We start from the raw sequence: 57,671 nt of genomic DNA on the forward strand, positions 1-57,671 counted from the left end.
AGTTCAAGGGACGATTATTTACACGTGGACATCTCATTTCAGAGGCGGATATTCCGAGTTTGCTCGATATAGGCAAAGAGCATATCTTTATTATGGAGCTAGGCGATGATGATCTACATGAAGATGACGCGGCTATCCGTATGGCTAAGGCGTTAGCGAGTAATGAGCTTAATCTGACTGCGCCACATGAAGGTAAAGTAAGTTTGAAATCACCTATATTGGGGTTAGCACAAATTGATCAAGGCATTGTCGAGGCGATAAACGAGCTTGGAGAAATAGCGTTAGCGACTGTAAAACAGAATACTGTCGTTCAAATCGGTAGCCCACTTGCAGCAACTAGGGCAATCCCGCTTGTCGTGCCGAAGAAAAAGGTCGAAGAAGTAGAGCGTCTTGCACAGGATTATCGCGAGCAACATAATGGCGAAACGCCCATTAGTGTAAAACCCTTCCGTAAGCTAAAGGCTGGACTATTAACGACTGGCGGCGAAGTTTTCAATGGGAGAATACAAGATAAATTTGGTCCAGCAGTAATAGAAAAGTTGCGTGCGCTAGGATCAGAGGTTGCTGAACAACGATTTGCTCCTGATGATAGACAAACAATTGTCAAGGAAATACACTATTTGCTTGCACAAGGGTATGATATGATACTCATAACAGGCGGAATGTCGGTTGATCCAGATGATCGAACACCAGGAGCTATTAAAGCTGCTGGAGCGACAATTGTCAGCTACGGAACGCCAATGTTGCCTGGCTCAATGCTACTTATGGGCTACATAGGTGAGATACCGATTATGGGCTTACCAGGTTGTGTTATGCATGATCCTTATACGTCCTTCGATGTGTTATTGCCAAGAATACTCGCAGGTGATATCATCGTTCGCAAAGATATTGTAGAGCTTGGTTATGGCGGCTTACTTGGCTGTTAACATCTATATCACAAGCTTGGACATGCTCGATACATTCAATGATTGATAAAGAGGTTAGGAGGCAAAGATATGGGTGGATTAGGTACATCAGGTGTTATCCTGCTTGTCGTTATAGCCTTGCTGCTGTTTGGTCCGAAAAAACTGCCTGAACTCGGCCGAGCATTCGGAAAGACGCTTCGTGAATTCAAATCAGGTGCTCGTGAAATGATGGACGATGACGATCACAAGGACAAAGACAAAAGTCGTATTGAAGTGAACCGGACAGAAAATAACGAGAAGGAAAACAAGCGGCTTCCGGATTAATCGGGCCCGCTTTTTTCTTGCATGTATAGGTCATAAGGAAGGAGGCGGCATATAGACGATGTCGATGAATAACGAGAAGCAGGAATCGGCTGACAGCAAGGGATTCATTCGAGAAGATGGGCTCATGCCGCTTTTCGAGCATTTAGGGGAATTTAGAAAGCGTCTTATCTATGTCATTATCGTGCTGACACTTGGCCTCGTGCTTGGATTAACCGTTGCACAGCCGGTGTATGATTTTCTGATGTCTCAACCACCAGCAGATGATACACTCTCCTTACATACGTTCTCGTTATGGGATGGTATTGGCATGTATATGAAAATTGCATTTATAATTGCGTTAGTCATTACGTTGCCATTTACTACTTTTCAATTATGGTCGTTTGTTAAACCAGCCCTTAGAAAACATGAACAACGTTCGACGTTAAAGTACATACCCTTTGCGCTTATTATGTTTTTAATTGGTTTGTCATTTGCTTATTTTGTCGTGTTTCCGTTAGCTTATGATTTTACCCGTGCAATAGCAGCGAAATTGGATTTGACTGAAACGTATGGCATTATCCAATATTTTTCGTTTATGTTCAGCATACTAATTCCGATTTCCTTGTTGTTCGAGTTACCGCTATTAATTATGTTTCTGACAGCAATTCGGATTGTTAATCCCATAAGACTTCGTAAAATGCGTCGTCTTGCCTATTTCGTCATGGCAGCAATCGGGGTAATGATAACACCACCGGATCTCGTTTCAGATGTGCTCGTTATTATTCCACTCATTATTTTGTACGAAGCGAGTGTATTCTTCTCGGGCCTTATTTACAAAAAGCAGCAAATTGCGGATGCTAAGTGGGAAGAAGAGTTTGATGAAGAGCAGGTTAATGGGACGAATTGAAATACTGTATGCAGGATAGGAATACAACCATTTTATAAGTAAATAGATATAGAAAAGGTAAGCTGTCGTTTCAATGAAACGGTGGCTTTTTTTGTGCTTGACAAGACGAGGGGATACGATAGATAATTTAAACAGTTGTTTTAAACGTTTGTTTAAGTAGATAAATGGGAGTGGTATTTAATGACGTCAGCACTAAAAGCGTTCATGAAGCGTCCAACAACTGTGGTAGGTATCGTAACGTCTTTGATGTTCCAAATTATTTTTTCTGTCATATGGATGACAGGTTACAATGGGGTAACAGATCGTGTAGATAAATTGCGTATTGCGATTGTGAACGAAGATGCTGGTATGGGGAAAGAAATTGCAGTAAATTTGGTGAAAAGTCTGCCATTCGATATGGTTCAATCAGATTCTCTTGAAGCGGCCAAAGGTGAGCTTAATGAGCGGAACTTGCAGATGATTGTTTATATTCCAAGTGATTTCTCCAAACAAGTTACTGTGGCAGAAGGACAAGCAAGCTTAACGTATTTTATCAATGAATCTAATCCTGCTTTAATTAAAAGTATAATGAGTGGCGCAACTACACAAATTACGGCAGAAGTAAACAAAAGTGCGGTATCTATGGGCATTCAGAACACACTTACAGCTGTTAATGTTCCATTGGAACAAGCGGTGGCGGCTTCAGCAAGCTTGTCCCAGCGTGTTACGTCTGACGTTCAATCGTCCAATATCGTTCAAGGTATGAACAATCAGATGGTGCCGATGATGATGGTACTTGCCTCATATGTAGGGGCAATGATAATAGGGATGAACTTAGAGCAATCTTCTATTGCTCTTGCAGGGACTATCTGTAAGTGGAGAAGATTTGCTGCAAGAAGTGTCATTAATATCGTTGCAGCAATTATAGTTGCGCTCGTTGGATCAACTCTGCTTGTCGCTTTCGGTGGTCAAATTGAGCAAGGATTTCTACAACTATGGGGCTTCCAGCTATTGTTCCTACTGACGTTTATGTTCGTATCACAGATGTTCCTATATGTGTTTGGAATTGCTGGTATGCTCTTTAATATTATATTGCTCTCTGCACAGCTAGTCGTATCTGGTGCAATTGTCCCTCGCGAACTTTTATCGGAGTTTTATACAAACCTTGGAACTGTGTTGCCAGCAACTTATGCAGTGGATGGTACGATGAATATTTTATTCGGTGGACCTGGTGTTGGATCTCATGTGTGGATGCTGATCGTAATCAGTATAGCGGCTATTGCTATTAGTGCTGTTGCGGTAAAATGGAAAGGGCAAACCGTACACCAACATCAAGTTGTTATAGCGAATCATAAGGAATAGCATTTATTAAAAGCATTTTGAAGGGTGGTCATCACGATTGCTGAAGACTTAGATATCAAAATACGCATCCTACTCGCAGCGAAGAAGTTGTTCGCAAGTCAAGGTTATGACGGAACTACCATTAGACAAATCTGTGAAGAGGCAAGCGCTAATGTGGCGCTTGTCTCCTATCATTTCGGCGGGAAAGAAAATTTATATGGTGCCATTTTTGAAACATTTATTCCTAGCGAGAGGATTGCGACTTTCGATAAGGATATAAATCCAGTTGCAGGAGTGAAGCAAATCATTAAAGAGGTGACAGCATTCCGTTTTGCAGATCCAGAACTCATAAGTATTATTCAGCAAGAGATCGTTATGAATTCACCGCGTATACAAATTATTAGACATCATGTTATGCCAATGTGGAAACTGTTGCAGAAATGGATTAATGAAGGTCGTGAGCAAGGTTACTTCGAGTACCGCTCACTCGACACTGCATTTATGTCTATCGTTGGTACACTTCTATTCCATAGACAACAGAAATATTGGATGGAGCTCATGGTTGAGGAGAAGCCAGAATTGGAATCGTTGGTTTACGATTTGACCGATTTTATTATGAATGGACTGCATTATAAGGGCGAGTAATCACGATTGTTGAAGGTAGCGGCCACTTGCTCCTGTAAGTTGAGTAAAAATACTGAAAAATAAATCCAAGCACTTGAAATCAACGGTGAAAATAGGTATGATAAAAACAGTTGTTAGCACTATACGCTTATGAGTGCTAACGAAATGTTAATAAGCGACAATTATCGAGGGAGGCTATTTTCAATGATTAAACCTTTGGGTGAACGCGTATTGATCGAACCAATCGCGAAAGAAGAAACAACTGCGAGCGGTATCGTACTGCCGGATACGGCTAAGGAAAAGCCACAAGAAGGCAAAGTTATAGCTGTTGGTAGCGGTACGCTTAAAGACGGCGTTCGCGTAGCATTGGAAGTAAAAGAAGGCGACCGCGTTCTATTCTCCAAATATGCGGGCACAGAAATCAAATACGAAGGCAAAGAGTATTTGATCATGAAAGAAAGCGACATTCACGCGATTTTCGAATAATATCGTAAATTCGTATACACATACTTAAACATATATTTGGGAGGTTACTGATCATGGCTAAAGAAATTAAATTTAGTGAAGACGCTCGTCGCGCAATGTTGCGCGGTGTTGATGCACTTGCAAACGCAGTGAAAGTTACACTTGGTCCAAAAGGACGTAACGTTGTTTTGGAGAAAAAATTTGGTAGCCCATTGATCACTAACGATGGTGTTTCCATTGCAAAAGAAATCGAGCTTGAAGACGCTTTTGAAAACATGGGCGCTCAGCTTGTTAAAGAAGTAGCAACAAAAACAAATGATGTTGCCGGTGACGGTACTACTACAGCTACAGTTCTTGCACAAGCGATGATTCGCGAAGGCTTGAAAAACGTTACTGCAGGCGCTAACCCTATGGTTATCCGCAAAGGTATCGAGAAAGCTGTTAAAGCTGCTGTAGATGAGCTTAAAGCTATCTCCAAACCAATCGAAGGCAAACAATCAATTGCACAAGTTGCTTCCATCTCATCTGCTGATGAGGAAGTTGGTCAATTGATCGCTGAAGCAATGGAGAAAGTTGGAAACGACGGTGTTATCACTGTTGAGGAATCCAAAGGCTTCGTAACGGAACTTGAAGTGGTTGAAGGTATGCAATTTGACCGTGGATACATCTCTCCATACATGATTACAGACACAGATAAGATGGAAGCGGTTCTTGACAACCCTTACGTTCTTATTACAGATAAAAAGATTACAAACATTCAAGAAATTCTTCCGGTACTTGAGAAAGTTGTTCAATCCGGTAAGCAACTTCTAATCATTGCTGAGGATGTAGAAGGCGAAGCTCAAGCAACTCTAGTTGTGAACAAGCTACGTGGTACATTCACTTGTGTGGCTGTTAAAGCTCCAGGCTTCGGCGACCGCCGTAAAGCAATGCTACAAGATATCGCTGCTCTAACTGGTGGTCAAGTGATCACTGAGGAGCTTGGTCTTGAACTTAAATCAACAACTGTTGATCAACTAGGTTCAGCTCGCCAAATCCGTATTACAAAAGAAAACACAATCATCGTTGATGGCGCTGGCGACTCCGCTGACATCGTTGCTCGTGTTAACCAAATCCGTGCTCAATTAGAAGATACAACTTCTGATTTCGACCGTGAGAAATTGCAAGAGCGTCTAGCTAAACTAGCTGGCGGCGTTGCAGTTATCAAAGTTGGCGCAGCTACTGAAACAGAATTGAAAGAGCGCAAACTTCGTATCGAAGATGCTCTTAACTCAACTCGTGCAGCTGTTGAAGAAGGTATCGTATCCGGTGGTGGTACAGCTCTAATCAACGTATACAAAGCAGTTGAAGCTGTAGTTGCTGAAGGCGACGAGCAAACAGGTGTTAACATCGTTCTTCGTTCCCTTGAGGAGCCAATTCGTACGATCGCTGCGAACGCAGGCCAAGAAGGTTCTGTAATCGTTGAGCGTCTGAAAAACGAAAAAGTAGGCGTTGGTTACAATGCTGCAACTGGCAAATGGGTGAACATGTTCGAAGCGGGTATCGTTGACCCTGCTAAAGTAACTCGTTCCGCACTACAAAACGCAGCATCAGTAGCAGCTATGTTCTTGACTACTGAAGCGGTTGTAGCTGACAAGCCTGAGAAAAACGCTCCTTCAATGCCTGATATGGGCGGTATGGGTGGTATGGGCGGCATGATGTAAGGTTTCGACCTTCATCGTGACTCCTAGCTTGATGAATTGATGGTCATTTTGATCTCGGTTTGTGAGGCAGTCACAGTTATAAATACAGCAGAGACCACTTCTTAATTTTATTAAGGAGTGGTCTTTTTTTTTGAAATTTTTATCTCGATAATTAGAATGCCCATGGATGATCATCTGGTAAACATTCATCACATAATAGCCTTCCCGCAAGAGATGCACCATTACATAATTGTAAAATGGGTGCCTCCTTTTCTCTATCAGTTGTCCATCCTCCGCAGTTTTCACATTTCCCACAATTCATATCCGTTGGTCGTAGTTCTTTCGATGATGTTTCTATCCACTTTAATAGTTTTTTCTTATTGTCGAACTCTAGGTTATTATCATTTGAAAGATGATTCATAGCAGATTCTACTAAGATATGTTGGTTTTCGTTTTCTTCAATATCTACTAAGTAACTAATTGAAATGAGAACTGTTTTTTTTGAGTCCATGTATACCTCCATGAAATAATTACTGCTTTGTTGTTGTTTATATTAGGTATTTCTCTATGTACATATCACTCGTTCCTGCCACTCTGCCACTCTTCCATTCTGCCCTCAAATTAATATACTAAATTTGATTCAGCATAAACACTAGCGCTTGAGTAAGTTAACTTTGGTCTTGCGAGTGGTTCGATAGCGTTACATTTGGTAACGTGCGCCACTTTTTTTCCGCTAATGAATCGTATTGTGCTTATAGTGTAGCAAATAACGTATAATTCAGTCTAACGAACTCCAGTATCGTTATTTAATAGTCTTTGGCCGAAATGAAGCTACTTTATTGGGAATAAGCATTCTAGAGTTCGTTAAACATTTTGAAAGATAAAATTTGATCAAATAAGAGTTACTGGGTTCGTTAGCCATAAATTCGGAAAATGATTTTTAGATATATGACAAGAGAAACGACGATTAATATTTTTTTCTTGGCATTCGCTTGCTTCATATTCTAAATCCCCCAACTTCGTAAATTTGATCAAACCGGCCACAATGGCGAAACGAATAGCTCTGTTTCTTTCCGCCTGCCCTCCTTTTGAATTGTTTGGCCTTGTTAGATACCTGTATAATAAAAGCAAATAATTAGTTTGGGAAAAGTGCGCTATTTTGTAATATACTCACTTTTTGGAAAGGGGGAGCTATTCGTGTCCAAATATCGAATGAATGAATATACCTACAATTGTCCGGTTGAGTTAGCCTTGAATACGATCATGGGGAAATGGAAGGTATTGATTCTTTGGCAGTTGAACAAAGGGACAAAACGTTATAGCGAATTAAAGAAGACTTTGCCTAATATCACGGACAAAATGCTCGCCCAGCAGTTAAAGGAACTAGAGAAGGATAACTTTATCGTTAGAGAGGTTTACCCGACTGTGCCGCCCAAGGTGGAATATTCGTTAGCCGAGCTTGGAGTAGAAATACAACCAATTCTGAAATCGATGCAGCAATGGGGAATCAAATTTAGGATGAAGGAAACCGACGAAGAATTGAAGCGGTAGCTCAGGGACTACCTTACTTTTTGGTTAGTTAAACACTTTAAAGTGCGTTCTTGAACTTTCATTAGTGATGCTACTATCATGAAATCAGAGTAGAAAAAACCTATAAATTCTGATGGAATGGTGGGAGTGATATGAAATCTCTAGTGAAAGTGCATGTCATGCATACGGGTGAAGTGAAAGTAGATCGGGCATTGCCCTTTGAAGAGCTGGGAGAGGTGCCGCCCGTCAATGTGAGAGGGGAAGAATTTCAGATATGGCTGCCAATGTCCTCTTACTTGATCGAGCATCCGAAAGGACGAATCGTTGTTGATTCAGGTTGGCATGAAGAAGTAAGGACGAACCCTCTGGAGCATCTGGGGGCTGTGGCTCACTTTGTGGAATATCGGCTCTCGCCGGGTGCGTCTATTAGGGAACAACTTACGTCTAAGGGTCTGTCTCCGAAAGATATTGATCTCGTCATAATTTCGCATTTGGACGTGGATCATATTAGCGGATTGAAGCTGCTCGATGGAGCGAAACGTTTCTATGTGAGTGACATCGAGCTAAAGCATGTGCAACCGTTCAAAAAGAGGTGGTATGAAGGTCTGCCGCTGGAAACGTTCGAATTCGAATCCATTCCCCATGGGCCTTACGGATTAGGGAAAGACTTATTCGGTGACGGACTGGTTTATCTAGTGTTTACGCCGGGACATACAGCGGGGCAAGTCTCCGTTCTCATACGTCTAGAGAGCGAATGGCTATTGCTTGCATCGGATGTCGGGTATTCGGAGCGTTCATGGAAGGAGCTCTTGTTGCCCGGCATAACGGTGAGTCAAGAGCAAGCGATCGAATCGTTGAAATGGGTGCATCGCTTTTCTCAAAGGGATGATTGTTTGGCGGCTCTAGCCAATCATGATCCTGCTGTTCAACCGAATGTCTATGGTTGAGAGGTATTAGATAAGGAATAAAAAATAGGCTTTTCACAAGTTCAGATCGAACGTTGTGAGAAGCCTATTTTTATTTAGCGTTGAGTAGAATCAAACACAATTGAATAGTTATTTGTGTTGTTTTATTAAGAGTTTATATCTTGGACATAGCCTGAACAGAGGTTATTAATGTGCAATGGGATTGAAGAAGAAAAGAATGGATGGATAGGAATCGATAATTTAAAATAGTTAATTATGGATTAAGATGCTAATTATACTTATATATGTTTGGGCTGGTCGTTTTTTTATGTAAGAGTAAACAGGTAGCCAATTATGAAAGCAGGTCTGCGAATGAGCAGCATTTAAGAGCGGAGCAAGCGCGAGAAAACTTGAAGGAGTTAGGCGTAGCAGAATCCTATTATCAAGAAACGATAGATTTAAGGAAATATAGTGACGGTGATTCACTACTGGCCTGTTCATATAATCCACTAAAGGACGACAAATCGCCCATGCCTGAGAATCCTGATCTTTTTCGTTTATTGCGGATTATGATAACAGGTGGAAGAGAAGGGGCAATGGCGAAGATTGAGTATGAACAGCTGGAGTTGAAGTTAAAGCAGCAGCTTGAGAGGGTAGAAATACGACAATCAGTTCATTTTTTCTACAGTATGGTGGAGGGAAGATTTCCCAGAATCAAGCAAAAGAAATCGTAGAGAGATTGCGTGCGAGTGGTGGAAGGATTGATGAGGATACGTTAACGGACATACTGGGTAAACTATCGCTGATGTTGAAGAGGCAGGTGGAAAGGTCAGACTAGTTGATGGGGATACGATGGGTTACTCACCTAGAATGGGAGATACACCGGGTGAAATTACGATAGACAAGGATGCTTCACTATCAGCTTTGAACCATGAAGCACAACATTTTTTTTACGATAAGGAGAATGGCTGGCCAGGATGGATGTCACTATTTGATCCAGAATTACGTATTGCGAACGAGTTGAAAGCTTACACTAAAGAAATTGATTTGGCTAAAAGTTTGGGGCAAACAGATTTAGCAAATAAGTTGTGGGATAACTTTTTAATAGAAGTTGAAAAGATCTGCGATAATTACAATTTTCCAAACCCCTATAAAAAATAATGTGATTAGGAGGCAGTATGCAAAAATCAGATTGGGAACAAAAGATGGATATGACTTTGGTAGACGTAACTTCAATAAACTCAGCGTTGGAATCTAATCATAAAATGATTCAACTCAAAGCAATGTTCAAAATTGTTCAGTTAGGATTGTTTAACGATAAGACAATTGCGCTTCTGCAAAATATGAGCAATCGCTTTGAAAAAGATAAAGACCAAGTCATGGGTTTATATATGGTTGGGCATTTTAGTGTCGCTACAATACATGAAGTTTGCAATAAATATGATTATGAGTTCATTTTCCATAAGCTAGATGGGGAAACCCAAAAACAAGTTAATGTTTTGATTGAAACAAAATCTTTATTTCAATCATAACTATAAGTATGGGTTGAGGGAAACTGCTTTCAATGGATATGTAAAATAGTTTGTGTATTTTATTCGAAAGAACATTGGATATAATTGTTCAGTTGTACGCACATCAAATACTTGAATTTTATAACCTAAATAACGCTAAATTGTTACATAAAAAGGTCAATTGTGGTTAGATACAACCATAATTTGACCTTTTTTATTTTCGAGTTTTTTTGCGGATGTTCGACTCTATCGTAACGATTATTAGTAAAAGAATATTCAGAGATAAAATGTCAAAATGAAGATAATAAAGCAGTTAATATACTTTTAAAAATGGCTTAAATTATGAGAAAAAAGGGAAATCAAATCTTGATATGGATAACAATGAGTTACTTGTTCATCGACTTGTCAAATGATAAATAGCTTATTCTTGTTGAAATCAGGTGATGCATAACGTATTATAGATTATACAAATGGGTTATGTTGTAAAATATAAATTTAACTGTTCTTAATGAGAAAAACATATACAAAGGTGATCATATGTCAATAATCCTTGTTACTGGTGATAAGTTTAGTCTTTTACAGAAATATGATTTTCCGAAGATAAAAATACATAATAAGTCACCGTTGTTCCTTACTGACATGACAGCATATTTCGACAGTTTCCCGGCAAGCTTCGACACTATTTTAATTACAGATGAAGCACTAACCTCCAATCATGAGCACAACTTACACCAGCTTGAACTACTACTACATAAATTAAAAATTCTTCAAGTCAACAATCCAATAGCGGTTGTACTTCTAACAAAGGATATTCAATGGAAGAAGGAAATATCCTATACATTGTCGCAATACACCAACCTACATCTAGAATTTCATCCATACATAAGACCTACCATTTCAATCATTCAGAACGCAATTGAGGGAGTTCACACTAAGCAACATTCGTCACGAACATGGTTCAAAAGAACGGAAAAAGAAGAAACGACTAAAGAAGCTTCACCAGTAGTTGAGAAAAAACCTTCTTTCCTTGATCGGTTGCGTTCGAAATCAAAACAAGAGACAGAGCGTTCTGCAACAGAATTGATAGACAAAGAGTTCGAGAGAGTAAGTCGTGGAGTAAGTCGTGTTGTAGCTATAACCGGTCACAGAGGGAGCGGCGTGACAAGTACACTGGTTAATATAGCTAGTGAAGCTAGCAAACGTGGATTGTCGACCATGATCATCGATTTGGATATAGACTTTCGAACTACAAATATGTACTTTAATCAGTTTCATGAACGAGCACAAAAGGATGAGCATATTAGCGCCTCATTGATCCGGACTTTAGCAAGACCGCAGGACTTTATGACTACTTCTTGTCATTTGCGCGAAGAGCTATGGATTACTTCGCTTGGCTACTCTTGCCAGGATAAAATGTTAATTGAGCAATATTTCACCTCTAGTAAACTGATTGCTTTGCTTTCAGTTATGAGAAGTAAATTTAATTTAATATTGCTAGATTTACCGATGGAGTTAATAGGCAACTTCCATGAAGCATTAATTCATATCGATACAATTGGGTTATGTGTTTCTAATAACATCTATTCTGTAGTAACAACGCTTAAAGGTATGGAAGCAGAGCTCAAACGAGATACAATTTCTTATCTCAATGCGAAATCCAAGCTTGTTGTAACCAAATATAACGATCGTTCAAAATTCCAAAATGAGATTTTTATCCCCGAGACGGTGAGCAAAGTGCTTACTTCTGGGTTGCTGGATAGCTATATGCACGAAGTTAAAGTCGCAGGATATGTTCCATATTTGAAAGAATTCGATGAACAGATTGAAACGGATTTACCTATCGTATTCTCCAATCGTGATCACGAACAAGCCTATGGAAACATACTTCTTAGATTAATGGAGGGAACGAAGTAATGGACTTAAGTAGTATAAAAAGCACGAAACCAAATCGTAACCTTTTTAAGAAAATATTTGCATTTGTATTTGCGCTTCTCATCGTCGTTAGCTCATACATATATCTCAATAATACGAGCAAAAAAGCTGAAAATGTCATTCAAGTATTAAGAGTAAATAGTAGTGAAGGAATAGAAGCATATGCAACATTAACTAAAAAAAATATCGAAAAATACAACTTGATTGAAAAAGAATATACAAAGGATATGGTACTAGCTGAAGAGTTTGACAATGTAGTTAATCAGCTTACCAAATATTATTTACGGAAAGAGAGCATCATCTACCGCGATCAGCTGACAGACAAGAAGCCTAAAAAAAATGAATGGCTATATGAGGTTGCAGATGAAAATGAAGTATTGACGTTGCCTTATAATTTCCTTGAAGTTGGGGGAGATATTCTCGCTCCAGGTGACAATGTTCGTATTAGGGTGTCCTATGACAAAGAAGTAAGCAACTCAGCTGCAGGCAATCCCAATAGCTCGGGATCTACTACGACAGTTAGGGAAACGGAAATTTTATTCCAGAGTATCGTCATCAAAGATATGTTGAATTCAAATAGTCGTTCTATCTATGAGGTTTATAAAGAGGTTCAGAAGCTGAATGAGGATAAGAAGCAAGAAGTTATGAAAAGCGAGGAGTTTATATCAAGTATTAAACCAAAGGCAATATTGGTAGAAGGCACAAGTAAGGAAATTGGTAGTTATGCTAAGTATTTAGGCTATGAAAATAAATCATTTCTTATTACGATACTAAGCCGTAAAAATAGTCAAGTCATCATGGATCAATTGCCGACGATAGAAAAAGAGGTGGAGTCGTGGATAGACCCTCAGAAGTAGTTGATAAAATATTAACGAAAATATCATCCAAAGACCTCATTGGAGTAGAGCTGCTAGAAAGTAAATTAATTTATAGCGTAATCGGATTTATTCCTGCTTGTGATGGTGTTGATAACGGGCTGTTAATAAGCAATTTAGGTTATCTTCTAGCTCAAAAAGGTTTAAATACATGCATTCTAGATCTTAAAGTCTTTTATCCAAATCTTTATCAATATGTGGACGTAGCTCCACCAAAAAAATCACACGGACTAATTAGAGTACTAAAGAACGACAAAATCGATATTCGGGAAGAGATTAAGGCGACAAAATATGAGCGGCTGTTTCTACTTTCTCCAAGTGTGCAGGACTTAATGGAGGAATATTTCGACTTTGATTTCGAGCAATTGGAACGCGTCATTACGTCGCTTAAGCAAATGTTTGACATTGTATTAATTGATATCCCTAATATTCCTCCGCTGGAGTTTTGTTTGGGAGCGATGAAATATTGTCATATTGGATTCTTTACGGCTACAGAGAGAATGGAAGCGACGGTTAATATGGTTAAGCTTTTGGATTTCGCTGATTCCGTTGGTATTAGTACATCGAAGTTCAATAACGTTGTTCTGATGAACTTACATAATATTGATTTTGATTATAACGTTTTTAACGAAATGGGCTTTAAGATTGTGACCGCTTTGCCATTTGTGAAAGATGGGATAGCTAGGGCGAATAGTGGAAACCTCTACGTGAAGGACAATCCACTATTTAATCGTCAATTTATTAAGGAAATTCAAAAGCTAGCTAATCGGCTTGCTGACCAGTAGGAAGGAGGAATAGTGCTGTGCTCACAAGAGGAAAAGTTAGTGATATGCAGCAACGTGTAACTCTTCAGAACCAAGGTAAAGAATCGGCTGAAGAGCAAAAGCAAAAGTATACGACGATAAACTTCGAAGAAGCTTTGGAGCTCTGTCAAAAATATATAACAAAAGTTACAACACATGCATTCAGACGAGAGAGCGATCCTGTCCGAAAACGGGAAATGACAAAGTCTTATATTAACGAGTTTGTAGACTCACAACAGCCGATGGTAGAAGGATTTTACGATCTTGTATTGTTGAAGAGTGCACTAACCGATGAAATTACACATTATGGTCCAATAACTAAAGCGATGGAAGATCCTACAATCGATGAAATTCGAGCGAATGGACCTGATCAAATTTTTGTAGAAAGTGGCGGGAAGACGTTAAGGTGGGATCAATCGTTTACAGATCGTGAGCATATGGAGCGTATCGTTTCTAAGCTGATTGGTGTCTCAAAGGTGAGGCTGACTCCGAAAATTCCGATGGTCAACGCGCGTACGATTGAAGGGTATCGGGTGAATGCAACCCATGCAGAAATATCCCCTTATGATAACCCAGCACTCGTCATCCGGAAGTTTAGTAAAAAGAGTATATCTCCGAAAATGCTAGTACAAAATGAGTCGTTTTCGGTTAATATGTACAAGCTGTTGTCGTTAATTCCGAAATCTGATCTATCTTGGATCACGGTCGGACCAACTGGAAGTGGGAAAACGACGCTTAACGAAATATTAGTTAAGGAGATCAACCCGCTCTCTCGTATCATTACAATCGAAAATCCTTCCGAAATGCGACTTCAGCAACGTGAGGGCAATAGCATACACGGCAAAATTTTAAATGATGTACTGCAATACGAGTCGGTATCAGATGATGATGATTCAAGCCCAGCTACAATGGAGAACTTGCTTATTAATGCGATGAGACAATCGCCCCATTGGATCGGACCGGGGGAGTTGCGAACGCCGGGAGAATTTGCTACTGCACTGCGTGCAGCTCAGACGGGGCATTATTTCTTCTCGACGCTACACGCTGAAGGAGATAAGGAAGCAATCTATCGTTTCTTAACGGCATATCTTATGATCTCTAACGAACCTGCAGAATTAGCTCTTCGAAATATTTGTAGTGCTATAAAGTTCGTTATATTTCAAGAAAAGCTTGCGGATGGTACACGGAAGGTTACTGCTATATCTGAAGTGGTAGGCAGCACTGGACTAGATCCGATCATTAATCCCATTTATCGATTCGAGTGTGATGACGTACTTGAGGAAATAAAGGATGGGGTTAAACAAATTAAGATCGTAGGCAGACATCGACGGGTAGGAAAGATATCGCCCGCCATTCAACAAGCAATGCTGAAAGCAGGTATTAAAAAAAGCCGTTTCGAGTTCTATACAAAAGACCCAGTTGAAGACGAAACAGAGGTGTATGTGTCAGATGAATATGACATTAACCGTTAGTCTGTTGCTTGGTCTTGCTACATTTATCTTAATTAATGTAGTGTTCAATGTTAGGTTCTTTAGTGGATCTCTCCGCTATGTATTAGATCAAGTAGATACCATTGCAGAGCATCTTGGTAAATATAATACGAAACGTTATGTGGATCGAATTAAGCGTGAACGAATTGTTATTCAGAAGGAAAATTTATATGCCAAGTACAACCGATTGGTTGAAGGTTTAATTTTGGATTTTAATTTACCATTTACGTTAGAGAGTTTTACCTCTCTACTTTGCATTCTATTTACTGTAGTTGCTCTATTAATTGTTGTGTTGATGAAGAGTGTAACATTGTCCGTAGTATTTACGATCTCTATATTTGTCGGAATGCTCACCTTCTTCGTTATGCAATCTCGATCTATTAAAGCTGAACGATTGGAAAACATTATGGATGCGGAGGACATTATTTGTCCACTTGCACGAGAGGGGGTGCTTGTAGCAATTAAAAAGGTAATGGAAAGTGATGAATATATTAGCGCTAATCTACGACCTTATTTCCAGCAATTTATCGACAATTGTGAAAGCAATGGATATTCCTTCAAGCAAGCGATCATGCTCCTTAACAGGCAACTGGGACCTAAATTCGATAACTTCACGAAAAAGGCTATCGTATTTGAGTATAACGAGCGAAAAGGGATGGCAGACATATTTTTAGACATTGTAGATGAAAATGCGGTGTTAAGAGAGCTGAATAGTAAAAAGGATCGTATATTTCGCAGAATGAACCGAGACTTTATGATCAAACTTTTTATTGTTTTATTATTCTTTTTGTATGCTTTAACCGTAGAAGATTTCCGAATGTTTATGTTATTTAGCAATGCAGGCAAGCTAATTAATACTGCAATAATTAGTATAATCTGCTTAAGCTTTGCTAGGACGCAAGTACTTCAAGGCAATCTTGGGGCAGGTGGTACAGCGAAATGATCTTCCTATCGAAGTTTATTGCGATGCTCTCTATTCTCTATCTTATCAAGGTACTCCTACTTCCTTTAATTAAGCCAGTAAGTAGAAGTCAGAAGAAACGTGCAAGATTGTTTATGAAAGAGCGCAAGAAGGAAATGGCTCAACAGAAGTTTAGGCAACGGAAGCAGAGGCTTGCCTTAACGTATGGGAAGCATTTCATTAGTACGGGAGAGAGGGTGAGGCTCAAAAAAATGATTGACCGTCTTGACTTGCCGCTTAAGCCAGAAGAAATTCGGTTTGATCAAGTGCTTTATGTCGGTGCGGCGCTGCTTCTTACGTTGGTGATGATCAAAGTTAATGTATTGCTTGGATGTGGGGCAGCTATCTTTATTGTTCTTGGCTGGCTCTATCCGGTAGAGGAGCTTGAGAAGCGTATTGAAAAAAAGAACAAAAATATCTCTTTAGATTTCCCTGGATTTTACAGCATGGTTTATTACCAGTATGCAAAGTCTGTCAATATTCATCTAGCAGATGTTATCAAGGATTATTTGCCCAATGCCAACCCAGATATTGGAGAAGAGCTTGGGGTGATGCTCGACAATATTGATTTTGGCGAAGAATATGCATTGAAACGTTTGAAAAAGCGTGTGCCCCTCCATTATGTCATCAAGTTTTGCGATATTATGGAGATTCGTCTTAAGGGATATGATAATGTGTCCCAAATGTCTTATCTAAAAAACGAGTTAGATAGTTTCAGAATAAGAGCACTTGAGGACGAGCTATTGCAGAGGGAACGAGCGAATAGCCGTATTCAAATTGTTTTGATAGTTGTGCTGTTTATTTATATAGCCATCTATTATTTATTTACAATTATGGGCTCAATTAAATTATTCCAATAAATGATGTTATGGAGGAAAAGACGATGATGAAAAGTAAAATGCAAGCTTTTATTAAAGACGAAAGAGGAGAATTTGGTATTAAGCAAATAGCAGGTTTGGTTGCTGTTCTCGTATTTATTGGAATTATTGTGACGACTATTAGTGGTTTGTTGCCAGATTGGATTGCATATGTGTGGGGGTTGTTCACTACTTGGGTTGATAAACAATTGTAATAATTTGAGGTGAGCTAATTGCAAGGAATAGCAAAAGCTATACTCATTACACTTTTGACATCAATCGGTATCGTGCTTCTTACCAATATGGCCTTTTTCTTCCCTTGGTATTTGACGCTAGTATCTGAAACCTATTACGTTTCACAAGTGGCGGCAACTGACAATTACGTATCAAGAGCAAATTACGATGATATAAAGGATTCATTGGAAGATAAACCCATATTCTCGAAGAGGAAAGATGATATTCAAATATGGGTTCACAAATCCGAAGAGTATTCCAATCCATCTAAGAGTGCCATTCCGATCGTCGATAGAAGCGATTATAGTGATTATGTTTATGATGAGGAGAAGCCCTACCAGCAAAGAGGAGAAACGATATATGTGAAAATTGCAGCGGTATATCCTCTAAGCATTACGCTCTGGGGTGAAGAACATACCGCTGAAATTCCGGTATCCTTCAAGATGACGACGGTGGGGCTTAAGCATTACAAGGATCTTCCTTATTATGAGAATTGATAGGATGAATTCATTGTGAGATTGATTGCATATGGAATATTGTTTGTTACGCTGGCATCAATTATACTTGTCCCCTTAATTGAATTAGCAGTCGTCTATCGGGAGAAGATCGTATTAGATTCAGCGATAAGAAATGCAAGTAGAGTTGCAAAGGATCGGGCGCTTCAAACGGAAGGGATTCGGGATTTGAATGCGGATATCGATGAAGAGAAGTTTAAAACGTATTTCTCAGAAGCGTTTAGAGATGTAATGAATCTAACGGCATCATCATCTGCTGGGAACACGTTAACCTATAAGTCAACCGATGGCAGATATGAAACATTAACAGTCAATCTTCAATTCGATGAGCTATCTAAGCCAGAAGGCTTGGTTACAGAAGTTAAGGTTAGAGCAGAAGCTTCTTATATTTTCAAGACGAAGCTGATGCGAACAGTAGAAGAAGTTAATCCAGCGGTTAACTATCAACTCGTGACGGAACGGGAGTATGTTCTGACTGTGAGAAATTGAGGAGAATTGCGATCTATGGACTACGTCATGGTAACTTTTCAGTTCGGGAGCAGTAATCCGATTGATCTCAAACTTCCTACCTTCGTGATCGTTGAGGAACTTCTAGTCATTCTTCATGAGGCAGTCGGCTCTCCTGCAGGAAGAGATCATATTTTGCAGGCGGAGCCGCTTGGAAGAATATTGAACAATAATCGGACGCTTGAGGAAGAGGGAGTCACTCAAGGCACTCTGCTTACTCTCGTCTGAGAAGGAGCAATGGAATGACAGGTAATATTCCGAATGGTGGTCTCGTACTCCAAGTAAGGGACCATCTCATCGTTACGGATGTAAAGAGTTATTCCGGAACGAGATTGTTGTCGATTGATTCTAATGAGACGAAGCAGAAAGCAACGGACAGCCTGCTATGGTATATGAACACGGATGGAATTGCGGTGTATTATAGCAACCAGAGAAAAGGTCATGCCTTATACCGTTTGTTGATCGACTCTATGAGTGATGAATTGCTGCTCAACAAGCCATGTGGCCACATTGTTCTTCATAAGGATTGGATCTATTACATAGACGAGAATAGTCAACATCTTTATCGCTGCCATATGAATGGACAGGAAGATCGAGTCGTTGTTAAAGATAAAATATGGAGCTTTGTTCTCGTGAACGGCAAGATCATTTATTCAACGCCAATGGGAATAAAGATGTGCGATGAATCTAGCTCATCTCATGAACTTATAACAGATGCCACTGGTTATCTACTTATCCGAGTGGGGGAGAGAATTGCATTTTCTAATCAAAAGGGGAACGATGCTCTAACTCTTATGGGATTGGATGGCAGTCACCCGGTTACTGTTGATGGGATACAGGCAGCAAGCTTAAATACCGACGGAGAATATATCTATTGTACGAATGCTCTAAACAATCGAAGTATATACCGAGTAGATCCGATTAGTTTAAGAAATATACGTATATCGGGGCAAAGCGCTGACTACTTGCATATTTTTCGAAATACCCTCTATTATTGCAGCGACCACGAATGGTACCAGCTGTCACTTTCTGGAGGAGAAGCGACCAAAATCATTCTGTGAGGTGAATGCGTGATTGAATATGAATTTTAGTCGCCAACCAAGATTTCTACCAGACTTCCCACAAGGTGAGGTCGAAGTTCCTGACCCGCCAATACTGAACGAAAAGCCCGAAATAGGCTGGTTCGGATTGCTGATCCCGCCAGCGGTTATGCTTGTTGTTACATTGTTAATTGCTATGACGAATCAATCACTATATATGTTGTTATCTATTTCGATGACTATTATGACATTAATAGGTTCACTTGCTGGAGCTGCCAGCCAAATTAAGAAATATAAGAATAAAAAGAAGGAACGTGAAGAGAAATATCTTCAGTTTATTACGGATACGAGAAGTGAACTTGCAATCGCGAAGGAACAACAAACAAAAGCGATGAACGAAATGTATCCAAACCCATCCGATTGTGTGCAAAGAATTATACGTACAGACAATAAGCTATGGGAGAAAACACCATCCCACAGAGATTTTTTATCGTTAAGACTTGGCTTAGGCAGTTCACCTCTAGAAATGCGAATCAATTACACAAAACAGGCGGTAATACTCGACACAGATCCACTACTTATGGAACCGCAACGACTTGCACAAGAGTACGAAAAAATACCTCAAGTTCCAATCACCATGAACCTACTAGAAAAAGAAATATGCGGAATTGCCGGTGAGACCGATAAGACGACTGAAATGCTGGAAGTGCTGCTCTTACAAATTATCACTCACCACGGATATGACGATGTGAGAATCATCATGCTAACCAACGAAGAAAATGTACAGAGATGGAGATGGACCAGATTTTTGCCACATATTTGGGATGATAGCTTTGGAGCGAGATTTCTGCTCTGTGGCAAGGCGATGGCACATCAAACATTGTCTGCGCTTTATAACGTCTTGAAGGAAAGAGAAATGAGAGCACAAGGTGGAGCAACATTGCCACACTATGTATTTATAGTGGAAGATCCTACGTTGCTTGAGAATGAACATATTAGCAAATATCTTTACAATGGATCATCCAAATTAGGTGTATCGACAATCTTTATTTCCCAGAACAAATCTTATCTCCCGATGAATTGTAACGTCGTTGTTAACTTACAGGGGAAAAGTGGGGAGATGGCAGATCGAATAACCGGCAAAAAAACATTGTTTGCTCCAGACCTGACACAAGTTAAAGATCTAGAAGACGTTGCTAGAAAGCTTGCGCCGCTTCGTATTAAAAATACGAATGCAAATTTCAGTTTGACCGCTTCCATCACACTTCTAGAAATGCTTCAAGTGAAAAGAGTTACTGATTTGAATGTTACTTCACTTTGGCGCCGGAATCGTACGTATATGGGGATGAGTGTACCTATTGGGGCAAAAGCAGGTGGAGCATTATTTCATCTGGATATGCATGAGACTGGATTCGGTCCGCATGGTCTAGTCGCGGGAACAACGGGATCTGGAAAGAGTGAGCTGCTGCAAAGCATCATCATTTCTCAAGCTATTCATTATCATCCTCATGATATCGTATTTGTCCTTATTGATTATAAGGGCGGCGGTATGGCAGACGTATTCAAAGGTATGCCTCATCTAGTAGGTACGATTACAAATTTGGATGGAAACCAAACGACTAGAGCATTGTTATCGATAAAGAGCGAGCTAATGACTAGACAACGTGTATTTTCGAAGTACGGTGTGAATAACATCGACAAGTACCAAAAACTCTATTATAGCGGCTCGGTTAGTGGAATGCCTCCTGTCCCGCATCTTATTATGATTGCCGATGAGTTTGCAGAATTAAAGCAAGACAAGCCTGACTTTATGAAAGAGCTTGTTAGTACAGCGCGGGTGGGACGAAGTCTTGGTGTTCATCTTATATTGGCAACACAAAAGCCTGCTGGCGTTGTCGATGATCAAATATGGAGTAACTCAAAGTTCAAAATCTGTTTGAAAGTACAAGATGAAGCGGATAGTAAAGATGTTATTAAACGTCCAGATGCAGCATTGATCAAGGAGCCAGGACGTGCATACATTCAGGTAGGAAACGATGAAGTGTTCGAATTGTTCCAATCGACTTTCTCTGGAGCAAATTACGATCCTGATGGCGAACAGCAGAAGTCTGAGAATAAGTCTAAGCGAGTATTTAAGGTAGCGCTTAATGGCGGTCAAGAACAAATTTATCCTTTGTTCGAAGAGAAGATAAAAAATGATGAGACCGTATCACAGCTCTTAGCGATGGTGGAGCATATTAAGAAGGCTGCGGAAAGCTCGAATATAGAATCTCTCAAGGGACCTTGGCTTCCTCCATTACCTGAAAAAATTAATCTGGATAGTGTTCTATCATACGACCAGCAGAAAAAAGCGATAACAAAAAGAGACGCATTGTTCAGTGTGCCGATTGGAATTGCTGATGATCCAAGATCCCAAACGCAAAATATTTTGGAAATAGATTTTGCTAATGAAGGTAACTTATTCGTATATGGTAGTTCAGGAACGGGGAAGACAGTCCTTATAAAAACAATATGTCTTTCCGTTGCTCTTCATTATTCTCCTCAAGACGTTCATATCTATATATTGGATTTCGGGGGCAATACTCTGAAGTCGTTGCAGAAGTTGCCGCATGTAGGTGGAGTTGTAACGATCGAGCAAGAGGAGCGTTTGGAACAATTTCTACTCTTTATGTTCCGCATCATTGAGGAGCGCAAGTTATTATTTGAGGTTGGTAATTACGAAGGATTTAATGATTATAGAAAAACAGGGGAAGCTCTCCCGGCAATATTAATAGCAGTTGACAACTATTATGCACTTTCAGAGACGTACGAAGATGCAGATGATCGCATGATTCTATTAGCAAGGGAAGGCGCAAGATACGGTATTTATTTGGTTGCTAACTCTTCCAATACGACATTAATCCGGTACAAGCTATCTGTAAACTTCAAACAAGCGATCAGCTATCAGATGACAGATAGGTCAGAGTACGATGGTATTGTAGGCAGAACAGAAGGGCTTGAGCCTTCGAAGGTTGTAGGCAGGGGATTAGTGAGAGGCCAGCCACCACTAGAGTTCCAAACCGTTTTCCCAGATATGATGGATATATCAACAGAACAGCTCATTGCTAACATTGCTGGAGCAGCCTCAGGTCGAGCTACTCCGATTCCTATGATGCCAGCCGAAATAAATCTTCAGCAGATACAGGAACAAAGCGAGCAACTTGCAATTGGATTATCTCATCAAGATCTTCAACCAGTATGGCTCGATATTAAAGCTACACCTGTTGTGATGATAGCTGGAGATTCTGGATCAGGTAAAAGTACATTATTAACTTCATGGATCAGAATGATGCACCAGAAAGACGAGCGTACTAAAGTGTATGCTCTCGATTCAGCAAGCCTAGGATTATTTTCGATTATGAATGAGCCTTATATTACAGATCTAGCAACCTTCGAGGATATGTTTGAATTTACAACAGAGATAAAGGATATATTAGCTGATCGAAGAGCGCAATTGGTGGCATGCCGTACTGCTGGCGAAGATGTTATAAGCTTACAGCAAACATGGGATCCTATTATATTTGCATTTGATCAACTAAGCAGCTTTACCGATAATGATATGTTTTCCTTGCATGAATTGATTGAACGTATAGTCAAACAAGAGCGCGGGATGAACATGATTGTATTAGCTGCTGACAATGCAGCAGAGATGAGTTCAAACTGGAGCATGCTTGGTAAGGCAATACGAGAGGAACAGGTCGGAGTCTTCCTTGGAAGGCTGAAGGAACAGAACGTATACAATGTAAGTCTTCCTTTCGGTACACAAGAGAGGGATGCGCAGCTCGGCGATGGATATTTTATAGTGAAAAATAAGTACATAGGGCTGCGTCACGGTATCGTTCATGATGCTGGGAAGTAGTAGGGAGCGCAATTAGGGAGGGTGTTTATATGTATATCAGCCCAAGTATCATCAATATCAAGTCAATGGAAATTAGTAGAATGAAAAGTGATGTAACGGGTGTAAAAAGGGATGTAGAAGGGCTAATGTCGGAATCAACGTCTTACTGGAAGGGAAAAGCTTCGGAATCCTTTATGGAGAGTGGAAGGGGAATTGCATCAAGCATCTCATCCATTAACCAGACAGTAGATGAGCTTGTTAATGCGTTAAGGTATCTTAGCAATGAAGTTTCCAGAGCAGATGATGATCGGGAAGCAAAAGCAAGAGAGACGCAACGTTTAATAGATTTAGCAAAAGCGGAAGCCAAAAAGAAGGGCAAATAAGTATGGATACTTGATTTATTTTTGAAGGGAGGTGAAACTATGTCAAAGGATTTGAAATTTAGCCCGGAACAAGCATCCCAAGTCGCAAGTAGTATTAAGAAGAAGGCAGATAATGCAGATGCTCTAATCGAGCAACTATCAAGAGAGATCGCTGCGGTAAGCGGTTGGTGGTCTGGAGAATCTCAAACAGCATTCGTAGATCAATTTAATACGCTTAAACCAAGCTTCAAAAAGATGATTGAGTGTGTTGGTACAATCAGTACCAACCTTACAGAAATCGCGAGGATTAAGGGAGAAGCAGAAACGCAAATTGCGAGTAAGCTTCGTTCAAAATAATAACTTCTGAAGACAAGGTAGACATAATCTACCTTGTCTTATTTCTAGTTCATACGTGACAGTCTCTAACAGATGGAGGATGAAGAAAATGCAACTATCCGAGGAGCAATATTGGTTATTTGCAAGCAACGGATCCACGCATGAGCTTCAAGAGGTAATGCAGCTATCGATTAGAAATCAGCTTAAGCTGGAGCATATAGATGCAGTTGCTTATAGTGGGGCGAATGATAACACCCTTATTGTATTGACATGTACGAGTAGCGATATTCAGCAAGGTATGAATTTATTGTATGCAACGAAATCAACTGCTCATATTCAACTTGAACAGTTTATTAGAACGAATGTAACGGCAGGAAATAGCAGCATAACAGGATATGGAATTGGCGGAGCATTAGGTTTGTATTATGGAGCGACCATGGATGGTTTGACCGGGGTAGTTTTTGATGCACCTGGCATTAGTAAACTTTTATCTCAGACTGAACTCGATAATTTATCGATTTGTAATATTATTGGGACGAATAGTCTCTTGCCGACAATAGGGAGACATCCGAACAACGTAAGATTTGCTGATTTACCTGAGAAGACTGAACATAAGTTTGCTTTTGATTCAGCTGGTAACGTCAGATTGGGTAAACCTAGTGAGCTGTTTCGAAATATGGAGAAGATTTCAAGCTTTGATCTTGGTCATAACAGAAAAGTTAGAACACTTGTACAATTGATCAGTGGTATAAAAGATCAGAATTTGAGTATAGCAGTAGATGATGATGTCTATTTCTATTATGCACTTCATCAGCTTGATATGAATGGGATTGTACAAGCAATACCGGACATATTAAACCATTACAGCTTCGTCCTTCATCAGATACTAACAGATTGGCGAGTCAGTGTTCAGGAAATGCTAAATAATGTCGCTGATAGACAAGCGGAACCGCTTGTTCAACATTCGGTTCTCGTTAGCCAGCATATAACCGAATTTACCAAGTCGTTCTATGAGGACATAGAATCATTGATGACAATCGTTATGCTGCAATCGATGAATCGACATATTGGCTTGGAGAAGCTGGAATCAACTATGAGTAAGTTTGCTGCTGAATTAGAGGAACGAATGATAGATACAACGAATCAGCTTTCCCAAATGCTTGAGACGATTATTATGAAGAAGCTTGAGATAAGGGACAATAGATTACGTAATTCAAGTGTCCAGAGTAAGTCTATTGTAGAGAAGAAGTAATACACCAGCGCCTTGCCATCAACTTGCAGTTAGAGTTAAAAAATGAAACTAAACGGGGTGGAATGATGAAAACCAATTTAAGAAAGGTGGTCATATGGATGATGTTGTTACCGCTGATAGCGATAATAGGCTGTGGATCTGAGCCAAAAGAGAATAAGTATGATAAAGCTTCGGCAAGAATACTAGAGGCGCTTGAGGAGAAGTACGGAGAAAAGTTCGAGATGGATAAGATTGGCGGAGCATTTGGGACGGTCAACAGCAATACGATTAAAGCAATCGTAAGACCAAAAAAAGATTCGCGGATTATGGTAGAAGTGGAAATAACGAAAGATTTGAAGGATGTATATGACAAATATTTGAATGAAACGGTAGCTAGAAGTAATGAGCAGCCAATAGAAGAATTGGCGAAGCAAATTTGGCCAGATGCTAGAGTTGCATTAACAAATGATACAGTCTGGACGTATCCGACCCAATCAGATACGAGCATGTCTTATGAGGAATTTGTTAAGCTATATCCAACCAATTGGCAGCTTGTTTTTGTTTATATTAATACTTCAAAATATGTTGATATAAAAGGAGAGCTGAATGAAGATGCGGAACTTAAAAAATATAAACAATTCAAAGAACTATTAGTAAATAACAAATACATAAGAAGCTCAGTTGGAATAGACTATTTATCGGAAGATGCATATTTAAGAATAGATGAAATTTTAAATACCCATGCTGTACCTGGGATAGTATTCACAAAAGAAGAGGAAGTAGATACAAAAGTGAACTATTTGACACAAGTAGGTTTTCATATACTGGAACAAGGAGAATTAAAGGAAACGGATGAAGAGATAAAAGAATATTTTAAAATATGGAGTGAGAAACGAAATGATTATTTCGATGATAAAAAGAGGGAGGAGTAGAAATGTCTTCAATAAATGAGGTTGACCTTAAAAAACTTTCGCAATTAGTTTATTTAGATGTTTTAAAGTCAGATGGAAATTTTACAGAGTTATCTAGATTATATTCACTACAAAACAAATCAATCACTTTAGCACAACTATCCGAGTACTTTTTATCTAATGAAAAAGGAAAAGCTTTAATCGAAGAACGATTTGGCGAGAAGCTAAACGGACAAAATGAGGCAACGTATTGGTTTAATCTGTTAAAGGAAATAAGTGAGAACAAGGAAATGCGAGATTGGCAAATAAAAAATGTTAAGCCGAATACAGAAAAAGGCTTCTCTGCATTCACGATTCAAACGGATAAAAATGATCCATCAACCCAAATTATCGCATTCCGCGGAAGTGAACCGATGGATAGGCCAGAGCACTGGAATGATTGGTCGAACAATTTAAAGACGATGTATCTACTCCAAGCCCCTCAACAAGAAGAAGCAGCAGCATATGTAAATAAGTTGCTTTCAGATAATCCAACTATCAAATCACTTTACTTAACGGGACATTCATTAGGTGGCAATCTTGCCCTCTATTCGGGTATTACTCTGTCTGCGGAGGATCAGAAAAAGCTAGTGACAGCAACGACATTTAACGCGCCAGGATTTAATCGTGATGTGTTAACTACCTATCAACAATCAATTGCGAATTTGAACAATCAAGGGAAATTGACGGAATATCGGAATGCACAGGATATTGTTCCAGCGTTGTTTCATAATCCATCCGCAGGTGTATATGTGCAATCGACATTTTCAAATACGGATTATTTGGGTAGCCACTCCTTATTTGCAACTGCAATGAATGCAGATGGCACAGGGTTTCTACTAGATAGCGATCAGAGCTTTAAGTTAATTCCTCAAAAGGTACAACAATTAACTCAGGCAGCAGAATCATTACCATATGATGTAAAGGCAATGTTAGTTGAAGAGATTGACAAGATCAAGACTGAAGGATTTGACCTCGTGAGAGCGATGTCAGTCTATCAGGAGGTGAAACCTGAGCTAAAGACGCTCATAGATGAGCTTGGTGCAGCAGTTGCAGTTTTTGCATATGAATATGTACGTTATGACTTGCTAGATATGATTGAGGATAAACTTTTAGATGCAAGAGATACAGGGGTTAATCTCATTAAGGCTGGAGTATCGAATGGTATGAACATTATGGAGACATGGATTAACGGAAAAATAGAGACAGCTCAGTTGCCATCTAGTTGGAAACAAAATTTGCAATCGACTATTTCGGGTATGTTTACTGGAATGGAGCAAAGATTTAATGATTTATTGGATCGTGTTGTGGCATGGCATGAGCGAACGGTTAGGAAGTGGATAGATATATGTAAGCAGGCGGTTACTCGGATTGTTTCCGCAGTAAAAGATACTGCTACTAGCATCTGGGGTAAAGCGAAAGCGTTTATTGCAGACATGAAAGACTTTGTAGAGAAGAAAGTGGATGACATAGAAGCAGCTGCCTATAAAGCAGGAACATTGCTCGCCATTGGAGTAGGTAATGTCCAGAGAGGATCGAAACTACTCGTTAATATGCACAAAATGGAAGAGTTAGAGAGGAAGCTGAGGCGTAAAGAAGAAGCAATACTTACCGTGATCGCGGAGATAATTAAGCGAGCAGACTACTTAACTGAACAAACGAATCGAGGGTATAAGGAGACGAATGTTCAAACGAAGCTAAGAAATGTAATAGCCGTACGTGACAAATTACGTAAAGAAAGTGTTGTATTAGGAGAGCGGATAAAAAAGCTAGCTGATGGGGTTAAGGAAGCGAATGCCCTGTACAACCAAATGGAAAAGTCGCTTAAGTCAACGATAATGAGATCGTTAACATTCAGATAACAACTAGCGATCAAAAGTAACTGTGAGTTTCAAAATTGAAACTAAAAGAGGTGGAATGATGAAAACCAAAATAAGAAAGGTGGTTATATGGATGATGATGTTACCGCTACTCACAATAATAGGTTGTGAATCTGAACCGAAAGAGAACAAGTATGATAAAGCTTCGGCAAAGATACTGGAAGTGCTTGAGAAGAAGTATGGAGAAGAGTTCGAGATAGATAAGATTGGCGGAGCATTTGGGACGGTCAACAGCAATACGATTAAAGCTACGGTGAGACCGAAAAGGGATGTGCGGATATTCTTCGAAGTAGAAATAACGAAAGATTTGAAGGATGTGTATGACAAGTATTTGAATGAAATGGTAGCCAGGAGTAATGAGCAACCGATAGAAGAATTGGCGAAACAAATATGGCCTGATGCTAGAGTGGCACTTACGAATGATACGGTATGGACATATCCGACGCATTCAGATACGAGTATGGCGTATGAGGAATTTGTAAAGCTATATCCAACCAATTGGCAGCTTACACATGTGTATCTGAATGTTTCTAACTATATGGATAAAACAGGTGTAATAAATGAAGATGTTGAGATGAAGAAATTTAAAGCTTTTGCTAGGTTACTAGTTGAAAGTAAAAATATAAGAAGTTCGTTAAGTATTGTGTATTTGTCAGAGGAAGCATACAAAAGATTTGATGAAATAAAATCTACAACGTTTGATATAGGAGACGTTTACTGGGGCGAAGATGAGGAACAAAATAAAAATAATTATATCACTATAGTTGGATATAAGATTCTTGAAACAGGTGCTATAAAACAATCTGATGAAGAAATACGGGAGTTTTTTGAAACGTGGAAGGAAAAACGATTGTTATATATTCAAAGAGAAGGTGATTAACCAATGAATAAAGTTAATGAAGTTGATCTGCAAAAGCTTTCGCAATTAGTTTACTTAGACATAGCATCTAGCCAAGGTAAAGGTACGGATCTATCGGACTTATATAAACAACAAGGAAAATCTATTACCATAGCCCAACTAACTGAGTACTTTTTATCTAATGAAGAAGGAAAAGCTTTAATCGAAGAACGATTTGGTGAGAAGCTAAATGGACAAAATGAGGCAACGTATTGGTTTAATCTGTTAAAGGAAATAAGTGAGAACAAGGAAATGCGAGATTGGCAAATAAAAAATGTTAAGCCGAATACAGAAAAAGGCTTTTCTGCATTCACGATTCAAACGGATAAAAATGATCCATCAACCCAAATTATCGCATTTCGCGGAAGTGAACCGATGGATAGGCCAGAGCACTGGAATGATTGGTCGAACAATTTAAAGACGATGTATCTACTCCAAGCCCCTCAACAAGAAGAAGCAGCAGCATATGTAAATAAGTTGCTTTCAGATAATCCAACTATCAAATCACTTTACTTAACGGGACATTCATTAGGTGGAAATCTTGCTCTTTATTCGGGATTCACTCTGTCTGCAGAGGATCAGAAAAAGCTAGTGTCAGCAACGACATTTAACGCACCAGGATTTAATCGAGATGTGTTAACTACCTATCAACAATCGATTGCAAATTTAAACAATCAAGGGAAATTGACGGAATATCGGAATGCACAGGATATTGTTCCAGCGTTGTTTCATAATCCATCCGCAGGTGTATATTTGCAATCGACATTTTCAAATACGGATTATTTGGGTAGCCACTCCTTATTTGCAACTGCGATGAATGAAGATGGCACAGGGTTTCTATTAGATAGCGATCAGAGCTTTAAGTTAATCCCTCAGAAGGTACAACAATTAACTCAGGCAGCAGAATCATTACCGTATGATGTAAAGGCAATGTTAGTTGAAGAGATTGACAAGATCAAGACTGAAGGATTTGACCTCGTGAGAGCGATGTCAGTCTATCAGGAGGTGAAACCTGAGCTAAAGACGCTCATAGATGAGCTGGGTGCAGCAGTTGCAGTTTTTGCATATGAATATGTACGTTATGACTTGCTAGATATGATTGAAGATAAACTTTTAGATGCAAGAGATACAGGGGTTAATCTCATTAAGGCTGGAGTAGCGAATGGTATGAATTTTTTGGAGACATGGATTAACGGAGAGATAGAGACGTCTCAGTTGCCATCTAGCTGGAAACAAAATTTGCAATCCACTATTTCGGGTATGTTTACCGGGATGGAGCAAAGATTTAATGATTTATTGGATCGTGTTGTGGAATGGCATGAACGAACGGTCAGGAAGTGGATAGATATATGTAAGCAGGCGGTTACTCGGATTGTTTCCGCAGTAAAAGATACTGCTACTAGCATCTGGGGTAAAGCGAAAGCGTTTATTGCAGACATGAAAGACTTTGTAGAGAAGAAAGTGGATGACATAGAAGCAGCGGCCTATAAAGCAGGAACCATGCTCGCCGTTGGTGTTGGAACTGTCCAAAGAGGATCGAAAATACTCGTTACTATGTACAAAATGGAAGAATTAGAGAGGAAGCTGAGGCGTAAAGAAGAAGCAATACTTACCGTGATCGCGGAGATAATTAAGCGAGCAGACTACTTAACTGAACAAACGAATCGAGGGTATAAGGAGACGAATGTTCAAACGAAGCTAAGAAATGTAATAGCCGTACGTGACAAATTACGTAAAGAAAGTGTTGTATTAGGAGAACGGATAAAAAAGCTAGCTGATGGGGTTAAGGAAGCAAATGCTCTGTATAACCAAATGGAAAAGTCGCTTAAGTCAACGATAATGAGATCGTTAACATTCAGATAACAACCGAATGAAAGCTGAGGAGAGATGAAGAATGAAAACAATGGTGAAACGGATTCGACTAAGTATGTTGGTATTAATTGCAGCGACATTGCTACTGACAAGCTTTCAAGTGTATGCGGCATTTCCTTTGCGAGTTGTAGTAAACAATGAACTGATTTCGTTCCCAGATGCACAGCCATATATCGATAAAAAAGATCGAACAATGGTGCCCGTACGATTTGTAAGTGAAGCGCTTGGAGCAGAAGTGAAATGGAACGATAAAGAAAAGAAAGTGACGATCACACAAGGGAAAACGAAGGTAGTATTGAAAATTGGAAACAAGTCACTAGATGTAAACGGTAAAGTGGAGCAAATGGATACGGTAGCGATCAAAAGCAACGAAAGAACGTTTGTACCGGTACGCTTCGTCAGCCAGGCTCTTGGCGCTACGATCAAATGGGATGAAGCAGTTACTACGGTTTATATTACGACAGGTGGAAAAGAAGTAAAAGATCCAAAAGGAACTGAGGATGTAGCAGGATTTACTGTTCCACTCGATATTGATTTATTGGCTGTAGAAGAAAGTTGGGGCGGCGATGGTGAAGCCATGTTCCAAGTGAATTTGCTACGGGCAAATGTGAAGAAACAAATTGAGGATCTATCTAGCATCTTGCTACAGAAATGTGATCAATCCACGGTAGATGCTGTTGTTGCACACATATCGAAGAAAAAGAAACGTTTTGATTTCCTTGAGCACAAATATATCTTCGATGAGCGCAGTAAAAGGTATATCTACATTCTTGAATCAGAAACGGAAGATATAAACATTCTTTATATGGTTGATGGCATAAAGTTGGTCAATACATAGAATTTGGGGGAGTATTGCTTGAAACGCTTACTGACGATTTTATTAGTAATTCTTATCCTTACACAAGTTGCGCCTTACGGACCAGTTGAAGCAAATGCTAGTGAAATAAAGACTGCTGAGCAATCGATCGAGCTAGCCAATCAATACATGCAGGATCACATGGATTATGAGGGTGATTTTTTTGAAATTCAATCGTCCAAGGGAGAATCCCTTCAAAAATCACTTGCTATAAGCGGGAATGAAGCCTTTCACAATCTCCCCATATTTGTTTATGGAGACGCATTGGCTGGAGCTGAAGAAGGTACTAAATATGGTAATGACACCCGAGTAAAGGATAGCACTGGGCAACTTAGAGCACTTGGATTTACTTTTTTAGACGAGCCTTATGCGAATCCCCTCTTTAATATTGATGATGTTACCTATGTTCGTCGATGGATTAAGGAACCGTGGGTATTACCTACGGCTTCTAAGCCGGATATAAAAAAAGATCTCTTACCAGATAATCCAAATGACACTCACACCTATCAATGGCTGAAGTATGAGCCTGGACAATTTGCAACCTCATATAGTGTTCTGAACCAATGGGTCAAATCTAGTGTGTTTCTACCACAAAACATAAAAAAAATGACCGGCGATCGCAAATATTTCAACAAAACAATCGAAGGTGTGCCAGCAGTTCTATCGGAAAATCCGGAAGACTATATTTATATGCTTCAGCCACCAACCTATCATTCATGGGGAGTAGGAATTGCCTTCTATTATTATGGCGGTAACGGCCCTGATAATATGGAGAAGCCTAACCATTATTTGTATTATGAGTATTTCCGTTACAAACCCTTCTCTTTATTAGCTAATGATTTGTCAGCGAACTTCGAAGCGTTGCCCGCGAGCGCCAATGCAGGTGATGAAGTTCAAGTAAGCGTCAGGCTAAAATCAACATTTAGTGGAGAAACGCCAACAGATTATGGATGGGACATTAAAGCAAAGAACGGAGCATCTTTGCCGATCACTTTTTCGGGTCATGAAAATAAACTTTCTGGGGATGTCATGTTTCCAGCAGATAAGGGGGAGCTGTTGCTCCGAGCCAGGTTTGTTATGCCAGCAAGTGATGTCACTGTTAAGTTTACGATGAATAAAAACAAAAATGCACCGAAAGAACTCACGTATGATAACAACAATCTTAGCGGGACAATTAAATATATGTCACCCCCGCCTCCCGTCCAGACAGATAAAGAGCTGGGGTATAATATTTTATCCAAGGAAATGAGGATGGGTTTGAAAGGAGGTGGGTCATTCACCGCGACGTTGCCAAATAATTCAAGTTGGATATGGACGGGAAATGCAACAGGAAAACTTAATGTAGTGAATGGGCAACCCGACTTATTTCATAACTTTAAAGAATGGAATAACCCTGCTGTAGACGAGGCTAACACGGTTATTGTCAGGCAACCTGAAGTTAGTATGAAATTGCTGAGGACAGATTTCGACGATGATCCTGTAGGCGGTAAATGGTCGGATTGGCCAACACCCAAAAATCCTAAAGTTAAAACAGGAAATATTTATTCTGAAGGTACAGTTAACCGACCTTATAAGATAGAACATGTGAGCTGTGAATGGGTTAAGATTGGCAAAGATAAAGAAGAACGAAGATGTTACACCTATTATTCCTACGGTGGAACCTCTGCAGTATTCCCTAGTCAAACCGATAGTTTGAAAATTGGTGTCCGAATCTATAACGGTAGGGAGGATATGCCTGCGCTCTCTTATTTGAATAAGATAGATCAAAATAACTCAAGTGCATTCCGTAAATCGCTGTACTGGAAAAATGAACCTTATGCCTACAATACAGTACGCTGGATGGCACATGAAGATGAGAATGGAAGTTTGTATGATTGGACGCCAGTTAATGGACAATACGAGCGGGAGTTTACTCATCAGGCAAAAGGGGAAGTTGAATGGGAAGTCAAACAGTCGCAAGCAGGTGCATATCAGAGAAGCCGCGATGCTGCCAAGAAGAAGCAAAACGTACAAGGCGATTATGACCTAGCGGTGTTTGCATCGGACAAAGAATTACAGAAGCATGATTATCCAATTAAATCCGGTTATTATTTCAATCCTATAGGACAATATTCGTTCACCATAGAGACGGAGATGTATAAGCAAACAACAGGAAAAACAAAGGATCATCAGGATTTGGTCGACAAGATTATTGATTCGTTCAGCTATGAAAGTAACCTCATCTACATTAATAACAACAAGGAAGCGGTAAATATCCGCAATGGAAGTCTTAGCAAGCGTAACAATGTCCCAGTACCTGCATATGCGAAGTTGACGAGAAACAATCCAACAGGCGTAAATGGGTTGAAATTGCTAGATGTGAAAGAGAATTATAACAAGGATGAAGATGAAATCCCTTATACGCAAGAACAGAATGGAACGATGCATGCGAATTGGAAAAACATTTTGGAGGGCTATACTGAATCCAAAACGCTGAACAGCTACGATGATTTTAAGTACCGGGAATTCGTTAAGAATGGACAAGCTAAGATGTACAAGATCAAAGAATCAACGACCGTTACGATCACAGTAGGAGCTCCAGAAGGGCAAAAGCTCTACACCCATGCGCATATGCCAGATGGTACCTATAACGTTAGGGTAACCATTGGCGATGTGAACGTGAGAGGAATGCCTTATGCTTACAAAATACTACCAAACCTTGAAGGCATTGATCTAGGTAACTCCAATAATCTAGAAATAACGGTAAGAGGCTCAATGTATGACGATTTGAATAGTTAACAGGTGCACCCCACGTAGATGATTATGTGGGGTGTTTCTTTAGAGAATGGTGTAAGGGGTTAGCAAAATGAAAAATGCCGTATGAAAAGCAAATATCGGGACTATATTATTATCGCTTTTAACGTTAATAGGCTGTGGATCTGAGCCTAAAGATAACAAGTATGATAAAGCTACGGCAAGGATACTTGAGGCACTTGAGGAGAAAAATGGAGAAGAGTTCGAGATGGATATGATTGGCCTCCAATACCAGCAATCATTATAAAAGCACCTGCTAATTGCGGTTTTCTTTTTGAAATGGAAGCCCCAATTATTCCTAAAATACTCAATAATAGAACCACAAATGCATAATCGATAAGCTTGCTTGCGCTCGCGATTCTCAGATTTTACCCAATATCTCCAAGAAGTAATGCAAAAAACGCCGTTATTATCCCGAAAATTCCTGCGAGCAACCCCATTATAAACATATCAATCCAACTCCTTAATAGGTAACAGTAATGAACTGGGCATTAATACCCATAGTCTACTATATAATCCTAAAGTTGCATATAGTGCTGATTGGTTAGCAAGATCAAAAGTTTTTCTAGTGGTAAACTAGGGAAAAATAAAATAGTGGGTTCAGATTACATTTCACTACCAGGAGATAAAGCGACAATTATTGATATAAATAAGTAATGGGGGAGTTCAATTGGAAAAAGGGATTTCAGTTTCAAATCTCATGGAACTTTATTTAGAAACTATCCAGAGCTGTGGAACTTATTTGCTACACGAAGAACGAGAGATTATTGAATATCAAATTTTTGAGGAGTTTGATATTGGAGTATTTTCATTTTTACATGAAGATAATTTAACAATATTAAGAGAAGCGAAATTAATAAATGATACAATTATGGCGAGTAGTTTAATTCTAAGAAATAAGGTTATTAAGTTACAATGTGGTGATAAATGGAATGTTGACGGAGTAAGAAACTCTTCTGAGTGGAGAGAAGTATTAGAACTAACAGATGAAATAAAAGTAATGTTAGAGTTAAAAACGCGTTCATAAATTTCAAAAAAAATTTCAACACAGAGGAGATAGTCAAGTGTTTAATAACGACTTCGTCTCTATTGATCCTGAAGATGACGTGATAGATTCAAAAGAAAAGTATGTCCGAAAACTAGCGGAGCTCGAAAAAGCATTAAGCAATTGGAATAGTAAGCTAGTGGATTATATGTGGGTAATCGAAGCTGCCGAGCGTAGGGGGGATACAGAATCTGTAAAAAAATTAGATGAAGAATATCCCGACATGCTTCAAAAGGCAATGGATACTCAAAAAGTTCTAGAGGCATTCAAAGCAAAATATATTGAGTATTCATAGAAACTAAGAAAACAACAGCAACATACAAAAGCTTTGACTGAATCTCTACTTGTTAGTTCATATCTAACAAGTAGAGATTCAGTCCTTTTTATCTTCAACATGGAATCATAACGAATATTTTCAAGCCTCATTCACCTCTTCCTTATCACCATCTTCAATGCACTTACATTTACAAGAACAGTTCCAGTAAGGATCGTGATTACACCAATCATTGTGACCCAAGTTACAGACTCATGATAGAAGAGTATACCTATTCCAACTGCAATCGGAGGGGAAACATAGAGCCAGGTAGCAGGGAAGATAGGATTTGTTTTGGATACGAGCCAGTAAAATAAGGTGTGCCCAATCATAGAACCGATTACGATTAAGTAAATCAGTGAACCTGCGCTCTGGAATGAAAGCAGGTAATCAAGATGAACGTCCTCGGTGAACAGGGATAGAATGAGCAATATAGCTCCGCCGTACATCATTTGTGCTGCATTCATTGCGATTGGTGAAATTTCGGACATGCTGTTCATTGCTTTTTTGGAATAGATAGCTCCTGCTGCATAACAGCATTTCCCGATCAGTATGGCGATGCAGCCTATAATCCACAGTGCTGTTACATCAGCTGACTGACTAGGAAGAACGAGCAGCAACACACCGATAAAGCCGATGATTACACCGAATAACGAGTGAAGGGGAGCTTTTTGACGCAGAAAAATCGTTTGCAACAGTAGAATCATGATAGGTCCTGTAGACGATAACACTGCAGCAAGCCCAGAAGATACATATTGTTCAGCCCAGTACAGAGTGGAGAAGGTTCCGAACGTTAACGTTGCCCCAGTAAATAACATTTCTTTGCGTAACAGAAGGGAAAAGCTTGCTTTCCGTCTCCATACCATCCATAAGAAGAGAATAGCACCAGCGAGAAAAAATCGCAGCCCTGCTGAGAAGAAAGGGGGCGCACCGGCGTCTACCCCGACTTTGATTGCCAGAAAGGTTGTACCAAATATTAAACAGATAAGTACATAAGCCAAAAGAATCATCGTCATTTCCCCTTTGTTCATAGTGCGTAAATGTATGTCGTTAATCATAAAGGTAGAGTGACAGAACAGATTCTATCGAACAGAACAGATTTGAAATGTTATCGTGTACAATTATGAGAATAGCTTTTCTCGGAGAGGTGATGTGGACATATGAAAAAAACAATTGTTTCTCGGCAAAACCATCCGTTGTTCCGCCAAGTGTATGACCACATCTTGAACCGCATCGATCGGGGAGAATGGAGCGCTCATACGAAATTACCGTCGATACGACTGCTGGCAGATGAAATCAATGTGCATCGATTGACGGTATTTAAGGCATATAGAGGGCTGACTGATGATGGCAAAGTATATGTAAAGGACAAGTCGGGCTATTTCGTGTCAGAGGACAGCGTTTATTCCAAAAAGACCCAAAAGGACAAAGTCGTTTCTACTTATGCTGTATCTAACTCGTTAGCCGATATTCATCGCATCCCGGCCAAGTATCAGTTCTCACAGGCGCTTATCGATCCTAACCTGCTTCCAAATATATATTTATCGGAGTATGTGAAGAAGGTGTTCGACCTTTATCCAAAGGTGATGGGGACGTATGCCAGTATACAGGGGGATGAGGAGCTCCGGGGGTCACTATCCGAACATTTCCGCGAGAATCATCACTTGCAACTATCATCGGATGAATTGCTTATCACATCAGGTGCTCAACAAGCTATTAGTATGATCGCCCAAGTTATGCTTGGACCAATGGATACGGTGATGGTTGAGCGACCGACATACAGTTCAGCGCTGGATATTTTTCGTAGGCAAGGTGCGCGACTTATTCCAGTGTCAATCACGCCGGAAGGTTATAACTTGGATGAGGTAGAAACTCTTATGCACACGCATAAGCCACGTATGTTCTATATGAACCCGACTCATCACAATCCTACCGGATACACGGTTCCAGCGTGGCAACGCAAATTGTTAGTGGAATTGGCGGAGCGATACAACTGTCTGCTAGTAGAGGATGATCCCTTTCGGGATATCTATTTTGATAAGCCGCCGCCTCTGCCGTTATTTGCTTATGACACAGAGGGATGGGTAATCTATATTAATAGTTTCAGCAAATATATTGCTCCTGGTCTGCGGATTTGTGCTGTAGCTTGCCGCTATCCCTTCATGGAGCAGTTAATTAAGGCAAAGTCGTTGGCGGACAACGGAACTCCGCTCCTCAATCAGAAAATATTTCTGCATTATTATACTTCACAGAGGCTGCAACAGCATCTGGAAAAGCTGCGTATTGCACTTCAGGTTCATAAGGAGATTATGGAAGAGGAGCTATCACTGGCAGGCTGGGAGTGGAGGGCTCCAGAAGGAGGGCTCAACCTGTGGGTAAAGTTACCGAGGAATATATCATCGGAAGCACTCTTTAGAATGAGCATTGGGCAGTCGATTTCCTTTGTGCCCGGAGAAATTTTTGATCCGCTGGGAGAGCTAAGATCATGGATTCGACTTAGCTACTCCTTTGCGAACGAGATTTTATTGCGTGAAGGGATGCAGCGCTTAACGGCATTGTCGCGGACCTTCTGATCGGAAAGAGAAATTGTTGTAATCCGATAACTCTGCCCTAGCTTCAACCTATTTTCATAGTTAGCGCCTCTCTTGTATTAGGATTGTTCTTTGAACGGAACGTTTCTTAATATAATGAGGGGTGTTTTTTTGTTTTTTAAGAACAAATTACTTTATACATGATTGGCCCCCTAAATAATGATATTCGAGCACGATTCCCCATGCTTTTTCAGCTAAATTAACTCAGTTCCACACACTAACACACAGCGGCTTGCTCTAGTTACAAACCGCACTACACCTCATTTTTTAACATCTACGTGATCATTTCTGATCTGCGTCTATGCAGTTATGACATAACAACATCATGTTACGACGGTAATGTTTGAGAAGAAGTTTGCGGTGCTAAACTATGTTCAGAAGGTAAGCTAAAGAATTTTAGGAGGAATAATGATGCAAACAGTATTTGCGGGGAAAGAAATTAAGTTTAGCTATAACAAAAAGAAAACGGTGCTTAACCAGCTTTCACTCTCCATTAATGATCGTCAAATTTTCGGCTTGCTTGGACCGAATGGGGCGGGGAAATCAACACTGACGAGAGTAATGCTTGGACTAGATAAAGCGCAAGACGGTACGATCCAATGGTTCAATGAACGTTTGAATAAAAGTACAAATAAAAGAGTCGGTTATGTTCCACAGGATTTGGCGCTAATGTATGATCTATCAGCCTATGAGAATGTACTATTTTTCGGAAAGTTGTATGGACTTAAGGGTGAGAGGTTGAAGAAGCAAGTCCAGTTCGCACTTGAGTTCGTAGGGTTATGGGATGAGCGCAAGCAGAAGCCGAAAAACTTCTCAGGCGGTATGAAGCGGAGATTAAATATCGCATGTGGTATCGTTCATAACCCGGATGTAATTATATTCGACGAGCCGACGGTTGGCGTGGATCCACAATCAAGAAACCGAATTTTGGATGCCATTCTTGAGCTGAACCAGCTTGGAACGACGATTATATATATCTCGCATTATATGGAAGAGGTTGAGAAGATTTGTACAGATGTAGGCATTATCGACAACGGTAAGCTGCTCTGCCAAGGTAAACTACGCGACATTATTGAGAGATATACGGATCAGGCTATCGTGAAGCTAGAGTTGTCACGGAAGAGTACAGCCTATGCAGAGCAATTGAAGCGATATAACGTGTTATTGTCGGAAGGACATCAGGTTGAGTTAGGTGTAGCGAAAAATGATGCCCATATCATTAGCGATATTAAAACTACTTTTGGGGAGGACGTCAAAAGTTTTCAATATATTTCCCCGAATTTAGAACAGGTGTTTTTTAAATTAACGAACAAGAATTTGAGGGACTAAGCCATGTGGACAATATACGCAGTAAATTTAAAAAGAAAGCTTCTAAACCCTATCGTGCTCGTCAACTATACATTGCTGCCGCTGTTGCTCATTCTTATACTCGGCAACGCACTTTCAGGTGTATTTGAAAGCTCGTCGAAATCAGCTGCTGCAGTCTCTTTCTCTCAAGTAACAACGGTTGTTGTAAATGAGGATAGCAGCGAGATGGGGGAACAAATTGTACAATTTTTGACTAGTCCTGAGAACGAAGCATTATATAAGGTGACGATTGAGGAAAGCGCAGATCATGCAAAAGCTTTATTAGAAAGTGGAGAAGTTGATCAATTTATTCACATCCCAGCTAACCTCGGAAGTGACGTAGGGAGTAACAAGGATAGTAATGTAGTCATCTATGGCAAAGACAGCAACGTCGAAAAGGTAAATATAACTAGCTTGACATTATCCGCTTTTGGCGATGGTTACTTATCGATGGATATCGCTAGCAGTGAAAACCAAAAAGTGATGTATACACATGTGTATGAAAATCTATTGCATTCACCTAATCAAGCCACAGAAGGTGGGGCCGAATCTGCAACGACTGAAGAAAAGTCTGACGTATCAGCAATCAGCTATTACGGTGTTACGATGCTAGTACTCATTCTTGTATATGGTCTAGCAAATACGATGAACTTTGTTCAAGAAGAATATAGTGAGGCGCTTGGTGATCGTTACTTAGTAACTCCGATTTCAAGAACGGGATTAGTTGTTGCTCAGTTCCTAACTGGCTGTACGATTACGATTGTACAAGGGATCATCATTGTCATATCCGCGAAAGTGTTCTTTCAAGCGAGTTATGGTGAAAGCTTATGGTTCGTATTGTTTATCATCTTAGCAGGTGCTATCTTCTTTAACGCACTTGGACTCTTCTTAGGTGTAATTGGTAGAAAGTTCAAACAGCTAGATAGTATCGTTACACTTCTTATTCCAGCAATGACTTTCATTGGCGGCGGGTTCATCAAAATCGATATGGGAGGGCTTAGCAACTTCAGTATAAATGAGCTGTTCCAGCGCCCATTATTTGATTATATGAATCAAGGAGCTATCAATTTAGTACCAGTGTTTAATGCTCTTGGTTATTCATTGGCTTTTGTAGCTATAGCAGTATTCGTTTTATCACGGAAGGGGGTTCGTTAACATGTTGGTATTTGAACTCTACATGAAACGGATTTTAAAAAGAAAACTGACCTTTGTATTGCTAATACTACTGCCAATCCTGTTTACGTACAGCGTCGTAGCTCAGTATGAGCAAGCAACGAAAGTAACGTTGACGGTTTATGCAGAAGACGCAGAGCTTGGAGCTTTTGTCACAGGTATGTTGGAGAAACAAGGTGTAACGATTAAGCAAGCAGAAAAGGCGGACGATGCCATTGGACATAACACCAATCTTGGAATCGTACTAAACGAAACAGTAAATGGGGTATATGCTAACCCGGATGATCTATCCATTGCTATGTATGAAAAAGGGAAATCGTTCACTTCAAGCTCCCTTGAAGTAAAGCTGAATAGTGTATTTTCGGTACTGAAGACGATTGCGAAAAATGCCCCAGATGAGGGAGCATTCCTGGACGGTATTAAGAAAGCTGCCGAATCGGAGCCTCCGATTCAAGTTCAATCATCTATTCTCGGTAATCCGAATGCGGTCATTCTAACAAGTACATTTAATATGATTGTGTTTATCATCATGTTTTTGACAATGACCAATACGATGCTCTTTCTCGGGGATAAGGTTCATACAACTACGCAACGAATATTGCTTGCCTCGTTTAGTAAGCTTAGCTACTTCATGCAGACTGCAGCCGTATTCGCTGTCATTGGTGTAACACAATTTTTGTTCATGATTGCACTGATGAGCGGGGTATTCCAAATCGACTTAGGGCTAAACATAGGTGAACTACTTCTTCTGGTATTAGCTTACGGCGTATTGAATGTGGTTGCGGCAGGAATCGGGTTACTACTCGTTAGTCGTACGACTAGATTATCAACTGGACGCCTGTTGATTACCGTAGTCTGCTTGCCACTTTCGATGTTAGGTGGAACACTTTGGCCAAGCTCCATTATGCCAGAAGGGATGCAGAAGATAGCGAGCATATTACCAACCAACTGGATTACGGAGTTAAATGATGCGATGTTCAGTGGGTTCACCGATAATGTAGCCGTTGTAGCGATGAACATTACAAGCTTGTTCCTACTTGCAGCAGTTCTCTTCCTCATATTGATGCGTGTTAGAACGGAAAATATATAGAAGAAACCGTAATAGAATAAGGCGGGGATGAAGCAGGAGCCTTCATTCCCTCCAGAATCGCAGAGCAACATAACAATAAAAGGAGGGAATGGTATTGCTTCTTCATAAGAATGATGACGGTGAAAGGATAGACTTACAGCCATTGCATGAGAAAATTTTGTACGCTGAGAAACATCGGAAAAATTATGATATAAACTTTTCTTTGAAATATGATCCTAAGTTGGTCGTTGCACAATTGATTCAAGCAGTAGAAGATGTGATGAATTATTTTTCATCTTTGAAGGCGAGGATCGTTTACAAAAATGGACGATATGCATTCGTAGTAGATCATTCCGTAAGAAAATTCAGAAGTGAATTGCAAGTGAAGGGAACTAAACTTGATGTGTTTAGTGGTGAGTCATTAGCAAAGTATTCTATCAATGAACAATCTAACACATTGGACTTTTTGTTCCATCATCTAATTTTCGATGGAGAATCGTTACCTATTTTTATCAACGCACTTGAAAAGCGAATTGTAGATGGCGTTCTTCCTACGTTAGGAAATGGTATTCTACCCGTCGTAGATGTGACAGAAGTTCAGAATAATGCTTTAGACGAGTATCGTGCGATTGTTCAAGAAGGACGTCATTCACGAAAGACAGATATATCGAGGCTTGTTAGTCCGATTAGCGGGACTCTCATTCTCAAAGATCATGCATGGAGAGCGTTAGGGTCATTATCGAAAAAAATGCGGACAACGAAGTTTGGTGTAATAGCTTTTGTGGCAATGCTCCTATCCAAGAGGAATCAAAGTTTTGTAGGAGTAGTCGTCTCCCGTCGTGACCAGCGTACTCAAGCGGAAATGGTCGGGAATTTAACAGACGTTGCGCCATGCGTACTTCGATTGGACGAGCAACTTGATTTCGGTAAAAATGCACGAGCAATATTTAGACAAATTATTGATTCTATCGGTCTTTCGGTGAACGTAACTTACGATGAATATATGAATCTTGTTGGGGGAGTCGGATATGATTGGATTCTCTCCTACACGAAACTTAATGACCCTATTCAATATTCAGCTACATTTTCAGAGTTAGTATTAGGCAATTATTTGTACAAGTTTGATAACCACCTCCAGTTCAATGAATTCGAAGATGGATTAACGTTAGAGTTTCATTACCAATCGCCCCTCATGCAGCAGATTTGCAATGGCTTAGAGGATGCGCTGCTCAGCTTGGATAAACTCGATCCCTCTAATGATAGTTTACAAAATATTGAAATTGCAAAGAGTACAATTTCGCATGTGCTAGAGCAGGGGAATCTGGTAGAGAAAGAGGATGGGATTCCACGAACAATCGATGAAATGTTTCTCCGTTATAACGATAATGATCTTTTGCTCGAAACGGATATAACCTCATTCGAAATTGCGGGAATGATCACTGAAGTATATGAAAGATTTGGTGTTCAACTCTCTTACCATGATATATATGCGGCGGGAACTTTTCGAGATCTCAAAGCCAAGGTTAACTGGCTCATACAAGAAGGAACAAGCGAGCTCGAAGATCAAACCTGCTTAATGGAGTATAGAGTTCCAGGTTGTGGGAAAGCGATATTTATAGATAGTTTCCGTATGATCAATTCGAGCCTTTATGACGTTAAATATGCTTATCGCCTAAAGAAAGGGATTGAACTAGAGCAGCTGCGTGATGCAACTGAGCAAGTGGTTATGAATAACGATATCTTTTTTACTTCTTTCAGCTATGATGCAGGTGAAGTGGTTGCAACCATTGATCAGAACAGGTCGGTCAACATTAAGAGCATAGAGATTAATTGTCTTAGCACGATTGAACAATTCGGTGAATCTCTTCGCATACAGGGTAATCAGAAATTATGGGATATTAATCTTGTTCATGAACTAGATAGTGATGATTGGTATTTGTACATTCATATGCATCACTTACTCATTGATCATCAAGGAATCGGCATTTTCTTAAAGCAAGTTGAGGATTGTTATGGAGGACGAGCTCCCAAGTATACACAGTTTGTCGAAATGGTTAGATCCTATGAATCTGCAGTAGTTGTTGCAAGTGAACATTGGAGACCGCTGCTTCCATACGCTAAGTTTGCAAAATTAGGTAAACCTGCGCTTGGCAAAGGGACTTTTCAACAAAAGAAATGGACTGTACTTGTTAATAATCGTAACTTTGAAGAAATGGAATATGAAGTGGTTAAAGCATACACGTTTGCATTATCCAGCTTTTTTAGTGCTAGCGAGTGTTTTATAGGATCTGTTTATCATGGAAGAGTGATACCAAATGCCAATAGTGTAATAGGATCTTTTGTTCGTATATTACCAGTCTTCTACTCAAGTAGACAGGAGAAAGTGCTGCGTGAAAGCTTGCAGACGGCCAGACGCAATCAAGCAGTTTCCATCTATGAATTGCATTCAACTGGTTTCTCATCAGAGTATCCAAGTATCGTCTTCCAAACTCTAATCGAAGAAGGGGACGACAAAAACGAGGGATTGTTTAACCATACTGTTGAGTTTAGTGGTTTGTCGAAGTTCCAAATCTTCTTAAACTGGCATATTCGGAATGGGGAACACTCTCTACATCTGTACATTGATGATGAGCTATACAATTTAGCAGAGGCTAATGAGCTAATCTATTTACTTGAAAAAGCGCTTGATGATGGAGGGTTAAGAGATGGGAAACATTCAAATGATTGGGCCAACTTGTGCGTACAGTGAACTAACGGTTATGCAACGTCAAATGTTCATTTGCAACAAGCTCCCGATTTATCGTCTCCCATTTCTACGCAGGCTACAGGGTGAAGAGTCATACGAAAGGGTTCAAAAGGCGATTTATGATACATTTGAGAGTTTGCCAACACTACAAGTGCAATATGGTTATGATAATGACGGTAGAACGTTTTATCAGAAGTATGTTCCTCTTCAAGAAGTTGATATCGTTATTCCGATTCGTTCTATTACGGAAAAACCGGAAGATTTTATCGAAACCAAAACAGAGCCTATTGATTTAAACAACGGTTATCCATGGAAAATGATGTTCCTCGAACAGAATGACAATCGCTATCTCTATATCGAATTTCACCATATTTGTATAGATGGTATTGGTATTCGAAATGTAGATTCCATGATCAGTCAATTGCTAACACTAGGGAAATTAGGAGATTCGTATGGTGATTTCAGTACGTATTGTCGCATTAATACGTTAAACAAACAATCGCTACCAAGCTCTGCAAGTTCAACTAATAATCTACTAAATCTTGTTATTCAAAAATCAGGGGGACCATCGACTGCTGCAAAAGTGACAAGACGCATTTCTGAAAAACAGTGGAGTCATATGAATGATATTGCTCAGAAATTAAAGGTTACAAAAAATGCTGTTTTCCAAGGTGCTTTGGAAGAGGTGTTAAGTCGCTATTGTATCGGGTTCGAATATGGAACGATTAGTAATTGGCGTATGGCATTCCGCAATTTTCATGAAGTAGGGTGCTACGTTCGGATAATGCCTAACAAAATCGAAAAGTCGTTAACGATTGAACAAAAGATGAAACGAATTTTTGTAGAGCAGATGAAAAGCTGGGTAGATCCAAAACTCAGTGAGGTAGAAGCAGCAAGCCCGGTGCACCCAATCATCTATTCATACGAGGAGGATATGTTCCATCAATTCCGCTTCGTACCAGTAGACAAGCTCTGTAAGTTCGATGTGTATATCCGTTTCTGTCGCTATGACGAGGAAACGACCGTAGTGATCGAATACAATCGAAGCAAATATCAAGAAATGCAAATGTTACGCATCATTAAAGATATTGAAAAGATAATCGAAAACTACGACGTATAAGGAGGGACAAATGGTGAGTTTGTTGGAAAGACTAGTGTACCATTTAAAAAGCGTTCCAAACAAGCTAGCTATCACCGGTAGTTATGGAACATTAACTTATGGTCAATTGGATGACATGACGGAGCGGATCGCAAGGAAAATTCGAAGTGGCGGGATTGGCAAAGAAGACGTCGTTACGATTGAAACGGACAATAAATATCAAGCAATCGTGTTGTTGCTAAGCGTGGTTCGTGCAGGAGCAGCCTATTGTATGATTCCAAATGATTATCCCGAACATCGAAAAAGTCTTATGCGAGAAAAGGTAAAGTCAAAATTGACATTACGCGATCTTGAGGTAGCCGAAGTACAGATGTTACCGGAGAACGATGGGTTAAATGGGGAATTGCCGACGGCACGGGATGAAAATAGTCTCCTCTACATTATTTTCACTTCCGGTTCAACAGGTGAGCCGAAGGCGGTCGCAATTGAGGATCGAGCCATTTGGAAAATAGTGAATCATAACGATTTCTATCGTGGACAAGTAATCGGACAGTTCGCGCCGCTTGAATTCGATGCATCGGTGTATGAATTGTTTGGTGGGCTACTTAACGGAATGACGCTACGCATGGTGAATAAGGATGAGAGTCTCGACTTTGATGTCATGCCTGACATTCTCGAGGAAATCGATACAGTCTTCTTAACAACGAGATTGTTCAACCTCTATGTAGATGAATGTTTAGATAGCTTTAGTAAATTGAAGCTTGTTCTGACTGGCGGTGAAAGATGTTCTATACGGCATTTACAAGAAGCAGCACGTTATTGCAAGGTGCTCAACGTTTACGGCCCGACAGAAACGACGGTATATGCAACTAAATATGAAGTGCGAGGAGACGAGGCAGTAATCCCAATTGGGAAGCTGTTTGATAAGGGGAAATTCCGCATAGTAGATGAGCAGGGAAGGGATGTCGAACCTGGAAATCAAGGGGAACTCTTAATATCTGATTCAGGCTTACTGCGACATTATTTAGGCAATGAAGGGGCTAACGCTGCTGTATTCGCCCAGCATGATCGAATTGTTTATTATCGGACAGGCGACATCGTTTATGAAAATAGTGATAACGATCTGGTCTATGTAGAACGTAAGGATCGACAAGTGAAAATTTCTGGATACCGCATTGAGCTTGGCGAGATTGAAGAGTGTGCTCGGGCATACGGACTACACAAAGATTGTGTGGCACATTATGATGGCAAGCGGCTTTATTTATACGTAACGGATACGGTAGAGCTCGAGTTATTACGACAATATTTAAGAAGCAGACTTCCAGACTATATGATTCCGACTGTAAAGGTGGTGGAACAAATCCCTATGAATGCAAATGGAAAAACAGACATGAATGCGATAAAAGTGGAGCAAGTGAACGATTCCAAAAACAAACTTATTGAGGTAATTGAAGGTGTGCTAAAGAGTAAGATTGTGATGGAAAGTACGTTTATCGAATTAGGCGGCGATTCAATTAAAGCGATGGAGATCATTTGGAAATTAGGCGGAGACGGCTATCAATTGGACTTAGATATGTTGTTCAATCAAACGCTAGGGGAGATTGTTGAACATGCTAAAGCTAGTTAGCGAAAAGGAGAAACGGATTTTAGCCAGCTGCTTGGCTAATCCAACAGCGTATAATATTCCGTTGTTCATCAGATTTGGGCAAGGATTAAACATTCCGAAAATGTATCAACTATTATCGCAATATTTCGAAAATTATAATATTTTCAGAACTTATTTCAAGATTGAAGAGTCGTTCGGTAAAAATAAAATGTTCAAGGGGATCAATCAAAATATCCCGCTTATCCAAATTCGCTCGTTTGGTCAATTCGATCAAGACACCATCTTGCATGAGCATCTACTCAGCGCACAAGACGGAGAATTAATTAAGGTTGTACTTTGTAAAGTTACCGGAGAACCGGCTGATTATTTATTCCTCAACATACATCATGTCCTGTTCGATGGTTTCAGTATTAACTTATTACTCCACGATTTGTTGGCTTCTTATCTTAGAGATGAGCCATCTAGCCTCCAAGATACAACTTACAATGAGGCTGAGTTGGAAGTTGCAGCGTCCGTACAAGTGGGGCAACAACGGGGGGACGTTATCGACTTCAGTCAGTACGATCTCTTTAAGACAAAGCTTATTAAGAAGCAGGCTAACGTCGTCCATTATCTGAACGATCAAGTAACACTTGCTACTAAGACGTCACGCCGCCATTCTGACTTTGCATTATGTCTAACTGCCTTCTCTCTTAGTCTCGCGGAGTGGTTGCAGAGTCAAGCAGTTTACATGGTGTTCCCGTCCTTAGGACGTAATCGAAATCAGTACCGAACGCTTGGCAGCTTCGTACAGTTTATACCCTTTGCTGAGCAGTTTGATCATAATCTGGATACTCCAATTGAAGAAATCATTTCAGGTGTACAGCAACAATATTTATCAAACATGCTGCATTCCGACCTTACTGATTTGCAAATGCGACGCGAGCCGATGAGCCGAATGAATCTGTTTAGGGATATCGTCTTTGACTACAAGACGGGCAGCCTTATTGATAAAGTGTTGGATCAAGAACATGAGATTACTCTTGAGGAAGCAACGGCTTATAGGGATGAGAAATACGGCTTACACTTTTCTATCTATCAGTTAGATAATGTGCTGCATGTATCTATTATTTCCAGTGAGTTTACTGTAACCGATGTTGAACGATTCTCCGCTGTATTTAACCGCAATATACAATTGCTTTATTCGGGAGAAAGTTTACGTCTCGGGAATTTCCTTAATTGGTCCCTTGAAGAGCAAAGTGAGGAGACTGCCGAGCTAAGCAATTCGGGACAAAGTTCAGAAGAACAATCCAATGACGATTTGCGATCGAAAATATGTGAAATGGTTTGTGAATTGCTAGAGGAGACGGAAGTAGCGTATAGCGAAAGCTTCTTCGATCTAGGAATGGATTCAACCTTGCTCGTAAAGCTAAAAAAGCGAATCAAAGAAATGTATAACGTTAATTTGAAAATTTCGGACTTTTTTAATCATTATACGACTGAACTATTATTCCAAAAAATTAGAGGACAACTAAAGGAGGCCAATTAAAATGAATATCGCATTACTTTTGGCAGGACAAGGGACAAAATTTTCTGAGCAGGTGGTAAATCTGTGGCTTGCGAACAACGAGACTCTCAGTCTTATTGAGAAAGCGGAAGCTCAGCTAGGTGAGCCGATTAGGGAATGGTTCGCACAGGATTTAAGTAAGGATACACGTAAGGCGCAGCTTGCTACCTACGTTGGCTCGATGTGTATGTACCGTCTATACCGGGATCAAGTTGGTCTTTACCCCAGTGTTGTACTTGGTCACAGCCTGGGAGAACTTACAGCGTTAACTATTGCGGGTGCCTTCGACTATGAAGCTGGGCTTACGTTAGTGGAACTCAGAGGTTCAGCAATGAAAGGTGCGATTGAGCGCCAAGAGCAAACGGGTATGATGGCATTGTTTGTTGCTTCTGAAATGATCGAGGAGTTATTAGAAGGCAATGTCCGCATCGCCAACTACAATTCCAACAAGCAAACTGTTATTTCTGGCCCAATTGACGAAATTCAACTTTTTGCAAAAAAACATAAGTTTGAAAGTGTTGTGCTTAATGTAAGTGGAGCATTCCATACGCCATATATGCAGCAGGCTGCGGATGAAGTGTATGAGAAGCTAGAAGGCTTCACATTCAACAGTGATCTCAGTATGACTGTCGTAAGCAATAAAAATGTAGGTCCATATCATACGGAAAACTTTAAAGAAGAAATCGCTAATCAAATTGTTCAGCCTGTTAAATGGAAGCAATCCATCGATTATGCAATTAATCAAGGCATTCAATTATTTGTGGATCTCTCTCCAAACGGAATGTTCGTTAACATGCTTGCTGGACAAGCTGTCGTTCGTCCTTTCCATACGGAGGAGCATATTAAGGCGCTTCTTACAGACTTGAAAGATGATATCGAAGTTAACGGACATTACAATCTTTACTCTCGTGCACTAGGCATCATCGTATCAACTAAAAATAATAGTGATGATGCTGATGCGTACGAAAATATTGTTGTGAGTGGCTATAACCAAATCAAGTCACAAATTGGTCATGTTCCTACAGCAGACGATGTTAAGAAGACACTTTCGCTGCTCAAACTAATTTTACAAACAAAAGAAGTTCCAGAAGAACAAATCAATTCGTATTGCAGCAAATTGGCCTGGAAGGTCGGATGACCCCCGAGCTAACGGTCAGGAAGGAGATGGGATCGTGTGATTAAAGGGGATATAGCAATTATCGGGCTGGATATTACGCTTCCAGGCTGCAGCAATCAAGAAGAAGTATGGCGAGACTTGAAGCGCAAGCGGATTTCTAAAGGTAACTTTCCGTTACAACGTTTGGCGCAAATCGGACTCCCTCAAGATGAAGAGCTGTTTATGCCGGGATCGTATTTGGAACAAATTGATTTGTTTGACCATAAACACTTTAAAGTATCGCAAAAGAGTGCGGATTTCATGGACCCTAACCAACGACTTGCGCTGTTATCTACGACAAGAGCTCTGCGAGATGCGAATTGTCTGCATACCATTAAGGGTTCAAAGACTAGCGTTTACGCAAGTGCAAACTCGACTCAACAATACCAATATCAACTCCTATTACAGGAGGAAGGGCTTAATCCAGATTTGCTGGGCATGCTTAATTCGACTATTTCAAGCCGAATCAATTATGTATACGATCTTGCAGGGCCATCTATGATGACTGATACCGCTTGTTCCTCTTCACTTGTCTCTGTCATTCAAGCATCTAATGACCTGCGCCTTGGTAAGGCTAATCAAGCGATCGTTGTGAGCACAAACATTTATGTGAAGCCGGGTTTTAAGAAGGACAAGATCGTAGATATTCTCGCTTCTGATGGGAAAACGCGTACGTTCGATGATCGGAGTACAGGAACTTCAATAGGTGAAGGTGTGTGCGCTGTTATATTGAAACGTAAAGAGGACGCGGAGCGGGATGGGGACTATATATATGGACTTATTCGGAGCTACGCATATAACAACGACGGGCAAACGATGAATATGTCTTCTCCAAATCCGCAAGCACAAGCACGACTCATCGAGGAAGCGTGGTCTCCCCTTGAGAATGAATTAAGTAAAATTGCTTTTATTGAAGCTCACGGAACGGGTACAGCTGTTGGAGATACGATCGAGTTTGAAAGTCTAAGCACGTATTTTTCCTCGCGAAGTCTGAAGGGTCAATCCGTTGCATTAACGGCATGTAAATCTAACTTTGGTCACTTGGACGTTGCTTCTGGTTTATTCTCACTTATTAAATCGGTACTCAGTTTACGCAATCATACATTAATTCCACACCCAGATTTTAAGATTCCGAACGAGGAAATAGACTTTCAGAACTCTGTATTCTACATTCCTGATCAGTGTCAGCCTATTAACGAAGGAGCACTTGCAGGTGTAAGTTCATTTGGTATGACGGGTACAAATGCACATGTTGTACTGCAAGCATGGGAAGGTGCTTCTACACGAGAAGTAAAGGAATATCCGCCACTGCAGCTTAACAGCTATTGGTATCCAAGGCAGGGTAATACGTTCAAAATTCATAACGAGCTTCATCGAGCTGAGACAGATCGAATGATTATTGCACAGTTCCCGCTTCATAGTAAGAAGCATTGGGAAATTCACGAGCATAAATTTGGTCTCAATCATTTGATGGTTGGGACAAGCATCTTTGAAATCATGTCGCAGGCACTTGGAGATACAGCCTATAGTCTCGAAAATTACGAAATTGGCAACTTGCATTTGCTTCATCAGCTAGCCGTTCAAGAAGGTCCCTTTACGATTATCTTCGTACTGGACAAAGTGAGTCTTAAAGCGACAGTATCCTTTACACATAATGGGGTAACACAAAGCTGGCTGCAGTTCGACTTGAGAGAAAAGAAAGGTTTAAAACAATCCTATGTTCTCAAGATTGAAGAAATGGATGAGATCGCAGTAACGAGTCAAGTCGGGGAAACGGATGATTCCGATATCGTCGTATCTAAACGATGGGACGTTGTAGATAAGTTATGGGTGAATACAGAACGAACGAGGTCGGTCATTAAACTTCGGATACCGGAAGGTTTGGACAAGGAATTTGCACAATATGCTTTTTATCCTTCCATATTAGATCCTGCGTTTAATGCACTTAACCGAATGGCTGAGCCAAACGAAATATTGTTCCCATGGATCTGGACCACGATTGATGTCGTACAACAAAGGCTACAAGGTCAATCTTTCTTTTCAGAGATTGTGCTTCAGGACCGTACGGAGGACGATCGAGGAAACGTCATTTTATCATTCGACGTGAACATGTTTGATGAGCTCGGCGGAATTGTATTGATAGCAAAAGGGTACAAGGTGAAAAATGCACCAGCAACTGTACGTGAGAAAACGGACGAGCAGGATCAATTTTTCAAACGTGAAGAGCTAACTGCTTTCAAGCCGATGGAGAAAGTAGCTTCAGCGGATGAATGCTTGCATGTTGCACATGAATCTCTACGTGGAAAGCTTCAATTAGAAGCACCGGTCATTTACTTCGAAAAGGTAGACGAGTTGTACGCACTCGATCTTACTAGAAGTAAAACGAAGATAAAGCAGGTATATCTGTGGGATCGCAGTTATGAGAACGAACATGAGATTGTTAGCTGTGCTTATGATTTAGGACAACTTATGTTGCTTTTAAATCGAGAATCAGTCATTACAACATTCAACTACATTAGTCAAAATATGTTCCATGAAGGTAGTAACGCAGAGCTGCATGTCAATGCGCATAATCGTGCAATTGCAATGGGTGTATCCGCACTCAGACTTGAAGTGCAATACGGGGTTACGATCTTTGAGGCAGACTACGACCATACCGACTTATTGGAGAATATAGATGCCGGTGGTGAAGTTGTCGTTATCCAGCGCAGAGATCAGTTCTATGCATTACGATTCAAGAGCTTGAAGTTAACGGTCAATGAGGGTGACAAGTTCAGAGATGGGGGCACGGTGCTTATTGTAGGCGGCGGCTCAGGAATTGGACGAGCCTATATGACTTATGCAGCCAATCACTATCCAGCTGTCAAGTTTATTGCAGCGGGTCGGAGTTCCTCATGGAACGGTGAGTTGCCAGCAGATAACGTACAATATGTTTCCTTAGATATCGTAAATGAAGATCAATTGGATACATTCGCAAGGGAACAAAACGATGGTATCGACATGGTGTTGAATTTTGCTGGGGAACCTGCACAAGGCTTCTTTTTAAATAAAACAAGAGATGTCTTCCATAACAAAACAAGAAGTAAAGTTGAAGGTTCTACATTACTCGGCAAATACTTCCCTAACGCTAGAGAGATTATCCATTTCTCTTCCTTAGCATCATTGATTGGGGCGATTGGGCAAGTAGAATATTGTTTATCAAACGCCTATCAGTCTGGCTTAGCGTTGTCTCAAAGGAATGTTAGGACGCTAAATTTGACGGGATGGATTGAAGTGGGTATGTCGGCTGGGAAAGAAGACTACTACTTTGAAAAGCTCAAAACGGATAAAGGTGTAAAGCTCCTTGACCGATTCATTCATTCCGACGAACGTTACGCATCCATGTTTAAGCTAGTACGTCCAGCTGATGAGTACTGCTCATTGCTGAGCACTACAGTTAAACAACGGACAAATCAAACTTTGTTTGAAAGTAAACAAGAACAAGAAAATGGAGTACAAAGCAGCGCTGAAAGTATACAAAAGGGTGTGCTTGCTGCTTGGAAACAGACGCTTGGAGACGACGAGTATGACGACAACGTAAGCTTTTTCGAGCAAGGTGGTGATTCTATCACGATCGTTAACCTTTCTGATGAGCTGAATCGTATATTCCCAAATAAGTTCGATGTCACTACACTCTTCTCATTATCGACGATCCATGGACAAGTTGAGTTATTGCTCAGCCAGTCAGCTGAGGGTGCCAATAAGCTAGTTCAATCGGGCAATGATGAATGGAATGAGATAGAAACACATTTTGATGCAACTGAGATGTTAGCGTTTCTGAACCAATAAAAAATGAAAGAGGCGAATACGATGCAAGCAAGTGAATATATTTTTGGTCAAATTAAGAAAGGGAATTTAAATCCTGAGGTAGGTAAATCTCTACTAGAAGAAATTTTGCCAGACGACGTTGCGATTGTCGGTATTTCATGTGAGTATACAGATGCTCGTGATACATTCGAATTTTATAAAGCGGTGAAGCTTGGCAAAAGAGGTTTTAAACCATTCCCGGAAAATCGCGTTAACTATATTCCAAAGGATCATCCTTATCTACTAGATGGAGCTGCACATTTGAAGACGACGCCAGAAGAGTTTCTTGCTCGGCTGTGCAATGAGAAAGGTGCATACTTGGAAGATATTGAAACGTTCGATTACGAGTTTTTCGGAATTAATGAAGATGAAGCTCGTTATATTGATCCAACACACCGCTTAGTACTGAAACATTCCTATTTAGGATTAGAAGACGCTGGTATCCGATTGGACAAGATCAAAGACAGCAAAACAGCCATTTACATCGGAAAAGACAAATCGATAACAGCAAGCTACCGCTCTGAGATCGAAGAGGATTCCAATCATGTTAATGCTGGAAACTGGGAAGGTATTCTAGCAAGCAGGTTGAACTATCTCTATAACATGAGCGGCGGATCGTTTGTTATTGATACAGCATGCTCCTCCTCACTTGTCGCAGCGCATCTAGCGGTGAAGACGCTTCGTGACAAGGAAATTGATACGGCAATTGTTGGCGGAATTGCGCTTGGCTTATTCCCTCGTCAAGGTAGTGTTGTAGACCAGTATAGCAATGTTGAGACACCTCGTTCATTTTTGAAAGTTTTCGAAGCAGAATCACAAGGGACTATTTTTGGTGAAGGCGTCGGCATCGTTATTTTGAAAAGATTAAAGGATGCAATTGCGGACAACGACAACATTCATGCCGTTATTAGAGGCAGCATGATCAACAGTGACGGCAGGTCAAATGGACTGACAGCACCTAATCCGCACGCACAAAAAGATTTGTTGCTTGAAGCTTATGAGCGTAGCAATATTTCACCTGAAACAGTTGAATACGTTGATGCACATGGTACAGGCACGAAGCTAGGTGATCCGATTGAAGCGAGAGGACTAACAGATGCATACAAAAAGTATGTCAGCAAAAAGAGTTTCTGTGCACTTAGCAGCTTAAAAGAAAATATTGGTCACACAGTTGGCGCCGCAGGTGTCGGTGGAATGATCAAGATGTCACTTGCGCTACGCAACAAGGAAATTTTCCCGAATAAAGGTTTCGAAGCTCCTAACGAATACATTCGTTTCGTCGATAGCCCGTTTTATATCCCGACACAGGTTACCCCATGGGTTAGAGGGAAGTATCCACGTCGTGGCGGTGTTAGCTCATTTGGATTCAGCGGAACGAATGCCCACGTCATCCTTGAGGAATTTGAACGTAAACAAGATGTTGTTCAAGATGATAAAGAATACCCGTTTATTTTCTCGGGACAATCTGTAGAGCAACTTGTCTCGCTGCTTAAGAAATTTATTGTAAATGAGGAATTTTTGAAGAGTTATAGATTGAGCGATATTGCTTATACCCTCGTTCATAGAAGAAATAGATACGCTGTAGGTATTGGTTTCCAGGCAAGCACGGCAGACGAATTTAATCGCAAACTTAAACAATCTATCGTTGCCCTTGAGAAAGATACGTTAAGTGATGCTGAAGGAATATTCTCCACAAATAGTGAGTCCATTTCATCGGATATGAAGAAACTTATGCAGCACCGACTACGTTCGGGCGGAGAAGTTTTCCCACTTACCGAATTGATTCAACTACAATTGGACGGTCTTGAAACAGCTTTAGACTCGTTTAGCTTTGATGGAGCTCAGACAGTTTCATTGCCTACGTATGAATTTAAGCGTGAAGTGCTTTGGGCAAATGTAAAAAAATATACTCGTCGCGGGACTAGCGGTCCAAGTTTGGCTGTTAAAGCGACACTTATTAAAAAACAGACGCTCAGATCAGATAAGTCTGATGTTTATCAAGTTACATTGTCCCCAAGCGACTGGTTTGTTGATGATCACCGCATTGGCGGTAAACGTACATTCTCAGGCACGACTTATACGCAGCTCGCTTCCGAATTAGCTCTGTTGTATTTCAAGACACCAGGCTTCACTTTGGAGAAGTTATACTTCAAAAATTTAATTCAATTAGAGGAAAAAGGGGACAAAACATTCCAAGTCCACGTCAATAAATCCGGCAAACAGCTTGAAGTAGAAGTATTCTCTTATGAAAATGATGATCTAGAGCAATATGTAACCCATGCCGTGTTCGTATTGAAGAAACAAGATGAGCTTCAGTTAAACCGTATAGATATCAAAGACGAAATCGAGTCTCATCCACAGCCGACTACACTCGGTAATGAGACAAGCAACTTCTTCAAAGGTCGTTGGGACTTCATTAACCATGAGTTTAAGATGGCAAGACGTCATAAACAAGAAATTTTGTTGTCACTAAACCTCAGCAACGAGTTTAGCACAGATTTGGATAGCTATAATTTGCATCCTTCTATATTAGACGGCATTCTCGGAGCAATGGTATACGAAAGAGCACAAGTGCGAAACAAAACATACCTGCCGTTATCGTATGGAAAATTCACATTCACTGGTAATAAGTTTACACAAAAGGTTTACTCTGTAACTGAGTTGCTATACGATCCAGACGCTGATCATGACATCATTACAGCAAATATTGCTGTACACAATGAACAAGGTGATGTCGTTGCTTATTTGGAAAAATACGTGATGAAGGCATTCGCGAACATGTTCTTGAAACCTCAGATGAATGAAATTCGTTATGAGCTTTCTGATAAAGTTGTAGCGATTAATTCACTTACAAAGGTTGCGGGAGCTAAAGTGCTCTACATCGGCAACGACAATGGAAAAGCTGTATCTAACGCAGCTATTGAGCTGGACTATGCTGATTACAGGGAGCTAACTCAAAAGACAGAACGTTATGATTATGTTATCTACACACCGTGGTTAGGCCAGCAAGAACAATTGGATGCTGCAAAGGTAGAAGAGGAAAGTGCTCATTACTTCCGCTTCGCAAAGTCTGCGAGTAAATATTTGAAACGTGGCGGAAAGCTAATTGTTGCAGCAGATCATGGCTTCTCGCTCGATAATAGTGGTGGAAATATTAATCCATTGCAGTATGCGCTACTAAGTTCTGGTCGTATTCCAGGACTTGAGAATACTGGATTTACAACGCTTACTGTTCAAATATCTGAATTTTCAATCGATTCATTACTCGCTATAGCTCTAATTGAAGAGCTTGCAGGCAAAAAAGTTGTCTTCGAAAGCGGAAATCTATACGAAGAAGCTCTTGTCGAAGTTCGTGAGCTTGAGCGTAAGCCAGTTGAACTAGCAGATGGTGACACAGTCATTGTTACAGGTGGATATGGTGGTGTTGGACTAGAATATATGGAGCAATTGTTCGAGCTTAACCCGAATATCCGCATTGCAGCTCTTGGACGTAATGACATATTCACTGCATTGACGGCTAAACAGGAGCGTACTCCTGCGGAAGAAGCTAAATTAAACCGAATTCTGCACATTCAAGCTAAGGGAGAAGTGACATTCCACCGTTGTGATATTGCAGTCGAACAGGATGTAAAACGAGTGTTTGATGAACTAACTGGGACGGGAACAATCGCTGGTATTGTACATCTTGCTGGCGTACCTGAGGAAGGCATGTT

Annotated in this window: 48 protein-coding genes (2 of these 48 running past the window's edge); 46 read left to right on the plus strand and 2 right to left on the minus strand. The window is 40.2% G+C overall.

Features of this window, described 5'->3' with window-relative positions; translation table 11 throughout:
* The 7 genes from I6N90_RS19730 to groL all read left to right on the plus strand — a co-directional run.
* On the plus strand, positions 1-926 hold the 3' portion of the coding sequence (locus I6N90_RS19730) for a molybdopterin-binding protein (RefSeq protein ID WP_197937373.1). Its footprint begins 127 nt before the window's first position; only the last 926 of its 1,053 coding nucleotides appear in the window; the start codon falls outside the window, past its left edge; its stop codon occupies positions 924-926.
* 69 nt (positions 927-995) lie between these two features.
* The gene (tatA, locus tag I6N90_RS19735) at positions 996-1,229 is read left to right on the plus strand and encodes a twin-arginine translocase TatA/TatE family subunit (RefSeq protein ID WP_197937374.1); all 234 of its coding nucleotides are present in this window, start codon (positions 996-998) and stop codon (positions 1,227-1,229) included.
* A 64-nt stretch (positions 1,230-1,293) separates the two neighbouring features.
* The gene (gene tatC / locus I6N90_RS19740) at positions 1,294-2,115 is read left to right on the plus strand and encodes a twin-arginine translocase subunit TatC (RefSeq protein ID WP_197937580.1); all 822 of its coding nucleotides are present in this window, start codon (positions 1,294-1,296) and stop codon (positions 2,113-2,115) included.
* Between the two features lie 180 nt (positions 2,116-2,295).
* The gene (locus tag I6N90_RS19745) at positions 2,296-3,456 is read left to right on the plus strand and encodes a YhgE/Pip domain-containing protein (RefSeq protein WP_197937375.1); all 1,161 of its coding nucleotides are present in this window, start codon (positions 2,296-2,298) and stop codon (positions 3,454-3,456) included.
* Between the two features lie 24 nt (positions 3,457-3,480).
* A complete protein-coding gene (locus tag I6N90_RS19750) occupies positions 3,481-4,080 on the plus strand; it encodes a TetR/AcrR family transcriptional regulator (RefSeq protein WP_197937376.1) in 600 nt (199 codons plus the stop codon).
* A gap of 183 nt (positions 4,081-4,263) precedes the next feature.
* A complete protein-coding gene (groES, locus tag I6N90_RS19755; protein WP_197937377.1) occupies positions 4,264-4,545 on the plus strand; it encodes a co-chaperone GroES in 282 nt (93 codons plus the stop codon).
* A 53-nt stretch (positions 4,546-4,598) separates the two neighbouring features.
* The gene (groL, locus tag I6N90_RS19760; RefSeq protein ID WP_197937378.1) at positions 4,599-6,227 is read left to right on the plus strand and encodes a chaperonin GroEL; all 1,629 of its coding nucleotides are present in this window, start codon (positions 4,599-4,601) and stop codon (positions 6,225-6,227) included.
* Between the two features lie 151 nt (positions 6,228-6,378).
* Here groL and I6N90_RS19765 read toward each other — a convergent pair whose 3' ends face one another.
* Positions 6,379-6,717 carry a hypothetical protein gene (locus I6N90_RS19765; protein ID WP_197937379.1) on the minus strand — a complete coding sequence of 113 codons (339 nt, stop codon included), beginning with the start codon at positions 6,715-6,717 and terminating at the stop codon, positions 6,379-6,381.
* Between the two features lie 701 nt (positions 6,718-7,418).
* Here I6N90_RS19765 and I6N90_RS19770 point away from each other — a divergent pair.
* The 28 genes from I6N90_RS19770 to I6N90_RS19905 all read left to right on the plus strand — a co-directional run bounded on the left by I6N90_RS19770 (position 7,419) and on the right by I6N90_RS19905 (position 35,761).
* The gene (locus I6N90_RS19770) at positions 7,419-7,757 is read left to right on the plus strand and encodes a winged helix-turn-helix transcriptional regulator (protein WP_197937581.1); all 339 of its coding nucleotides are present in this window, start codon (positions 7,419-7,421) and stop codon (positions 7,755-7,757) included.
* A 131-nt stretch (positions 7,758-7,888) separates the two neighbouring features.
* On the plus strand, positions 7,889-8,683 hold the full coding sequence (locus I6N90_RS19775; protein WP_232243179.1) for an N-acyl homoserine lactonase family protein: 795 nt from the start codon (positions 7,889-7,891) through the stop codon (positions 8,681-8,683).
* 263 nt (positions 8,684-8,946) lie between these two features.
* On the plus strand, positions 8,947-9,375 hold the full coding sequence (locus I6N90_RS19780) for a hypothetical protein (protein WP_197937380.1): 429 nt from the start codon (positions 8,947-8,949) through the stop codon (positions 9,373-9,375).
* Positions 9,376-9,511: 136 nt separating this feature from the next.
* The gene (locus I6N90_RS19785) at positions 9,512-9,802 is read left to right on the plus strand and encodes a hypothetical protein (protein ID WP_197937381.1); all 291 of its coding nucleotides are present in this window, start codon (positions 9,512-9,514) and stop codon (positions 9,800-9,802) included.
* Positions 9,803-9,819: 17 nt separating this feature from the next.
* Positions 9,820-10,173, plus strand: coding sequence for a hypothetical protein (locus tag I6N90_RS19790; protein WP_197937382.1), 354 nt, complete (start codon positions 9,820-9,822; stop codon positions 10,171-10,173).
* 516 nt (positions 10,174-10,689) lie between these two features.
* Positions 10,690-12,066, plus strand: coding sequence for an AAA family ATPase (locus I6N90_RS19795; RefSeq protein WP_197937383.1), 1,377 nt, complete (start codon positions 10,690-10,692; stop codon positions 12,064-12,066).
* Entirely contained in the window at positions 12,066-12,941 is an 876-nt protein-coding gene (locus tag I6N90_RS19800; RefSeq protein ID WP_197937384.1) for a hypothetical protein, read from the plus strand. The genes I6N90_RS19795 and I6N90_RS19800 overlap by 1 nt, the downstream gene beginning before the upstream one ends.
* Positions 12,920-13,744 (plus strand): hypothetical protein, encoded by an 825-nt coding sequence (locus I6N90_RS19805; RefSeq protein WP_197937385.1) that lies wholly within the window; start codon positions 12,920-12,922, stop codon positions 13,742-13,744. The genes I6N90_RS19800 and I6N90_RS19805 overlap by 22 nt, the downstream gene beginning before the upstream one ends.
* Before the next feature lie 17 nt (positions 13,745-13,761).
* Positions 13,762-15,234 (plus strand): ATPase, T2SS/T4P/T4SS family, encoded by a 1,473-nt coding sequence (locus I6N90_RS19810; RefSeq protein ID WP_197937386.1) that lies wholly within the window; start codon positions 13,762-13,764, stop codon positions 15,232-15,234.
* Positions 15,212-16,195: a hypothetical protein gene (locus I6N90_RS19815; RefSeq protein WP_197937387.1), complete on the plus strand. Its 984-nt coding sequence runs from the start codon at positions 15,212-15,214 to the stop codon at positions 16,193-16,195. Before I6N90_RS19810 ends, I6N90_RS19815 begins: the two co-directional genes overlap by 23 nt.
* Positions 16,192-17,073 (plus strand): hypothetical protein, encoded by an 882-nt coding sequence (locus I6N90_RS19820; RefSeq protein WP_197937388.1) that lies wholly within the window; start codon positions 16,192-16,194, stop codon positions 17,071-17,073. Before I6N90_RS19815 ends, I6N90_RS19820 begins: the two co-directional genes overlap by 4 nt.
* A gap of 23 nt (positions 17,074-17,096) precedes the next feature.
* Positions 17,097-17,285: a hypothetical protein gene (locus I6N90_RS19825; protein ID WP_197937389.1), complete on the plus strand. Its 189-nt coding sequence runs from the start codon at positions 17,097-17,099 to the stop codon at positions 17,283-17,285.
* 18 nt (positions 17,286-17,303) lie between these two features.
* The gene (locus I6N90_RS19830; protein ID WP_197937390.1) at positions 17,304-17,801 is read left to right on the plus strand and encodes a hypothetical protein; all 498 of its coding nucleotides are present in this window, start codon (positions 17,304-17,306) and stop codon (positions 17,799-17,801) included.
* A 15-nt stretch (positions 17,802-17,816) separates the two neighbouring features.
* A complete protein-coding gene (locus I6N90_RS19835) occupies positions 17,817-18,308 on the plus strand; it encodes a hypothetical protein (RefSeq protein ID WP_197937391.1) in 492 nt (163 codons plus the stop codon).
* A gap of 15 nt (positions 18,309-18,323) precedes the next feature.
* Entirely contained in the window at positions 18,324-18,554 is a 231-nt protein-coding gene (locus tag I6N90_RS19840; protein WP_197937392.1) for an EsaB/YukD family protein, read from the plus strand.
* 14 nt (positions 18,555-18,568) lie between these two features.
* On the plus strand, positions 18,569-19,387 hold the full coding sequence (locus tag I6N90_RS19845; RefSeq protein WP_197937393.1) for a DUF5050 domain-containing protein: 819 nt from the start codon (positions 18,569-18,571) through the stop codon (positions 19,385-19,387).
* 19 nt (positions 19,388-19,406) lie between these two features.
* On the plus strand, positions 19,407-23,264 hold the full coding sequence (gene essC / locus I6N90_RS19850) for a type VII secretion protein EssC (RefSeq protein WP_232243202.1): 3,858 nt from the start codon (positions 19,407-19,409) through the stop codon (positions 23,262-23,264).
* A 65-nt stretch (positions 23,265-23,329) separates the two neighbouring features.
* On the plus strand, positions 23,330-23,626 hold the full coding sequence (locus tag I6N90_RS19855) for a hypothetical protein (RefSeq protein WP_232243180.1): 297 nt from the start codon (positions 23,330-23,332) through the stop codon (positions 23,624-23,626).
* Between the two features lie 39 nt (positions 23,627-23,665).
* Positions 23,666-23,962 carry a WXG100 family type VII secretion target gene (locus I6N90_RS19860; protein WP_197937396.1) on the plus strand — a complete coding sequence of 99 codons (297 nt, stop codon included), beginning with the start codon at positions 23,666-23,668 and terminating at the stop codon, positions 23,960-23,962.
* A gap of 79 nt (positions 23,963-24,041) precedes the next feature.
* Positions 24,042-25,193, plus strand: coding sequence for a hypothetical protein (locus I6N90_RS19865; RefSeq protein WP_232243181.1), 1,152 nt, complete (start codon positions 24,042-24,044; stop codon positions 25,191-25,193).
* Between the two features lie 98 nt (positions 25,194-25,291).
* A complete protein-coding gene (locus I6N90_RS19870) occupies positions 25,292-26,104 on the plus strand; it encodes a hypothetical protein (RefSeq protein WP_197937398.1) in 813 nt (270 codons plus the stop codon).
* Between the two features lie 2 nt (positions 26,105-26,106).
* Positions 26,107-27,984: an Mbeg1-like protein gene (locus tag I6N90_RS19875; RefSeq protein ID WP_197937399.1), complete on the plus strand. Its 1,878-nt coding sequence runs from the start codon at positions 26,107-26,109 to the stop codon at positions 27,982-27,984.
* A 91-nt stretch (positions 27,985-28,075) separates the two neighbouring features.
* Entirely contained in the window at positions 28,076-28,882 is an 807-nt protein-coding gene (locus I6N90_RS19880) for a hypothetical protein (RefSeq protein WP_232243182.1), read from the plus strand.
* Positions 28,883-28,885: 3 nt separating this feature from the next.
* Positions 28,886-30,763, plus strand: a complete 1,878-nt coding sequence (locus I6N90_RS19885; protein WP_197937401.1) for an Mbeg1-like protein — start codon at positions 28,886-28,888, stop codon at positions 30,761-30,763.
* A 31-nt stretch (positions 30,764-30,794) separates the two neighbouring features.
* On the plus strand, positions 30,795-31,610 hold the full coding sequence (locus tag I6N90_RS19890) for a stalk domain-containing protein (RefSeq protein WP_197937402.1): 816 nt from the start codon (positions 30,795-30,797) through the stop codon (positions 31,608-31,610).
* An 18-nt stretch (positions 31,611-31,628) separates the two neighbouring features.
* Entirely contained in the window at positions 31,629-34,406 is a 2,778-nt protein-coding gene (locus tag I6N90_RS19895; protein ID WP_197937403.1) for a hypothetical protein, read from the plus strand.
* Positions 34,407-35,091: 685 nt separating this feature from the next.
* On the plus strand, positions 35,092-35,448 hold the full coding sequence (locus I6N90_RS19900) for a hypothetical protein (protein ID WP_197937404.1): 357 nt from the start codon (positions 35,092-35,094) through the stop codon (positions 35,446-35,448).
* A gap of 37 nt (positions 35,449-35,485) precedes the next feature.
* Entirely contained in the window at positions 35,486-35,761 is a 276-nt protein-coding gene (locus I6N90_RS19905; RefSeq protein ID WP_197937405.1) for a hypothetical protein, read from the plus strand.
* A gap of 131 nt (positions 35,762-35,892) precedes the next feature.
* On the opposite strand, the gene I6N90_RS19910 is transcribed toward I6N90_RS19905, so the two are convergent.
* Positions 35,893-36,789 (minus strand): DMT family transporter, encoded by an 897-nt coding sequence (locus I6N90_RS19910; protein ID WP_197937406.1) that lies wholly within the window; start codon positions 36,787-36,789, stop codon positions 35,893-35,895.
* Positions 36,790-36,939: 150 nt separating this feature from the next.
* Here I6N90_RS19910 and I6N90_RS19915 point away from each other — a divergent pair, with 150 nt between their 5' ends.
* The 11 genes from I6N90_RS19915 to I6N90_RS19965 form a co-directional block, all read left to right on the plus strand.
* Positions 36,940-38,352: an aminotransferase-like domain-containing protein gene (locus I6N90_RS19915; protein WP_197937407.1), complete on the plus strand. Its 1,413-nt coding sequence runs from the start codon at positions 36,940-36,942 to the stop codon at positions 38,350-38,352.
* 426 nt (positions 38,353-38,778) lie between these two features.
* The gene (locus I6N90_RS19920; protein ID WP_232243183.1) at positions 38,779-39,699 is read left to right on the plus strand and encodes an ABC transporter ATP-binding protein; all 921 of its coding nucleotides are present in this window, start codon (positions 38,779-38,781) and stop codon (positions 39,697-39,699) included.
* Positions 39,700-39,702: 3 nt separating this feature from the next.
* Positions 39,703-40,872 carry an ABC transporter permease gene (locus I6N90_RS19925; RefSeq protein ID WP_197937409.1) on the plus strand — a complete coding sequence of 390 codons (1,170 nt, stop codon included), beginning with the start codon at positions 39,703-39,705 and terminating at the stop codon, positions 40,870-40,872.
* 1 nt (position 40,873) lies between these two features.
* Positions 40,874-41,980, plus strand: a complete 1,107-nt coding sequence (locus I6N90_RS19930) for an ABC transporter permease (protein WP_197937410.1) — start codon at positions 40,874-40,876, stop codon at positions 41,978-41,980.
* Between the two features lie 94 nt (positions 41,981-42,074).
* Positions 42,075-44,708 (plus strand): condensation domain-containing protein, encoded by a 2,634-nt coding sequence (locus I6N90_RS19935; protein ID WP_197937411.1) that lies wholly within the window; start codon positions 42,075-42,077, stop codon positions 44,706-44,708.
* Complete coding sequence (locus tag I6N90_RS19940) at positions 44,665-45,825, plus strand: condensation domain-containing protein (RefSeq protein WP_197937412.1); 1,161 nt, start codon at positions 44,665-44,667, stop codon at positions 45,823-45,825. The genes I6N90_RS19935 and I6N90_RS19940 overlap by 44 nt, the downstream gene beginning before the upstream one ends.
* Positions 45,826-45,835: 10 nt before the next feature.
* Entirely contained in the window at positions 45,836-47,431 is a 1,596-nt protein-coding gene (locus tag I6N90_RS19945; RefSeq protein WP_232243184.1) for a non-ribosomal peptide synthetase, read from the plus strand.
* Positions 47,415-48,938, plus strand: a complete 1,524-nt coding sequence (locus I6N90_RS19950; protein WP_197937414.1) for a condensation domain-containing protein — start codon at positions 47,415-47,417, stop codon at positions 48,936-48,938. The genes I6N90_RS19945 and I6N90_RS19950 overlap by 17 nt, the downstream gene beginning before the upstream one ends.
* A gap of 1 nt (position 48,939) precedes the next feature.
* Positions 48,940-50,094 carry an ACP S-malonyltransferase gene (locus tag I6N90_RS19955; RefSeq protein ID WP_197937415.1) on the plus strand — a complete coding sequence of 385 codons (1,155 nt, stop codon included), beginning with the start codon at positions 48,940-48,942 and terminating at the stop codon, positions 50,092-50,094.
* Between the two features lie 36 nt (positions 50,095-50,130).
* Positions 50,131-53,940 carry a beta-ketoacyl synthase N-terminal-like domain-containing protein gene (locus I6N90_RS19960; RefSeq protein ID WP_197937416.1) on the plus strand — a complete coding sequence of 1,270 codons (3,810 nt, stop codon included), beginning with the start codon at positions 50,131-50,133 and terminating at the stop codon, positions 53,938-53,940.
* 21 nt (positions 53,941-53,961) lie between these two features.
* Positions 53,962-57,671: the 5' portion of a beta-ketoacyl synthase N-terminal-like domain-containing protein gene (locus tag I6N90_RS19965; protein ID WP_197937417.1), read on the plus strand. The gene runs 778 nt beyond the window's last position; 3,710 of the gene's 4,488 nt are visible here — the first part of the coding sequence; its start codon is at positions 53,962-53,964; its stop codon lies beyond the right edge, outside the window.

Origin of the sequence: Paenibacillus sp. GSMTC-2017 (genome assembly GCF_016019935.1) — a bacterium.
Taxonomy (GTDB): domain Bacteria; phylum Bacillota; class Bacilli; order Paenibacillales; family Paenibacillaceae; genus Pristimantibacillus.

What these genes read in the sequence shown, in the direction of transcription:
- I6N90_RS19790 (WP_197937382.1), top strand. Translation starts at nt 9,820, where the DNA reads ATGCAAAAATCAGATTGGGAACAAAAGATGGATATGACTTTGGTAGAC.
- I6N90_RS19945 (WP_232243184.1), top strand. Translation starts at nt 45,836, where the DNA reads ATGGTGAGTTTGTTGGAAAGACTAGTGTACCATTTAAAAAGCGTTCCA.
- I6N90_RS19765 (WP_197937379.1), bottom strand. Translation starts at nt 6,717, where the DNA reads ATGGACTCAAAAAAAACAGTTCTCATTTCAATTAGTTACTTAGTAGAT.
- I6N90_RS19915 (WP_197937407.1), top strand. Translation starts at nt 36,940, where the DNA reads ATGAAAAAAACAATTGTTTCTCGGCAAAACCATCCGTTGTTCCGCCAA.
- I6N90_RS19940 (WP_197937412.1), top strand. Translation starts at nt 44,665, where the DNA reads ATGGGAAACATTCAAATGATTGGGCCAACTTGTGCGTACAGTGAACTA.
- I6N90_RS19745 (WP_197937375.1), top strand. Translation starts at nt 2,296, where the DNA reads ATGACGTCAGCACTAAAAGCGTTCATGAAGCGTCCAACAACTGTGGTA.
- tatA (WP_197937374.1), top strand. Translation starts at nt 996, where the DNA reads ATGGGTGGATTAGGTACATCAGGTGTTATCCTGCTTGTCGTTATAGCC.
- I6N90_RS19885 (WP_197937401.1), top strand. Translation starts at nt 28,886, where the DNA reads ATGAATAAAGTTAATGAAGTTGATCTGCAAAAGCTTTCGCAATTAGTT.
- I6N90_RS19815 (WP_197937387.1), top strand. Translation starts at nt 15,212, where the DNA reads ATGAATATGACATTAACCGTTAGTCTGTTGCTTGGTCTTGCTACATTT.
- I6N90_RS19775 (WP_232243179.1), top strand. Translation starts at nt 7,889, where the DNA reads ATGAAATCTCTAGTGAAAGTGCATGTCATGCATACGGGTGAAGTGAAA.
- I6N90_RS19925 (WP_197937409.1), top strand. Translation starts at nt 39,703, where the DNA reads ATGTGGACAATATACGCAGTAAATTTAAAAAGAAAGCTTCTAAACCCT.
- I6N90_RS19840 (WP_197937392.1), top strand. Translation starts at nt 18,324, where the DNA reads ATGGACTACGTCATGGTAACTTTTCAGTTCGGGAGCAGTAATCCGATT.
- tatC (WP_197937580.1), top strand. Translation starts at nt 1,294, where the DNA reads ATGAATAACGAGAAGCAGGAATCGGCTGACAGCAAGGGATTCATTCGA.
- I6N90_RS19825 (WP_197937389.1), top strand. Translation starts at nt 17,097, where the DNA reads ATGATGAAAAGTAAAATGCAAGCTTTTATTAAAGACGAAAGAGGAGAA.
- I6N90_RS19955 (WP_197937415.1), top strand. Translation starts at nt 48,940, where the DNA reads ATGAATATCGCATTACTTTTGGCAGGACAAGGGACAAAATTTTCTGAG.
- I6N90_RS19950 (WP_197937414.1), top strand. Translation starts at nt 47,415, where the DNA reads ATGCTAAAGCTAGTTAGCGAAAAGGAGAAACGGATTTTAGCCAGCTGC.
- I6N90_RS19860 (WP_197937396.1), top strand. Translation starts at nt 23,666, where the DNA reads ATGTCAAAGGATTTGAAATTTAGCCCGGAACAAGCATCCCAAGTCGCA.
- I6N90_RS19800 (WP_197937384.1), top strand. Translation starts at nt 12,066, where the DNA reads ATGGACTTAAGTAGTATAAAAAGCACGAAACCAAATCGTAACCTTTTT.
- I6N90_RS19890 (WP_197937402.1), top strand. Translation starts at nt 30,795, where the DNA reads ATGAAAACAATGGTGAAACGGATTCGACTAAGTATGTTGGTATTAATT.
- I6N90_RS19870 (WP_197937398.1), top strand. Translation starts at nt 25,292, where the DNA reads ATGATGTTGTTACCGCTGATAGCGATAATAGGCTGTGGATCTGAGCCA.
- I6N90_RS19795 (WP_197937383.1), top strand. Translation starts at nt 10,690, where the DNA reads ATGTCAATAATCCTTGTTACTGGTGATAAGTTTAGTCTTTTACAGAAA.
- I6N90_RS19845 (WP_197937393.1), top strand. Translation starts at nt 18,569, where the DNA reads ATGACAGGTAATATTCCGAATGGTGGTCTCGTACTCCAAGTAAGGGAC.
- I6N90_RS19930 (WP_197937410.1), top strand. Translation starts at nt 40,874, where the DNA reads ATGTTGGTATTTGAACTCTACATGAAACGGATTTTAAAAAGAAAACTG.
- groES (WP_197937377.1), top strand. Translation starts at nt 4,264, where the DNA reads ATGATTAAACCTTTGGGTGAACGCGTATTGATCGAACCAATCGCGAAA.
- groL (WP_197937378.1), top strand. Translation starts at nt 4,599, where the DNA reads ATGGCTAAAGAAATTAAATTTAGTGAAGACGCTCGTCGCGCAATGTTG.
- I6N90_RS19880 (WP_232243182.1), top strand. Translation starts at nt 28,076, where the DNA reads ATGATGATGTTACCGCTACTCACAATAATAGGTTGTGAATCTGAACCG.
- I6N90_RS19855 (WP_232243180.1), top strand. Translation starts at nt 23,330, where the DNA reads ATGGAAATTAGTAGAATGAAAAGTGATGTAACGGGTGTAAAAAGGGAT.
- I6N90_RS19875 (WP_197937399.1), top strand. Translation starts at nt 26,107, where the DNA reads ATGTCTTCAATAAATGAGGTTGACCTTAAAAAACTTTCGCAATTAGTT.
- I6N90_RS19780 (WP_197937380.1), top strand. Translation starts at nt 8,947, where the DNA reads ATGTTTGGGCTGGTCGTTTTTTTATGTAAGAGTAAACAGGTAGCCAAT.
- I6N90_RS19770 (WP_197937581.1), top strand. Translation starts at nt 7,419, where the DNA reads ATGAATGAATATACCTACAATTGTCCGGTTGAGTTAGCCTTGAATACG.
- I6N90_RS19920 (WP_232243183.1), top strand. Translation starts at nt 38,779, where the DNA reads ATGATGCAAACAGTATTTGCGGGGAAAGAAATTAAGTTTAGCTATAAC.
- I6N90_RS19865 (WP_232243181.1), top strand. Translation starts at nt 24,042, where the DNA reads ATGAAGAAAATGCAACTATCCGAGGAGCAATATTGGTTATTTGCAAGC.
- I6N90_RS19785 (WP_197937381.1), top strand. Translation starts at nt 9,512, where the DNA reads ATGGGAGATACACCGGGTGAAATTACGATAGACAAGGATGCTTCACTA.
- I6N90_RS19910 (WP_197937406.1), bottom strand. Translation starts at nt 36,789, where the DNA reads ATGATTCTTTTGGCTTATGTACTTATCTGTTTAATATTTGGTACAACC.
- I6N90_RS19820 (WP_197937388.1), top strand. Translation starts at nt 16,192, where the DNA reads ATGATCTTCCTATCGAAGTTTATTGCGATGCTCTCTATTCTCTATCTT.
- essC (WP_232243202.1), top strand. Translation starts at nt 19,407, where the DNA reads ATGAATTTTAGTCGCCAACCAAGATTTCTACCAGACTTCCCACAAGGT.